Consider the following 56,425-nt stretch of genomic DNA (forward strand, 5'->3'; position numbering starts at 1 on the left):
GTCTTCACCGGTGAATGACCCGTACCCCAATGACATAACAACAACCCCCGGAGAGATACCATGCAAGCACACGACAATAACGGGGTCAGCCCCACGCCAGCTGCGGTAGTGGACGCCAAGCGTCCGCTGCTCAAAGACCTGACCCGGGTCTTCACGGCCAAGTCGATCAGTGCAGGCACCGTCGCCGCACTGTTCGGTTGCTCGGGGCCGGCGCTGATCGTGATCAGCGCCGCCGAGGCAGGCAATCTGTCCAATGGCCAGACCGTGGCCTGGCTGTTTGCCATCTATTTCCTGGGCGGTCTGATCAGTCTGATCATGGCCTCGCGCTACCGTATGCCGATCACCGGGGCCTACTCGATCCCGGGGGCGGCAATCATGATCGCCGCCCTGTCGACCATTCCCTTCAACGAGGCGGTCGGCGCCTTCATCATGAGCGGCGCTATCGTTCTCCTGCTGGGTGTCAGCGGAGTAGTAGGGCGTATCATGCGTTGGCTACCGATGCCGATCGTCATGGCGATGATCGCCGGCGCCTTGATCCGCTTCGGCATCGGTGCGGTGAACGCGGTGGGGGCCGCACCCTGGATCGCCGGCACGGCAGTGGTGGCCTTCTTCCTCAGCTCACGCTTCATCAAGACGGTGCCGCCGGTACTGGTGGCCGCGTTGGTGGGGCTCATCGTGGCCTTCGCCATGGGGGCCGTTCAGCCCGCCGAGGTGGACATCGCCTTCGTCGCACCGCAGTTCACCGCACCGAGCTTCACCCTGGGGGCCTTCCTGGCCATCTCCGTGCCGCTGGCGGCACTGGTGATCGGGGCCGAGAATGCCCAGGCCACCGGGGTGCTGCTGGCCGAGGAGTACCGCCCCCCGGTCAATGCCATGACCATCATCAGCGGCATCGGTGGCATGCTCGCTGGCCTCCTCGGCGGCCACAACGCCAACATCGCCGGGCCGATGACCGCCATCTGCTCCTCCGAGCAGGCAGGCGACGACAAGAGCACCCGCTATGGTGCCACCCTGGTGAATGGCGTGCTGTTCTGTGCCTTCGGGCTCTTTGCCGGTGCGGCGGTGCCCTTCATCCTGGCGTTGCCCAGCGCCCTGATCGGCAGCGTGGCCGGTCTGGCAATGATCGGCGTGCTGTTGGCAGCCTTCCAGCATGCCTTCTCCCGCCATCGTGGCCACCAGATCGGTGCCTTCGTGGCGCTAGTGGTGGCGATGAGCAACATCAGCCTGCTGGGGATCAGCGCTCCGTTCTGGGCACTGGTCTGCGGTATCGCGGTCTCCCTGCTGCTGGGTGAGAAGACGCTGGATCCCGACACCGAGACAACCAAAGTGGCCGATTGAACGCGGCTGCACCATCGGTGGCCATGAGAGGGTGGAGCGATGCGTGACCTCGATCATCAGGTAATCACCCAGGCGCTGGCCTGGGGCCGCGACGGCCACCCCATCTGGTTGTGCACCGTGCTGTCGACCTATGGCTCGGCGCCCCGTGGACCGGGCGCCATGCTGGTGGCGCGTCGCGACGGTCAGTATGTCGGCTCGCTATCCGGTGGCTGTGTCGAAGAAGCCTTTCTCGAGGAACTCATCGTTGGCGACTTCGACCGAATGGTGACCTTGCGTCGCTACGGTGAAAGTCGTGAGGAGAGCCGGCGTCTCGCCCTGCCCTGTGGCGGCGTGCTCGAAGTATTGATCGAGCACCGTGCCCCCGACGCCGCCTGGCTGGTGCACCTTGAGGTGCTGTACCAGGCCCTGCAGGGGCAGTGCCGCCTGGTACGGTGTGTCGATGTCGAAGCCGGCTCCTTTCAGGCTCGCGAGGATGACGTTGCCGAGGGGCCATGCGTGGTGCGCCGTCCCGCGTCCGTCGACATTCGTATCGGGCCCGTGCTGCGCCTGCTGCTGGCCGGCCTCTCGCCGGTGGCCGAAGCCTGTGCTCGCTTCGCCCAGGCGTTGGGCCACGAAGTGATCGTCTGTGACCCTCGACCGGAGATGTGCGAAGGGTTCAGTGTCGACGGGGTGACGGTGGTGCCGCAGTTACCGTCAGTCTTCATCGCCGCCGGGGGCTGCCATGCGGCAACCGCGGTGGTGGCCTTGACGCATGATCCGCGCATCGATGATCTGGCCATGATCGAGGCAGTGCGTACCGAGGCCTTCTATATCGGCGTGATGGGCTCGCGCCGGACCTCGGATGCCCGCGCCACACGGCTGCTGCGTTCCGGGGGGCTGTCCCAGGCCGATGTCGATCGCATCCAGATGCCGATCGGCCTCGATCTCGGCAGCAAGACCCCAGCCGAGATCGCCCTGGCCGTGGTAGCCGATATCGTACGGGTCTACCACGGGAAAGCCCGCGATGCCCTCTGACACCGTCGCTGCTCTGGTATTGGCAGCCGGTCGGGCGCGCCGCTTCGGCTGCGACAAGCGCCTGGCGCACCTGCCACAGCGTGGGCCGCTGCTGGCCGCCACGCTGGCGACCCTACGGCCTCATTTCGGCGAGATTCGGGTAGTGGTGGGCATCGAGGATGATCCCGTCCATCTGGGCATTGCCAAGGATATTGGCACCATTGTTGCCGAGACGGCAGAACAGGGTATGGGAGCTAGCCTCGCCGCCGGTATCCGCATGCTTAGGGACGAGACTCAGGCTGCGGCAGTGGCGGTGATGCTGGGAGATATGCCTTGGTTGAGCGAGGCCACCTTTGCTCTATTGTGCTCAAGAGCTAGTGATCGGGCGATCGTGCGGCCCTTCTATCGGGGGCAGGGTGGGCACCCGGTGCTGTTCGGCCGTTGTTTCTGGGGCGCGCTCGAGCAGCTGACCGGCGACGAGGGAGCTCGCAGCGTGGTACGGCGGCATCGGGATGTCTGTATCGAGATCGAGGTTCAGGACCCGGGCGTCGTGCAGGATGTGGACCGGCCATTGGATCTTGCCTGGACAAGACATAATGGCCGCTGAGTGGCTTGCCATGCGACTTTGGTCTGGCTATGGCCGGGGCGCGAGTAAGAGATGGTACGCTGGCTTGTATCAGCATGCCTTACACTTCCACTGACGAGGACGTCATGTCGAGTGCACACCGCATCTTGCATGGCGAGTTTGGTCGCGTTGCCCTGCTGGACATGGATGAGTCGCTGGTGCCCCACGCCCATTCCGAATGCCATGTGCTGCTTAAGGTTTCCGGGGAGGATACCTATTTCTCGGTGCGTGATCGCCGGCTGCCGCTAACCGACAGGACGGCGGTGCTCATCAACGCCTGGGAACCGCACTTCTACGATCACCAGAGCGGTGCCGCCGACACTCTGATCCTGGCCCTCTACATCGAGCCGAGCTGGTTGGCGGCCTTGCAGCGCGGACTGGCGTTGAGCGGTCGCCCCGACTTCTTTTCCAGCCCCTGCATCGAACTTACGTCCCGTATGCGGGATCATGCGGACCTGCTGATCGATGCCATGTTTTCTTTCGGCTTTGTGCCTCAGGGCAGGCTGGAAGAGCTGCTTTTTGATTTGCTGATCGGGATCACCGAGAAACACTCCGAATTGCGCCACCTTTCCAGGCTGCGAGTGGGCGTTGCCAGCGACTTCTACGATGCTCGCATTCGTCAGGCGAGCCAGTTCATTCTCGACCATCCCCAGGGGGAACTGGATATGGAAGGCATCGCCCGTCATTGCGGTCTTTCGCGGGCGCATTTCTTTACCCTGTTCAAGAAAAACACCGGCATGACACCGCAGATGTTTGCCAATATCGGCAAAATGCAGTTTGCGTTTCGCTGCCTATCGGAGAATCGCTCTGGCACCTTGGGTAACTTGTCGGAATCCTTGGGTTTCTCTGAGCAGGGGCACTTTACACGCTTCTTTCGCCGCCATATCGGGGCTTCGCCGAGTCAATACCGTAAGGTTGTCGACAATTATCTTTCCTAGAGCAATAGTAGTCGCGGTATTTAAATTACCGTCAAATTTCTAATTCCCGATGTCGATTTCGATCACGTGAATCCCTGACCTTCCAGTCAATGCTGTGCTTTCTACTTGGAAGCGCACATCGACGTCGCGCAAGCGTACGCCGTAGAGTCGCTCCTCGGCGCTCTTGCGGTAGGCGGGGCGAGGGTCCTGGGCCAACACCTGGCGGATGAGCTCGCGCAGCGAGGCGGCATCCGCGCGCGTGGCCAGCGTCGCTTCGGCTGCAGCGCTGAAACGCACCGCCAGCTGCGGAGGCGGGGCGGGGGCGTAGCCGGCTCGGGCATCGGGCAGTGCCTCCGCCCAGGGCAGGTAGGGTTTGATATCGAGCACCGGCGTGCCGCTGATCAGATCGCAGCCCGTCAGTGCTAGACGTACTCTCGCTCGATCGTCGTTTCCACCTATGTCGACCCCACCTATGTCGATCCTACATAGTTTCACCAGCGACTGTCCCAGACGGTTTGGCCGATGGGTGCTGCGGCTGGCGAAGACGCCGACCTTGGCATTGCCACCGAGCCGCGGCGGTCGCACCAGGGGTGTCCAGCGCGCTGGGCTGTGATGAAAGACGAAGGTCAGCCACAGATGGCTGAAGGCCTCCAGGCCGCGTACGGCAAGCGGGTCGTCATAGGGCGGGACGAGGATCAGGCTGGCGCGTGCCGCCACGGCCAGGCCGGGTTGGCGCGGCACGCCGAACTTGTCGGGAAAGTCGCTTTCGATGTAGCCGATGGGCTGAACCGAATGGCTTTCCATGGGGAGATGTGGGTTGGTCATGAGCGGGATTATGCCTACCATTGGCCATAGCGGCGAGCTTGTGTACTCTGCTTGCCGTGACAGCCATGTGAGACGCGAGTAGATGATGGAAACGACGACCCCGAACGATTCGCCGTCCGCGGCGACCCGCTCGCCGCGGATCCTCTATCGTCAGGCCAAGGCCCGTGATGGGGCCGATCAGGCCGAAGTCTTCCATCATGCCGTGATGCAGGGAGCGGCCACGCACTACAGCGTGGCGGAGCGTGAAGCGTGGGCGGCGACAATGCCGCGAGAGAGCAGCGTATGGGCCGCCCGCCAGGCGCTTTACACCACGCTGGTGGCGACCTGCGACGGGCGCTGCGTGGGATTCCTGGAACTCGACGTGCCCGGCGGCCATATCCATACCCTGTATGTCTGGCCTTCACTGGCGCGGCGTGGCATCGGCTCGACGCTGCTGCTATATGCCGAGCGGATGCTGCTGGAGCACGGCCACGGCCGTGCCACCATCGATGCCAGCCGTATGCTGGCCGAGAGCCTGCTGCGGCGCGGCTGGCGGGACCTCGGCGTCGAGTGGGTGACGAGGGATGGTGTGAGGCTCGAGCGGCGGCGGTTGGAGAAGCCGCTCGCCGCCATCGAAACCTAGGCCTCGCCCGAAAACTGGCTGCGCTCGCCGACTTTTCAGGCGAAGCCTAAGCTGCTCGCAGTTCGACGATACGCATCGACAGATCGATCGCCTTGACGTCCTTGGTCAGGGCGCCGCTGGAGATGCAATCGACGCCGGTAGCGGCGATCTCGCGCAGGGTGGTCTCATCGACGTTGCCTGACGCTTCCAGGGTCGCCCGGCCGGCGTTACGCTTTACCGCCTCGCGCATGTCGTCCAGCGTGAAATTGTCGAGCATGACGATATCGGCTCCGGCCGCCAGCGCCTGGTCGAGCTCATCGAAGTTTTCCACCTCCACTTCCACCGGCAGATCGCGGGCGATGCTGCGCGCCTCCTTGACGGCGGCGGCGATACCGCCGCAGGCGGCGATATGGTTCTCCTTGATCAGGAAGGCGTCGTACAGCCCGATACGGTGGTTGTGCCCGCCGCCGCAGGTCACCGCGTACTTCTGCGCCAGGCGCAGGCCGGGCAGGGTCTTTCGCGTGTCGAGCAGACGCACGCCGGTGCCCTCGAGCAGATCGACGTAGCGGCGGGTGCGGGTGGCAGTGGCGGAGAGCGTCTGCAGCAGGTTGAGCGCCGCGCGCTCCCCGGTCAGCACCCGGCGGGCGGGGCCCTCGATCTCGAGGAAGCACTGGTCGGCCTCGAGGCGGTCGCCGTCCGCGGCACTCCAGCGCAGCTGAACGGTGGGGTCGAGGCGGCGATAGATCTCCTCGACCCAGGCCACTCCGCACAGGATGGCCGGCTCGCGGGTGATGACCCGCGCCTTCGCCCACTGCGACTCGGGAATCAGCTGCGCGGTGATGTCGGCAGGGCCCACGTCCTCGGCCAGCAGGTGAGCGGCGGCTTCGCGAATCGCTTCGACTAGGGCGTCCTGGTAATGCATGGCGGGCCTTTTCATGTTCATGGAGCGTCGGGACCGTCATTATAGGGAATCCAGGTCCGCGACGTCAGGGGAGCGAGATGAGAATCGAGGAAGGCTGGCTTACGGGTGTCCGACGCGTGGTGTCGCCCAATCAGGATGCGCGTCCGCAAGGTGAGGTATCGGCGGTGGTGCTGCACTCGATCAGCCTGCCGCCCGGCGAATTCGGCGGCGAGCACATCGAGCGGTTGTTCACCAACACGCTGGACGCCGCTGCCCACCCCTTCTTTCCGAGCATCGTGCAGCTGCGGGTTTCCGCCCACCTGTTGATTCGGCGCGACGGTGAGTGCGTACAGTTCGTGCCTTTCGACCGGCGTGCCTGGCATGCCGGTCGTTCCTGCTGGATCGATGAGGGACGGATACGGCGGGCGCTGAACGACTTCACCGTGGGCATCGAGCTGGAGGGGGACGAGATCCATGCCTATCGTGAGGCCCAGTATCGCTCGCTTGCCGCGGTCACGAAGGCTCTCAAGCTGAACTACCCTGACATGAACTATGCCCGTATCACCAGTCATGCGAGAGTCGCTCCGCTGCGCAAGAACGATCCCGGCCCGGCTTTCGATTGGGCCTATTTCCGCCAGTGTCTCAAAGCGTTGGGTTGATCGACACGACGAGGGGGGCGAAACCGGGCGCAAAGTGATCATACGGTAGTTTTATTACATTCGAGACATTTTCGACTGAAACTATCGGCGAGGCACGTAACAGCTTGTGTTGCAATGCAATAGTCAAATTGTGGAAAAAAATTCCATTCCGTTTCGATTGGCAGGAAGACCACTTTACGGTATGTTCTACGCCATTCGTTGTATGCGCTTCTGTAAAATGACTACAACAGCCGCATCGCGGCCTGACATTCCCCTGATCGTCAGTAGTGCAATCCGCTCCGGCGTTCTTCCGCCTGGGGCCATCTGACATCACATTGTCACTCGGAGAGACGTCTATGAGTCTGGAGGCAAGAGAAGATTTCGATCCGGTCGAAACCACGGAATGGCTGGATTCCCTGGAGTCGGTCCTGGATCGTGAGGGCGAGGAACGCGCTCGGTACCTGCTGACACGCCTGGCCGATCGGCTGCGTCGTGACGGCATGCAGGCACCCTTCTCGATTAAGACGCCGCATCGCAACACCATTCCGGTGCATCGCGAAGCGCCGATGCCGGGCGACCTGTTCATGGAGCGGCGCATTCGCTCGCTGATCCGCTACAACGCCATTGCCCAGGTCATCCGCAACAACCGTGCCCACCCGGGCCTGGGCGGCCATATCGCCAGTTTCATGTCCGCCGCCACACTCTACGACGTCGGCTTCAACCACTTCTTCCGTGCGCCCAACGGCGACTTCGAGGGCGACCTGGTCTACATCCAGGGCCACGTGGCGCCGGGCGTCTATGCCCGCGCCTACCTGGAGGGGCGTCTCACCGAGGCGCAGATGGACAAGTATCGCCAGGAGGTCGATGGCGACGGTCTCTCGTCCTACCCGCACCCGTGGCTGATGCCGGACTTCTGGCAGTTCCCCACCGTTTCCATGGGTCTGGGGCCGATCCAGGCGATCTACCAGGCCCACGTGATGAAGTACCTCGACTCCCGCGAGCTGCGTGACATGCATGATCGCAAGATCTGGTGCTTCATGGGCGACGGCGAGTGCGACGAGCCGGAATCCCTCGGCGCCATTCACCTGGCCAGCCGCGAGAAGCTCGACAACCTGATCTTCGTCATCAACTGCAACCTGCAGCGCCTGGACGGTCCGGTGCGCGGCAACGGCCGCATCATCGACGAGCTCGAGGGGGTCTTCCGCGGGGCCGGCTGGAACGTGCTCAAGGTGGTCTGGGGCCGGCTGTGGGACCCGCTGTTCGAGAAGGACAAGAAGGGCATCCTGCAGAAGCGCATGGACGAGGCGGTGGACGGCGAGTACCAGAACTACAAGGCACTCGGTGGCGCCTATACCCGCGAGCATTTCTTCGGCAAGTACCCGGAAACCGCCGAGATGGTCAAGGATCTCTCGGACGAGGACATCTGGAAGCTCAACCGCGGTGGCCACGACCCGTTCAAGGTCTATGCGGCCTACCACGAGGCGGTGAACAACGCCAACGGCCGTCCCACCGTGATCCTGGCGCACACCGTCAAGGGCTACGGCATGGGCAGCGGCGAGGGCGAAGCCGCCATGGAGGCCCACCAGGTCAAGACCATGGAATACGAGGCGCTGAAGAAATTCCGCGACCGCTTCGGCATTCCGCTCTCCGACGAGCAGCTCAAGGAGGTGCCGTACTACAAGCCGGCGGACGACTCGCCCGAGCTGAAGTACATGCACCTGCAGCGCGAGCGCCTGGGCGGCTACCTGCCGCAGCGGCGCAACGACTTCGAGGCCTTGACGATCCCGTCGCTCGAGGACAAGACCTTCGCCACCCAGTTGGCCGGCTCCAAGGGTCGTGAGATCTCCACCACCATGGCCTTCGTGCGGATTCTCAACGGCCTGGTGAAGGACAAGAAGATCGGCCAGCAGGTGGTGCCGATCGTGCCCGACGAGGCGCGTACCTTCGGCATGGAGGGGATGTTCCGCCAGCTCGGCATCTACACCTCCGAAGGCCAGAAGTACGAGCCCGTCGACAAGGGCCAGATCATGTTCTACCGCGAGGACAAGAAGGGTCAGATCCTCGAGGAGGGCATCACCGAAGCCGGGGCGATGTCGGCGTGGATCGCCGCGGCGACCTCCTACAGCAACCACAACCTGCCGCTGCTGCCGTTCTACATCTACTACTCGATGTTCGGCTTCCAGCGCATCGGCGATCTGGCCTGGGCGGCCGGCGACCTGCAGGCGCGCGGCTTCCTGGTCGGCGGCACCGCCGGGCGCACCACGCTCAACGGCGAGGGGCTGCAGCACCAGGATGGCCACAGCCATCTGCAGGCGGCCACCATTCCCAATTGCCGCAGCTATGACCCCACCTACGCTCACGAGGTGGCGGTCATCGTCCAGGACGGCCTGAAGCGCATGTTCGCCGACAAGGAGAACTGCTTCTACTACCTGACGGTGATGAACGAGAACTACGAGCACCCCGAACTCGAGGAGGTGCCCGTCGACGACATCATCAAGGGCATGTACCTGCTGCGGGAGCACAAGGGCGACAAGGGCCACGTGCAGCTGCTCGGCTCCGGCACCATCCTGCGTGAGGTGGAAGAGGCGGCGCGGATGCTGGCCGAGGAGTGGGGCGTGGGCTCCGACGTGTGGAGCGTGACCAGCTTCAACGAGCTGCGCCGCCAGGCCCTGCTGCTCGAGCGCGAGGCGTTCATCAACGCTGCCGATGAGCCGGTCAAGCCTCACGTCACCCGCTGCCTGGAAGGGCGCAAGGGCCCGGCCATTGCCTCCACCGATTACATGCGCCTGTTCGCCGACCAGGTACGTGCCTGGGTACCGACCGACTACCATGTACTGGGGACCGACGGCTACGGCCGCTCCGACACCCGCGAGAAGCTGCGCCATTTCTTCGAGGTCGATCGCTACTTCGTCGTCGTGGCCTCGCTGAAGGCGCTGGCCGAGCGCGGCGAGCTGGATCGCAAGGTCGTCGCCGAGGCGATCAAGAAGTACGGCATCGATCCCAACAAGCCCAATCCGCTGACGAGCTGATCCGGTGGCAAGGCGGGCAGGTGCCCGCCTGTTCCAGGCACGATTTGGAAGGAGCGCGACCTTGAGTAGCGAAATCATCAAAGTTCCAGACATCGGCGGCAGCGAAGACGTCGAGATCATCGAAATCGCCGTGTCCGAAGGGGACGTCATCCAGCCCGAGGACACCCTGATCACGCTGGAATCCGACAAGGCCAGCATGGACGTACCCTCGCCCAAGGGCGGCAAGGTCGTTCGCGTGCTGGTGAAGGAGGGCGATACCGTCTCCGAGGGCGACGACATCGTCGAGCTCGAGGTGGAAGGCAGCGGCAGCAGCAGCGACGCCGGCAGTGAAGAACAGGCCGAGCCCGCCGAGCCCAAGCGCGAGCAGGCCTCTCAGGCTGCGGCGGAGAAGCCGGCGGCGAAGAAGGCCAGCGGCGGCGGCAAGCGCACCGTCGAGATCAAGGTGCCCGACCTGGGGGGCTCCGAGAACGTCGAGATCATCGAAGTGGCGGTCGCCGAAGGTGACGAGGTGGCCGAAGAGGACACCCTGATCACCCTCGAGTCGGACAAGGCCTCGATGGACGTGCCGAGCCCCTACGGCGGCAAGCTGGTCAGCCTCACCGTCAAGGAGGGCGATACCGTCTCCGAAGGTGACGTGATCGGCACCATGGAGATTGCCGGCGAGGGTGGGGAGGACGAACCCGAGCCCGAAGCCGTCGAGACCACCGCGGAGCCCGCCGAGCAGGCCGAAGCGCCGGCCGAGGAAGAGGCCGTGAGCGGCGAACCCGAGCGCCGCGAGATCCGCGTTCCCGATCTCTCCGGTTCCAGCGACGTGCCGATCATCGAGATCGCCGTGAGCGCCGGCGACGAGGTGAACGAGGAAGACCCGCTGATCACCCTGGAGTCCGACAAGGCCTCCATGGACGTGCCGAGTCCCTACAAGGGCAAACTGATCGAGCTCACCGTCAAGGAGGGCGATACCGTCTCCGAGGGCGATCTGATCGGTTACATCGAGGTGGCCGGCAGCAAGCCTGCCGCCAAGAAGGCTGACAAGCCGGCCGAGCAGAAGGCCGCGGCACCGTCATCGGCCAAGGCCGACAAGCCGGCCTCGACCCCGGTCGGTACGCCGAGCCCCGAAGCGCAGATGGCGGCCCACAAGCCCCGCGACGGCAAGCTGGTCCATGCCGGCCCCGCGGTACGCATGCTGGCCCGTGAGCTCGGCGTCGACCTGGGCCTGGTCAAGCCGAGCGGGCCGAAGGACCGGGTGCTGAAGGAGGACGTCCACGCCTACGTCAAGCAGGTCATGGCCGGGCAGGCCAAGGCACCTGCCGCCGCGCCGACGGCAACCGGCGGCGCCGGCATTCCGCCGGTGCCGGATCAGGACTTCAGCCAGTTCGGTGAAGTGGAAGAGAAGCCGATGGGGCGCCTGCTCAAGATGGGCGCCACCAACCTGCACCGCAGCTGGCTCAACGTGCCCCACGTCACCCAGTTCGACGAGGCCGACATCACCGAGCTCGAGGCCTTCCGCAAGGCGATGAAGGCCGAAGCCGAGGCTCAGGGCGCCAAGCTCACGCCGCTGCCGTTCCTGATCAAGGCGTGTGCCTTCGCCCTGCGCAAGTTCCCGCAGTTCAACGTCAGCCTGAAGAGCGACGGCGAAACCATCGTGTGGAAGAAGTACGTCCACATCGGTATCGCGGTCGATACGCCCGACGGGCTGATGGTGCCGGTGATCCGCGACGCCGACAAGAAGTCGCTGATCGATCTGGCCAAGGAGAGCGTGGAGCTGGCCGGCAAGGCCCAGTCGAAGAAGCTCAAGCGCGAGGAGATGACCGGTGGCTGTTTCACCATCTCCAGTCTGGGCTCCATCGGCGGTACCGCCTTCACGCCGATCGTCAACGCCCCGGAAGTCGCCATCCTCGGCGTCTCCAAGGCGCAGATGAAGCCGGTGTGGAACGGCGCCGACTTCGAGCCGCGTCTGATGATGCCGCTGTCGCTCTCCTACGATCACCGCGCCGTGAACGGTGCCGATGCCGCGCGCTTCACCGCCTTCCTGGCGGCGGCGCTGAGCGACATTCGCCGTATGCTGCTGTGAACGTGATCTGAGATGACACCGACGGCGCCCTACGGGGCGCCGTCGGTGTTTGGGCTCCACTTTCGGGTGGGAATACCAAAGTGCAACCCGCCCATAATTGGCTGATAATGCAGCGGCTTTGGTGCTCGGGCGGGGCTTGCCCGATAGCCTGCGGTTGTCTGGTGCCGTCGCCGCGGTTATCGTTCATGACATTCCACTTACTCACAAGAATTTCCACTCTCTCAAGGAGCATCTAGATGCGTTTGATCCTGTTGGGCGCCCCTGGGGCCGGCAAGGGTACCCAGGCCCAGTTCATCTGCGAACGCTACAAGATTCCGCAGATTTCCACCGGCGACATGCTTCGCGCGGCGGTCAAGGAAGGCAGCGAGCTGGGTCTCAAGGTCAAGGAGATCATGACCAGCGGTGGCTTGGTGTCCGACGATCTGATCATCTCACTGGTCAAGGAGCGCATCGCGCAGCCCGACTGCGAGAACGGTTTCCTGTTCGACGGCTTTCCGCGCACCATCCCTCAGGCCGACGCCATGAAGGAAGCCGGGGTCAAGATCGACCACGTGCTCGAGATCGCCGTGGAAGACGAAGAGATCGTCAAGCGTCTGGCCGGGCGCCGGGTGCACCCGGGGTCGGGTCGGGTCTACCACGTCGAATACAATCCGCCCAAGGAAGAGGGCAAGGACGACGTCACCGGCGAAGCGCTGATCCAGCGCGACGACGACCGCGAGTCCACCGTGCGCAATCGTCTGGCTGTCTACCACGAGCAGACCGCCCCGCTGGTCGACTACTACCAGCAGTGGGCCGAGGAAGCGCCCGAGGCGGCCCCGGCCTACCACCGTGTGGAAGGCGTGGGCAGCGTCGATGAGATCACCCGCAAGGTGGTCGAGGCGCTGGACGCCTGAGTCGACTCGGTGTGAATCGGTATGAAAGGCCCGCCTTGGCGGGCCTTTCGCGTTGTGGCCCATCGTCCCGCATCCGCCGGCAGCGTATAATGTCGCCTTCATGCTTCGAAGCGAAATGTCCCTTATGCCGATTCTGCTGGCCCTCGATGCCTCCTCCAGTGCTTGCTCCGTTGCCCTGTCGATCCAGCGTGGCGCCGACGAGCCGAGGCTGATATCCCGCTTTGCCATGACCCCCCGCGAGCATACCCGTCGGCTGCTGCCGATGGTCGACGAGGTGCTGGCCGAGGCGGGCGTGACGCCTGGCGAGCTGGATGCCGTGGCCTACGGCCGTGGCCCGGGCTCCTTCACCGGCTTGCGTATCGCCGCCGGCGCGGCTCAGGGGCTGGCCTACGGGCTTGAGTGCCCCTTGCTGGGTGTCTCCACCCTCGAAGCGCTGGCGCTGGCGGCGCATCGCCGACACGGCGTGGAGTACGTCGCCACTGCGCTGGATGCGCGCATGAGCGAGATCTATGCCGCTGCCTGGCGCTGTCGGGACGGCAACGTTGAGGCGCTGCTCGGGGAGGCGGTGATTGCACCGCAGCGGTTGCGACTGCCAGCAGTAGCGGGGCCGGACGGCTGGTACGGCATCGGCTCCGGCTGGACGCTGTGGGAGTCGATGTCGGTCGAGGTGCAGGCCGCGGTGAGCCAGCGTGATAGCGACACCGAGCCGGCCGCGGAAGAGATGGTTCTGCTGGCGGCTCGCCAATACGCCGCCGGCGAACGTACGGCCCCCCACGAGGCGCAGCCGATCTATCTGCGTGACCAGGTGGCGTGGCAGAAGGGCGGATGAGCGACGTGGATGGCGCGGCGCTCGAGCTGCGGCGTGAGGCGGGCGCGCTGGTACTGGCTGGCGATCCGGCGCGTTACGGCAAGCCCCTGCGCATCGATTTCGCCGAGGGGCGTGCGGCCCACCGGCGTCGCTTCGGCGGCGGCCGCGGTCAGCTGATCGCCCGGGCCTGTGGCCTTGCCGCCGGAATCACTCCCAGCGTGGTCGATGCCACCGCCGGCCTTGGCCGCGATGCCTTCGTGCTGGCCAGTCTCGGCGCCGAGGTGCTGCTCGTGGAGCGTGTGGCCCAGATCCATGCGCTGCTGGAGGACGGCCTGGCACGTGCCGCCAGCGATGCCGACACGGCTGAGATCGTCGCCCGCATGCGTCTGGCCCATGGCGACGCCACCCGCGAACTCGCGGCGCTGGTGGCCGCCAGCGGCATCGCGCCTCAGGTGGTTCACCTCGACCCCATGTTCCCGCATCGCGAGAAGTCGGCGCTGGTCAAGAAGGAGATGCGGCTGTTTCGCGAGCTGGCCGGCGACGACGACGATGCGCCGCGGCTGCTTGAGGCGGCGCTGGACGTCGCCACCCACCGGGTGGTTGTCAAGCGTCCGCGCAAGGCACCGCCCATCGAGGGGCCGGCGCCGCACCACGTCATCGAAGGCAAGACCAGCCGCTACGACCTCTACGTTCATCGCTCACTCAAGGCCTGACACGGCGCCGATCAGTTGTGACTGATAAGCTGTAGCCTGTGCCTCAGCGCCGGATCGTACAGTTCGCCGCTGCGCTGGGCGGCGCTGCGCAGTCGCTCGTCGAACCACAGCATCTCGTCCTTCTCCCAGATCCACCCCTCGGCCTCCAGGCTCACGATCAGGCTGGCGAACAGGGTGCGGTCGAAGAACTCCGGCGCGTCGCGGCCCGTCAGCAGTGCCAGGCGTTCGGTCAGTTGCTGGCTGCGCTCGGTCAGGGCGTCGCGGCCCAGGGTGCCCGGGGGCTGGGCCAGCAGGATCGACAGCAGCAGGTAGCCGCGCTCCAGTGAGGGTTGCATCAGCCTCGCCAACAGCCGCAACTGCTCGCCGGCTTCCAGCGAGGCGGGGCGCTGCCAGCCGTCGCCGGCTGGTTCCAGCAAGCCTTCCCGGCACAGCGCCTCCAGCATTACCGGTAGTGCCTCGTTGAGTGCGACCGAAGAGAGGAACAGCTCGCGCGAGAGGATCGGCCAGGGCGGCCCAAGCTGGGCCTCGAGGCTATCCAGGTCGTGGCGTGGGGCGTGACGGAAGGCGAAGGCGGTCAGGCCGGCCAGGGCGAAGAGATGCAGCACGTTGTTGCGATACCACACCAGCAGGTTGGCCTGCTCGGAAGTGGCGATCAGGATATCGCCCAGCGCATGCGGGCGACGCTCGATCATGCCTAGCGCCACCACCTGGTCGATCCACTCGTCGGGCTCACCCTGGGGCAGGCTGGCATGCTGCCCGCCGCGGCAGTGGCGCTGCAGCGCCGCCAGCAGAGCGAGCTGGCGCGCCATCAGGCTGGCCTCGATGGCGTGGTGGGGCGTGGCCAGCAGCACCAGGGCCACCAGATTGACCGGGTTGAGCGCTGCCGCGGCGTTGATGCGCCGGGCCAGTTCGTCGCCGAGCTGAGGCACCGTCCGGTTGAGCCAGGCAGGCTTTGTCTCGACGAGATCGTCGCGCCACGCCGGCACCGCGTCGTCGAGGAAGGCGCCGAGCGACAGCGGCTCGCCGACATTGACCGTAACCTTGCCGAACGGCTGGCGCAGCTGGCCGAGCACCCGCAGCAGCGCCCAGGGGCTCTCCTTGCGCTTCTTGCCGCCGCGCATCTCGCGCTGGTAGCTGGCGTTCTCGATGATGCGCTCGTAGCCGATATAGACCGGAATGAAGGCGAGCCGGGGCGGAGAGGTACCCGCAGCGCTGCGGCGAAAGGAGCGTAGCGTCATCGACAGCATGCCGGGGCGAGGGGCGAGCATGCGTCCGCTGCGTGAACGACCGCCTTCGATGAAGTACTCCAGCGGGTGGCCGCGTTCCAGCAGGCGGTGCAGGTATTCGTTGAACACCGCGGCATAGAGCGGCTTGTCGCGAAAGCTGCGGCGCATGAAGAAGGCGCCGCCGCGGCGCAGCAGCGGGCCGATCAGCAGCATGTCGAGATTGCGTCCGGCGGCGATGTGCGGCGGCATCAGGCCGTCGCGATAGAGCACGTAGGAGAGCAGCAGGTAATCGATATGGCTGCGGTGGCAGGGCACGTAGACCAGCGTATGGTCGCCCGCCAGCGCCTTGACCCGGTCGAGGCCGCGAACCTCGACGCCATCGTACAGGCGGTTCCACAGGCGCCGCAGCAGGCCGTCCATGAAACGCAGCACCGGGTAGGTCATGTTCGAGGCGATCTCGCGACCGTAGCGCAGGGCGCGCCGCTGTAGGCGCTCGGGCGAGCGCTTTTCGCTCATCGCCAGCTCGTCGATTACCCGGCGAACCTCGGGGCTGGCCGCCACGCCCTCGATCAGGGTGCGGCGATGGGAGAGGTCGGGACCGAGTACCCGCGTACGCATGCGCCGGAAATGAATGCGCAGCAGTCGCGCGCTCTTGCGGTTGGCTACCGCCGGGCCGCGCTCGTCGAGCAGATCGCGCAGGTTCAGCGGTGCGCCGAAGTGCACCTCCACGCTCTTGCCATTGACCACCACCGACAGCGCCCGGCGCAGCCGGCCGGTGAGCTGCCAACTGTCGGCGGCCAGCAGCCGCCAGAAGCCGAAGCGCTTGCCCGGGGCGCGGCCCCAGAACACGCTCACCGGGACCAACTGGATCTCGGTGTCGGCATGCTCGGCAAGGTATTCTAGCGCCTGACGGAAAGGAGCCTCGAAGGCGCGGCCGCGTCGCCACAGGCGTGGCCTGACGGGCAGGGCCATACTGGCGGGTAGCTCCAGTCCCGGCAGGTGGACCTTGCCCTTGGGCGACGGCAGGCCGTGGCGCTGGCACAGTACCTCCAGCAGCAGGGCATCGGAGAGTGCCGGGTGAGGCAGTACGTAGAGGGTGGGGCGTGACGGGTCGAGTCCCAGATCGCTCGGGTCGGGCTCGATGAGCCGGGTGTCGACCCAGGCCTTGATGATACCCCTGAGCGGGGCACGGAGCAGTGTGAGCAGCGAGTCGGCCAGGGCCATTCCATTGCCTCGTTAGCGTAGCAAGGCCCCAGTATAGCCATGCTTGTCTGCCCGGGTCAGGTGCCGCTTTCCCTGGCGCGACAAACGTGCGTCAATCGAGCCAGACAAGGAGAGGGAGAGGGCCATGCACGGCGTATGGCGGGATGGCAATCGGTTCGAGCTGCTGGCGGAGTCGTCGCGCTTCCTGCCAGCGATGTTCACTGCCATCGAGGAAGCGCGCCGCTCGATACTGATCGAGCTCTACCTGATGCAGTCGGGGCAACTGGCCACGGCACTGATCGAGGCCCTGTGCCGCGCTGCACAGCGCGGCGTGGCGGTGGCCTTGATGCTCGATGCCTACGGTGCCATGGGGCTTTCGGGAGAGGACCGACGGCGCCTGGAGCAGGCCGGTGTGGCGCTGCGCCTGTTCAATCCGCTGGGGATGCGCTCGCTGACGCGCAACCTGATGCGAGACCACCGCAAGCTCGTCGTCGTCGATGGCAGAGTGGCTTTCACGGGTGGCTTCGGCGCGGTCGACGAGTTTCTCGAGGCCTGGTACGAGGTGGCGGTACGTATCGAAGGTCCCGTGGTGGCCGACTGGGTGCGGCTGTTCTCGCGGCTGTGGGATTCGCCGTTGACCCGAGGCGACGGAGAGGCGTCCCTGGTGCGCCACCTGACGCTCGAGCTGGCACCGCGTGAGGATTACCAGGGCATGCGCGGGCGGGTGGTGTGGGGGCAGGGCTACCGTTACCAGGCCATCCGCCATTCACTCTACGGCCGGGTGTCATCGGCACAGCGCCGCATCTGGCTGTGCACGCCCTACTTCGTGCCCACCTTCAGCCTGCGCATGCGATTGGCTCGGGCCGCCCGCCGCGGCGTCGACGTGCGGCTGCTGCTGCCCGGACGCGACCACGACCACCCCTGGGTGCGCTACGCCGGCCAGCGCTTCTATCGGCGGCTGCTGCGTGCCGGGGTACGCATCTTCGAGTTCCAACCCACCTTCATCCATGCCAAGTTCTCGCTGGTCGATCAGTGGTCGAGCCTTGGCTCGTGCAACTTCGATCACTGGAGTCTGCACTGGAACCTGGAGGCCAATCAGGAGGTGGATGACGTGCGCTTTGCCAGCGAAGTGGCGGCCCTGTTCGAGCGTAACTTCGCCGCCAGCCGCGAGATCACCTACCGCGAGTGGTTGCAGCGTCCGCGCTGGCAGCGTTTCAAGGAGTGGCTATTCGGCAGCTTCGATGCATGGCTGACGCGGCTGCGGTGACGGGTACCTGGGTTTGGCCAGGCAACCCTACCGCTTGCCGCCGGGCTTGCCCTTGCCGGGGCCCCGGCCGGCGGGCTTCTTCTTGCGCGGCATGGGCTTGGGCGTCTCCGGTGGCACGCGGTAGTGCAGGTAGAGATCCAGTACCAGATCCGGCAACTGGCCGACCAGCGACTCCAGGCGCGCGCTGTCCGCTGCCATCTCGGCCATGTCGGGCTCGTCATCGAACAGGCCCGACAGCGCCATAAACGGCAACAGCAGGGTGGCTACGGTCTCCTCTTCCTGCTCGAACCAGGCCGCTTCGTCGAGAAACACGCCCTCCATGAAGCCGGCGCACCAGTCGCCGACGGGCGTCTCTTCGGGCGGCAGGCCTTCCAGGCTCAGATCGAAAGGCAGCTCGGGAAGCCCACCCTGTTCCAGGGTATCGATGGCATTGCCGTGCAGCTTTTCCAGCAGGCCCAGAATCTCGCTGCGCTCCTCGGAATCGGCGAATGCCGGCTCGCCGTGGAACAGTTCGGCCACCCAGGTGGCGGATTCCACCTCGCGAGGCGCCACGGCAAGCGCGACGAGAAAGCCATGGGCGGAGATCAGGTCCAGCGCATCGGGGTCGACGCTTTCGGAATCGAGAAACTCGTCGAGGCGTTCGAGCTCTTCGTCCTCGAGCAGGGGCTGGGGCAGGGGCGTGTCGGACATCGGGCCTCTCGCATGGCATCGTGAAGGCGGTGTGGCCAAGGGGCTGGACACTGCCGTGGCGGAACGTCATTTTAGCACCCATGAGACGATCTGCGCTTCCCGATCATTGCCCCGAGTGGCTGGCCAGCCTTGACGACAAAGCCCTTCACCGAGCCCTGTTGGAGCGGGTGGAGGCTGCCTGGCAGCTGTGCCGTGGCTATCATCCCGAGCTGCCCCGGCCCAAGGTGTGGTTCGATCTGCGCGGCAAGTGCGCTGGACAGGCCCACTATGGCCGTGGCGGGCTGCGCTTCAACCCGGTGCTCTATCGTGAGAACCGTCATGCCTTCCTGCGCGACGTGGTGCCTCACGAAATGGCCCACTGGCTAGTGCGTCATCTGAGCGATGGCCACCGGGCGAGGCCCCATGGGCGCGAATGGCGTACCGTGATGGAGCGGCTGTTCGGGCTCGAGGCGAAGGTGACCCACACCTTCGATACCGGGCGAGCCAGCCCGACGCCCCATCGCTATCACTGTGGCTGTCAGGTCCACTATTTCACTTCGCAGCGTCACTCGCTGGCGCGCAAGGGGCGCCGTTATCGCTGCCTCTCGTGTGCTGAGACCTTGGTCTATCAGCCCTTTGTAGAGCATGGAAAAATTACTACAAACGCATGATTCGTAAAGAAAAAATCCTGATACCAAGGTCTAAGAGTTAGGCCCGCTTCGAGGGTATATGCTGTTGGGCGAATCTGATGCCGGCGCATTCGATAACAAGGCAGCCGGTAACATCCACCGAGAGGGTGCATCTCCTGGAAGAGGCTAGCCAATGACCGATCAGCAGAAAGTCTATCCGGTACGCGACGACATCGCCGCCAACGCCTGGATCGATCGCGAGAAGTATCAGGCCATGTATCAGCAGTCCGTCGACGACCCCGAGGGCTTCTGGGCTGAGCAGGCCAAGCGTATCGACTGGTTCAAGGCGCCGACCAAGATCAAGCATACGACCTTCGACCCGCACAACGTCGACATTCGCTGGTTCGAAGACGGTACCCTGAACGCCAGCGTCAGCTGCCTCGACCGTCATCTGGAGAAGCGCGGCGACCAGACCGCCATCATCTGGGAAGGCGACGACCCCACGGATTCCAAGCACGTCAGCTACCGTGAGCTGCATGCCAAGACCTGTCAGCTGGCCAACGCGCTCAAGGAGCTCGGTGTCGGCAAGGGCGACGTGGTCACCCTCTACATGCCGATGATTCCCGAAGCGGCCGTGGCCATGCTGGCCTGTGCCCGCATCGGTGCGGTGCACTCGGTGGTGTTCGGCGGCTTCTCGCCCGACGCCCTGGCCCAGCGTATCGTCGGTGCCGACTCCAAGCTGGTGATCACCGCCGACGAGTCCGTACGCGGCGGCAAGCACGTACCGCTCAAGGACAACGTCGACGCCGCCCTGACCCGCAAGGGCACCGAGGTGTGCGAGAACGTGCTGGTAGTCAAGCGCACCGGCGGCGAGATCGAGTGGAAGGAAGGTCGTGACGTCTGGTACCACGACCTGGTCGACAAGCAGGCCACCGACTGCCCGGCCGAGGAGATGAACGCCGAGGATCCGCTGTTCATCCTCTACACTTCCGGCTCTACCGGCGCGCCCAAGGGGCTCAAGCACACCACCGGCGGTTATCTGGTCTACGCCAGCCTGACCCACCAGTACATCTTCGACTATCAGGACGGCGAGGTTTACTGGTGTACCGCCGACGTGGGCTGGGTCACCGGTCACAGCTACATCGTCTACGGTCCGCTGGCCAACGGCGCTACCACGCTGATGTTCGAAGGCGTGCCGAGCTACCCGAGCCACGGTCGCATGGGCGAGGTCGTCGACAAGCACAACGTTGCCATCCTCTACACCGCACCGACCGCCATCCGCGCGCTGATGGCCCACGGCGACGGCGTGATGGACTCCAGCAAGCGCGACAGCCTGCGCCTGCTCGGCTCGGTGGGCGAGCCGATCAACCCCGAGGCGTGGGAGTGGTACCACCGCGTGATCGGCAATTCCAAGTGCCCGATCGTCGATACCTGGTGGCAGACCGAAACCGGCGGCATCATGATCGCGCCGCTGCCGGGCGCCATGGATCTCAAGCCGGGTTCCGCCACGCTGCCGTTCTTCGGCGTGCAGCCGGCCCTGCTCGATAGCGAGGGCAACGAACTCCAGGGCGCCGTGGATGGCAACCTGGTGATCAGCGATTCCTGGCCCGGCCAGGCACGCTCGATCTGGGGCGACCACGACCGCTTCATCCAGACCTACTTCTCCACCTACAAGGGCTACTACTTCACCGGTGACGGCTGCCGCCGCGACGAGGACGGCTATTACTGGATCACCGGCCGCGTCGACGACGTACTCAACGTCTCCGGCCACCGTATGGGAACCGCCGAGATCGAATCCTCGCTGGTGGCCCACGAGGCCGTGGCCGAGGCCGCCGTGGTGGGCTTCCCCCACGACATCAAGGGCCAGGGCATCTACATCTACGTGACCCTGGGCGATGGTGTCGAGCCGACCGACGAGCTCAAGAAGGAGCTGACCCAGTGGGTGCGCAAGGACATCGGGCCGATCGCCTCGCCGGACGTCATCCAGTGGGCGCCGGGCCTGCCCAAGACCCGCTCGGGCAAGATCATGCGCCGCATCCTGCGCAAGATCGCCGCCAACGAGACCGATGGCCTGGGCGATACCAGCACCCTGGCCGATCCGAGCGTCGTCGACGATCTGATCGAGAATCGCGCTATCAAGTGATAGCACGCGCTACCAACTTCCTAGCCGGCCCCTCGGGCCGGCTTTTTCATCTCAGCCGGCGGCGGCGATGGCCTTGACCAGCTCGGCCTTGCTCATGCGGCTGCGGCCGGGCAGGTTGAGCTGCTGGGCGCGTTCGTAGAGCTCGTCACGGGAGAGATTTTGCAACTCGGCCGACTCGGCGCTGCGGCGCTTGCCTTTGCCGCGCTGGCCCGTCGGTCGTTTCTTCGCCTCACTGCGCCTGGCTGTCGGCTTGGCGCGTTTTTCCGTCTTGCTCTTGCCGGCGTCGTTGCGTGCCGCCTGCCCGGGCGGGCGACCTTCGGCCAGGCTCTGCTTGAGCACCTGCATCAGGTCGACCACTTCGCCTCCCTGCTCCGGCTCGAACTCGGGGGCATCTTCCTCGCCCAGCGCGATTACATCCTCGCCACGTGCGAGTTTCTCCTCGGCGCGGGCGACGATACGCTGGCTCTGCAGGTCCTGAAGCTCCTCGCGTTCGAAATCCTTCGCCGTCAGGGCCTCGATGGCCTGCTGCATGGCCTTGGCCCGCTGCTTGTCGGGCCGGATGGCCTTAGGCAGGGCGATATCCTCAGGGGCGCGCACCTCCTCGGCGAAGCGTAGCGTCTCGGCGTGCAGGATTCCTTTCTCTGCGATGATCGCCACCAGGTACTCCTTGCCACGCATGACGAAGGTGGCGATGCCGGCACGCCCGGTGGCCTCCATGCTTGCGGCCAGCAGGCGGTAGGCCTTGGTCACGCCTTTGTCGGGGGTCATGAAGTAGGCGCGCTGGAAATACATCGGGTCGATCTCGTCGAGGCCGACGAAGCGCTTGAGGTCGATCTCCTGGGACTTCTCCGGGGCCAGCGAATCGAGCTCGCGATCTTCCACCACCACGAACTCATTCTTCTCCACCTCGTAGCCGCGGATCAGCTCGTCATAGTCGAGCACGCGCTCCTCCTTCTCACAGAAGTAGCGCCTTGCCAGCGGTGTGCCATGCGCGTCGACCATGCGCAACGACACCGGCTTGGGCCGGTTGGCCGGGTAGAGGTTGACCGGCAGGCTGACCAGGCCGAAGGTGATGGTGCCCGACCACAGCGGTCGCGGGCCGCTGGAGTGGAAGCGTTTCTTCTCCTCGCCCTGGGCCGATTCGTTCTTCTCTTTCGTCTTGCGCTTCTCCTTCGGCTTGGCTTTGGATTTTTGGCTAGGCACGTTTGCGCTCCTTCTTCAGGCTGGCCTCGAGCGCCTTGGAGAGGTCGTCGGAAGCTTCGCGGCGGCGAATCGGCGTGACCTTGACGCTCTTGCCGCGTCGCTTGGCCTCGATCAGCTCCAGTAACCGCTCGCGGTACTCGTCGTGGTACTCGTCGGGGTCGAACTCGGCCTCCAGCATGCCAATCAGCTGGCGGGCCATGTCGAGCTCCTTGGCGTCCAGCGGCTTGCCCTTGGGCGGTTCCAGGGCGTCCACCGGCACTACCTGCTCCTCGTGGCGCAGCGACATCAGCATCGGCACGCCGCGATGCAAGCGCAGGGCGCCGACGTAGCTCTTCTTGCGCATGACCCATCGTGCCAACCCCTCCTTGCCGCTGTTTGCCAGCGCCTCTGCGAGGGCGAAATAGAGCGACTCGCTGCCATCCGGGCCCAGGTAGTAGGGGCGGTCGTACCAGCGATGATCGATCACCTGCGGCGGCATGAAGCGGATCACCTCGATGTCGCGGCCCGAATCCGGCTCCAGCGCCTCGAGCTCCTGTTTGTCGAACACCACCAGGCTGCCCTTATCGGTGCGATAAGCGCGGCGTGTCTCGGCGTGGGGGACGATCTCGTCGGTATCGGGGTTGACCATGGCCTGCTTGACCGGCGAGCGGTCCTTCTCGTGCAGCAGGCGGAAGTGCACGCTGCGGTCCTGTACCGCGGAGTAGAGCTTCACCGGCACCTCCACTTCAGCGAAGCGGATCACGCCCTTCCACATCGCCCGTGCCGCCATCACGCCTTTCCTCCTTGGCACTTCTCTTCTTCGTGGCACTTTTCTTCTTCGTGACATTCGGGGCACAGCGTGTCACGAGTGTCGAAGCGTGCCGCGACGCAGGCCGGGCAGATCGGCCGGTCGCAGTAGATGCAGTGGTAGCCTGCCTCGTAGTGGAAGGTGCGCAGGCAGAACTGGCAGGTCTCGGGGCCGCTCTCCATCCACCAGGGCGCTTCGCTCATGTCATTCCCTCCGGTACAAGACCAGTGTCATTTCACTCCCACGGCCTTGAGCAGCTTGGCATCCAGCGGGCGTGCCGCCTCACTGAAGCCTGCCCAGGGGTCCTCGCGCAGGGCCGAGAGCCGCCGGCGCAGGTTCTGCACGTTGTAGCGGTCGGCGCGCAGTGCGGCGTTGAGTTCGTCCCAGCGAATCGGCACCGCTACCGGGGCATTCTGGCGGGCGCGCACCGTGTAGGAGGCCACCGCCGTGGCGCCGCGGCCGTTGCGCAGGTAGTCGATGAAGATGCGCCCCTCGCGTTTGGCCTTGGACATGTTGGTGGTGAGCCGCTGCGGATCGTCCTTGGCGTGAGCCTCGGCAACCCCCTTGGCGAAGGCCTTGGCCCGGTCCCACTCGGCGCCGGGTTCGATCGGCACCACCAGGTGCAGCCCCTTGCCGCCGGTGGTGCGCAGGAAGGGGGTGAGTCCCAGCGACTCCAGCCGCTCGCGCAGGGTGCCGGCGACCCGCAGGATTTCCTTCCAGGCGATGCCTTCGTCCGGGTCGAGATCGAACACTAGATTGTCGGGCTGTTCGAGGTGGTCGATGCGGCTACCCCAAGGATGGATCTCCAGCGCGCCAGCCTGCACCAGGCCGAACAGATCGGCGGCGGACTCGACATAGACGTACTCGGCGCTGCCTTTCTTCTCCGGCACGTCGATGCGCGGCACGCTGTCGGGAATGGCGCTGCGTGGGTGCTTCTGGAAGAAGCACTCGTCGTTGCGCCCCTGGGGGCAGCGCACCAATGACAGCGGCCGCCTGGCCAGGTGGGGCAGCACCCACTCCTGGATCTGCTCATAGAAACGCGCCAAGTCGAGCTTGGTCAGCCCCTGCTCGGGAAACAGCACCCGGTCGGGGCTGGTCAGGCGCACGCCAAGCAGCGAGGTTTCGTCCTTGCGCTTGCGCGTGGCCGGCTTGTCCGGCTTGGCGTCCTTTGTCGAAGTGCCTTCGGCAGCCATCTCCTTGGTCGGGGTCATGCGAATTTCCTCCGGATTGCGATCCTCACGCAGGCCGCGAAAGGCCGGGTGACGCAGGCGGCCGTCGCGGGTGCGTTCGGTGAACTCCACCTCGATCACCAGCTCGGGGCGCACCCAGTGCACGGCGCGGCTGTCCGGCACGCTGCCGTGAAAGGGGGAGCGTTTCACTTCGAGCTCCTGCAGGGTGGCGCTCAGTCGTTCGAGCAGACGATGGCTGAAACCGGTGCCAACGCGCCCGGCGTATATCAAACCCTGCTTGCCGTAGGCGCCCATCAGCAGCGAGCCGAATCCGCTGCGTGAGCCGCCGGGCTCGGTGTAGCCGCCGACGATGAACTCCTCGTGGCTGACGCACTTCACCTTCAGCCAGTCGCGGCTGCGCTTCTGCTGGTAGCGGCTGTCGGCGCGCTTGCAGATGATGCCCTCTAGCCCCATCTGGCAGGCGCGCTCGTGGAAGGCCTCGCCCTGAGCGTCGAGATGGTCGGAGTAGCGGATGGTGCCGTTTGCCGAGGCCATGTCCGCCGCCTCGAGCAGTGCCGCGAGTGTGCGCTTGCGCTCCAGCAGAGGCACCTTGGCCAGGTCGTATCCCTCCAGGTAGAGCAGGTCGAAGAGCTGGTAGACCAGGGCAGATGTGCGGCCGCTGGAGAGCGCCTCCTGCAGCTCGTCGAAGCGGCTGATGCCATCCTTGCCCATGGCCACCACCTCACCGTCGAGCAGCGCCGAGTCCACCGGCAGCGGTTCGAGCGCCCGGGCGATCCCGGCAAAGCGCTGGGTCCAGTCCTTGCCATTGCGGGTGATCAGGCGCACGTCGCCCTTTTCGATGCGGGCCAGCAGGCGATAGCCGTCGAGCTTGATCTCATGGATCCACTCGCCCTGGGTTGGCACCTCGCGGGCCAGAGTGGCCAACTGCGGCTTCACTTCTCTTGGCAGCCTGGCCTTGCGTGCACCGTCGAGACGGCTTGGATCGGGAAGTTCGGTCGTGTCGGCGCCCCAGGTATCGTCACGCTCCTCGGCGATTTCGCCCATGCTGCGGCCGCTGACGATGCTTTCGTCCAGATCTACCGTTAACGATGCGTCCATGCGCGGCTTGTCGTCGTGGTGCTTGATGAGCAGCCAGTTGCGAGCGTGCTTGTCCTGACGTTTTCCGCTCATGCGGGTCAGGGTCCAACTGCCCTTGAGCCTTTCGCCGTCGAGCTCGATATCGATTCGGTCCGGCTTGGGCTTGCCCTTGAGCTGCCAGGTGCCGCGGTCCCACAGCATCACGGTGCCGCCGCCGTAGGATTTTTCCGGGATCACGCCTTCGAACCCGCCGTACTCCAGCGGGTGATCCTCCACTTCCACGGCCAGACGCTTCTCGCCGGGTTCGAGGCTCGGCCCCTTGGGCAGCGCCCAGCTTCTGAGCACGCCGTTCTGCTCCAGGCGCAGGTCGAAGTGGTCGTGGCTCGCCGCGTGCTTGTGCATCACGTAAAGGTTGCCCGTTGCCGATCCCTTGTCGGTTCCACCGGCAGGCTCGCGGGTGCGCTCGAAATCGCGCTTGCGGCGATACTCCTCGAGTTTCTCCATCGGCTCCATCCTTGGCCGCTGATTGCGGTACACAGCCACACCTTCAGCCTAGCTGCGCTTGTTCCTGGCGCAAATACCAACGCTATCCGTCATCTTGGGTTCCGTTGTGTTTCCTCAGAGTGCCCATGGGTAAAGAATCGTCTTGGCCGTGGAACCTTTGGCGCCGGCTCCTTATCTTGTGAAGGGTAAGGAAGCAGGAAGTCCCGGGATTGGGGTTTCCAAAAAAGTACCGTCATGGAGACAGATGGATGAAGCGGAACATTTTCGTCGTGGCGCTGGAGGAAATTCAGCGCGAGGAGCTGGAAACCTTGCGCCACTCCGACCAGTTCGAAGTGCACAGCTTGCTGTCGGTCAAGACAGCCGTCGAGTCACCCCAATTTTCCTTTGACGAACTGTTGGACCAGGCGCGCCAGAAGCTCGCAGCGTTCGACGGTTCCGTCGATGCCATCGTGGCCCAATGGGATTTTCCCACCAGCGTGATGGTCCCCATTCTGTGCCGGGAGTACGACATACCCTCGCCTTCGGTGGAAAGCGTACTCAAGTGCGAGCACAAATACTGGAGCAGGCTCGAGCAGCAGAAGGTCATTCCCGAAGTCGTACCGGAATTCTGCGCCGTCGACCCCTTCGTCGAGAATCCGCTTTCCCAGGTAACACTCGACTATCCCTTCTGGATCAAGCCGGTCAAGGCGTTCTCCTCGCACCTAGGCTTCAGGATCGAGAACGACGAGCAGTTTCATGCTGCCATCGAGGAGATTCGCCAGGGTATCCGTCAGCTCGGCGACCCGTTCAACGAGGCGCTGCGCCATGCCGAACTGCCATCGCACATACAGGAAATGGACGGTAATTCCTGCATTGCCGAGCAGATCGTTTCCGGGGTGCAAGGCGCACCTGAAGGCACGGTATATCGCGGTGAGTTCAACGTCCACGGCATCATTGCCCAGCCCAACTCGGTCAACAAGGAGATCCCCTACGACCGGCTGGAGTACCCGAGCAATCTGCCCGAGCGCATCCATCGTGAAATGATCGATGTCTCGCGTCGCTTCCTCGAGCACATCGGCTACGACAACGGCTGCTTCAACGCCGAGTTCATGTGGGACGAGGCTCAGGACAAGCTGTGGCTGATCGAGGTGAATACCCGAATCTCACAGTCTCATAGCGAGATATTCATCATGGTCGACGGCATGTCCAACCATGAGGTGGCGGTCGACATCGCTTTCGGCGAGCGTCCTTCGCTGGCCAATCGGCAGGGCGTGGCAGCGGTGGCTGCCAAGTGCTACATCCCCTACGAACATCGCGATGGCATCGTCAAGCGGGTGCCGAGCGAAGCGCAGATCGAGGCGCTCACCCAGCGCTTTCCGGGCACCAAGGTGAGGATCGACGTGGAGCCCGGCACTCGCCTGGGCGAACTGATGCATCAGGACAATTTCTGCTATCGCCTGGGCACTCTTTACGTGGCAGGCGAGGATCATGATCAGATCGAGGAGCGCTACAGAGCCTGTCTGGAGGCCCTCGAGTTCGAGATCGAACCCATCGAATGAACCCGCAAGGAGGAACCATGAGCATCATGGATTCGTTTCCCTACCAGGTTCGCGAGATAGAGAACGTCTTCATACCGATGCGCGACGGGGCTCAGCTGGCAGCCAGGATCTGGCTGCCGGAGGGAGCCGAGGGAACGCCCATGCCGGCGATACTGGAGTATATCCCTTACCGCAAGCGTGACATCACCCGCGCGCGCGACAACGCCAACCACGCCTACATGGCCGGGCATGGCTATGTCTGCGTGCGGGTGGACATGCGCGGCAGCGGCGACTCCGACGGCGTGGTCACGGATGAGTACACCCAGCAGGAGCAGGAGGATGCCGTCGATGCCATCGCCTGGCTCGCCGAGCAGTCCTGGTGCGATGGCAACGTCGGCATGATGGGTATCTCCTGGGGTGGCTTCAACAGCCTGCAGGTAGCCGCCCGGCGGCCACCCGAGCTGAAGGCGATCATCAGCATCTGCTCGAGCGACGATCTCTACGCCGACAACATGCACTACATGGGCGGCTGCCTGCTCGGCGACAACCTCTCCGAAGCCACGGTCATGTTCGCCTTCAACAGCCTGCCGCCGGATCCGCAGATCGTCGGCAACCGCTGGCGCGACATGTGGTTCGACCGCATGGAGAACAGCGGCCTGTGGCTCGAGCCCTGGCTCGAGCATCAGCGCCGCAGTGCCTACTGGACGACCAGTTCGGTGAACGAGCACTATGCGGCGATCCAGTGCCCGGTATATGCCATCGGCGGCTGGGCGGATGGCTTCACCAACACCGTGCTGCGCCTGATGCAACACCTCGAGGTGCCGCGTAAGGGGTTGATCGGACCCTGGGGCCACAAGTATCCGCACCAGGGGCTGCCGGGGCCGGCCATCGGCTTTCTGCAGGAGGCGCTGCGCTGGTGGGATCATTGGCTGAAGGGCCGGGACACGGGCATCATGGACGAACCCATGCTGCGTGCCTGGCAGCAGGACAGCGTGCCGCCCGATACCTCCTATGAAGAGCGGCCCGGGCGCTGGATCGGTGAGTCTGCCTGGCCTTCGGCCAACATCAGCGAGCGGCGCTATGAGCTTGGCCCTTATACCATCCACATGGGTGAAGGCCACGGCGGGCCTCACCAGCGCAACGCTCAGGAGAGCGCCCTGGCATTGCAATCGCCGCTGAGTGTGGGTCTGGCGGCGGGCAAGTGGTGCTCTTATGCCGCAACGCCGGACCTGCCCGGCGACCAGCGCGAAGAGGATGGCGGCTCGCTGATCTTCAGCAGCCGAGAGCTGGCCGAGCCTGTGGATATCTTCGGCATGCCTGAGATCGAACTCGAGATCTCCAGTCACAAGCCCCAGGCGATGCTCGCCGTGCGTCTCTCGGACGTGGCGCCCGACGGCAAGGCGACCCGAGTCACCTATGGCTTGCTCAACCTTTCTCATCGTGACAGCGACGCCGACCCCGAGCCGCTGGTACCGCATCGCCGCTATCGGGTGCGTATCCCGATGAACGGTATCGCTCAGCGCTTTCCGGCAGGACATCAGCTGCGCCTGTCGGTCTCGACCTCCTATTGGCCCCTGGCCTGGCTGCCGCCGGAGCCGGCTCAGGTCGACATCTACCCTGAAGGCAGCGCGCTGATACTGCCCGAGCGAACCCCGGGGGAAGAGGATCGGCGCCTGCCGGAGTTCAACGAGCCCGAAGAAGCGCCCCCGCTCAACGTGCACACCTATGCGGCCAGCGAGCACAACTGGCTGCTGCATCGCGACTTGGCGACCAAGGAGTCCACCCTCGAAGTGATCAACGATCAGGGTCATTTCCGTATCGAGGACATCGGTACCGAGGTGAGGCGCAGCACCCGCGAGTGGTATAGCACCTTCAACGACGATTTCACCTCGGCGCGCGGTGAGACCTATACCGAGCGTGCGTTCAAGCGCGACGACTGGAACGTCGAGGTTTACACGCGCACGGTGCTGAGCTGCGACGAGAGCAACTTCTACATCCACGCCCAGCTCGATGGCTATGAGGACGAGTACCGCGTCTTCTCCAAGAACTGGGAGAAGGTGATACCGCGCGACCATATGTGATCGATCCACCTCGCTCGGATGCAATAGCGCCGTGCCTCTGGGCACGGCGCTATTGTCTCGTATGGCTCACGTCTGGGCATGGCGCGTGCGAGTCGGACGGGTGAGAGGTGGGGCCGTGAGGCTACGCTGCAAGACAGTGCACGACGGAAAAAACCCCGGCGGGGAGCCGGGGAGGCGGGGGCCTACGGAAATGCACTGGGTCTATCAAGAAACGGCGCTCTTGGGAAACGGTGCGCTCAGGTCTTGGCGCGCAGGTCGCTATCCTCAGAACGCTCCAGGAACTGCTGCGTGATCTCGTCGAGGTGATTACCGAGCCACTCTGCCATGGCCTCCTCCTCCTTGAGAATCTCTTCGCAGATCCGGGCGATCTCGGGCTTGCCCACCTTGTTGGCCGCCTGGATCAGAACCTTGTAGCTGGAGATCTCGAAGTGCTCGAAGGCGTAGCTGGCCATGGCGCCCTTGACCACTTCGTCGCCTGCCATCATGCCGCTCATGCCCTGACCGAAAGCGGCAAGCTTGCCGCCCAGATCCTTGACGGCCGATAGGTCGGTGCCGAGCAGCGCGATACACTGCTCGATTTTCTCCGTCTGACCGCGCGTCTCGGTCAGGTGCTGCTCGATGCGCGACTTGAGCTGCGGATAATGCTCCAGGCGGCTGGCCTGGGCTTCGAGCATCTTTTCCGCCTGCTTCTCCATGGCATGCGCATCGCGCAGCCAATCTTCCAGATGTTTGGGGCTTTGCGGTTCGGTACCCATTGGTTCTCTCCTTAGGTGTCGTCCATGATGATTCCACCGGATTCACTGCGGCGGGTTGATCTGCTCTTCCTGAGCGCCGGAGTGGGGCTTGGCCGGGCCCAGCTTGGGCTCCTGGCCCTCCGGTGCCGGCTGGTTCCGCACCGAGAATTCGCCGCGACCGTCGAACGACGGGCCTTCGCTCCAGCGACCCTTGGGCGCTTCCTTGTCCAGCAGAGTGTTGAGGTAGTAGTAAGAGTGCTCCGTCGCCTCGTGTGCCTCGGGCGTGGCGTTGGGAATCGGCAGTTGGGCCTCAAGGCCGCCCATCTCCTCTATCACGGCCAGCCACTGCTGCTGATGGGCCGTATCGCGGGCGATCAGGAAGGCGAGGAAATCCTTCATGCCATGATCGTCGGTCCAGTTGTAGAGACGCGATGCCAGCACGCGACCGCCTGCCTCGGCGGTGACGTTGGCCAGCATGTCCGCACCGACGTTACCGGTGGCGTAAATGTGGCTCATGTCGAACGGCACGCCATTGGCATTTTCCGGCAGTGCGGCAAGGCCGGAGGAGAGTAGATGGCGTGGGTTGGTGCCACCCAGAATGGCGCGTACCACCGGGTCCTTGGCCGAGGCTTCCTGATAGGAGACCGGAGCACCCTCCAGGTTGAGGGCGACGGCATGGCCGAGCATCTCGATATGCGAGAGCTCCTCGGTGGCCGTCGAGATCAACATGTCGCGAATGCGGTCGTCGCCGCGAGCCCCCATGGCCTGGAAGAAGTACTGCATGGCAACCCGGATCTCGCCCTCGACGCCGCCGATCGCCTGTTGCAGCAGCATGGCGAATTCAGGGTTCGGCTTGTCGACCTTGACCGGGTATTGCAACTTCGACGAGTGATGAAACATGGTGCCTCCTGCTGCTCGACACTATGACCACCTCCAGCACGGCAGTCCCTGCCCAGACAAAGCCGGGTACGGCTTGCCTGTGAGCTGAAGGAGATGGCCGAGAGGCACAGCCTGTCGGAGCGGAACTCCGACAGGCTGTGCTCGACAAGGCGCTCAGTGGCCTTGGCTCTTGCCGCCTTTGCGGCCGGCTTCGGAGGCTTTCTGACGGTCGTTGGCAAAATTGCCCCCGCTGTTCTGACCGCCCTTCTGGCCGGCCTGAGAGGCCTTCTGCGGATCGTTGGCGAAGTTGCCGCTACTGCGCTGGCCGCCCTTCTGGCCGGCTGCAGAGGCCTTCTGCGGGTCGTTGGCGAAGTTGCCGCCGCTGCGCTGGCCGCCTTTCTGGCCGGCTTCGGAGGCCTTCTTCGGGTCGTTGGCAAAATTGCCGGGGTTCTGGTTACGCTGTGCCATGGGGTCTGCTCCTTGAGGTTCCGTTCGTACACGTAGTGCTTCGTGTACTGAGTACTTCCATTTACCGGGAATCCGGCACTGCTGGCGTCTGCCATCGTCTTTGAAGATAGGAGTCGGGTTTCTCCGCCATCAAGGACGTTGCTGTATCCATGTGAAACGGAAGTTGTCCCGTTTCCGCCGCGTTGTATTGGCATGGAAGGGCGGATGACGAATGAATTGTCGACAGTGGCTTCCATGCGCTTGGGAAGCGCCCAAGCATGGGGTAACATGCGGTGAACAATCGAAATAGCCCCCTGTGTGGCGGCCGTAGGCCCCGTGCTCGAGGAACCGGAGGAGAATCCATGGCCTTTGCCCAGAAATTCATCGTTGCCGATGACCATCCGCTGTTCCGTGCAGCGCTGACTCAAGCGTTGCGCCAACTGGCACCCCAGGCCGAGATCGTTGAAGCCGATACCATGGAGGCGACCAGCGAGGTGGTGACGCGTCATCCCGATGCCGATCTGATCCTGCTCGACCTGCACATGCCGGGGGCTCACGGTTTTTCCGGCCTGATTCAACTGCGCGGTCAGACGCCTGACATTCCGGTGGCGGTGGTTTCCGGCAGCGACGAGCCGCACGTGGTGCGACGCGCCATCGATTATGGCGCCTCCGGCTTCATCCCCAAGTCCTCATCCCTGCAGCTGATCGCCGAGGCGGTCGGCGAAATCCTCGACGGCGAGGTGTGGCTGCCCAAGGAGCTGGCCGACAGCCTGGGCGATGCCAACGAGGAGGAGACCCGCTTCGCCGAGGCCATCGCATCGCTGACCCCGCAGCAGTTCCGCGTGCTCAACATGCTCACCGAAGGGCTGCTCAACAAGCAGATCGCCTACGAGCTGAACGTCTCCGAGGCCACCATCAAGGCCCACGTGACCGCCATCCTGCGCAAGTTGGGGGTGCACTCCCGCACCCAGGCTGTGATTGCAGCCCAGAAACTCGAGGTCGAGCCGCCCAAGGTCGAGTCCTGACCGACCAGCGACAGGCAGCCCCAAGCGCAACGACCGCCGGATGACAGCATCCGGCGGTCGTTGCGTTTGGGGCGTTGCGTTTTGAGCATTACGGTTGGGTAGGATCAACCTTCCTGTCGGGCTGCCCGGCTGGCCTGCAGCGTGCGGGTCAGCAGGGCGCGCAGAGCGGCGGGGCGCACCGGCTTCTGCAGCAAGTGGTAGCCGCTGCGGCGAATCACCTCGGCCACCTCTTCGGTGCGGTCGGCGGTGATCACGATGCCCGGCACGGCGCTCTCCAGTCTCTCGCTCAATGCCTCGAGCGCCATCAGGCCGGTCACTTCGTTGTCGAGGTGGTAGTCGGCCAGGATGGCGTCCGGCTCGCCGTCGAGGTTGCGCAGCACCGACTTGGCGCCGCCGATGGTGGTCGCGGTATAGACCTCGCAGCCCCAGCCGGAGAGCATCGCCTTCATGCCTTCGAGAATCAGCGTCTCGTTGTCGATGCACAGCACGCGGGTGCCGACCAGCTTGTTGCCCACGCGGCGCGACGAGGCGGCCTCCTCTGCGCGCTCGGTATCGCTGCGTGGCGCCACCACCGGCACGCTGACGGAGAACATGGTGCCGATGCCTTCGCGGGAGAAGACCCTGATCGGATGGTCGAGTACCCGGCTCATGCGGTCGGCTATGGAGAGGCCAAGCCCCAGCCCCTTTTCGCTCTCCTTGTGCCGCGATGCCTGATCCAGGCGGCGGAACTCCTGGAAGATCTCCGCCTGCTTGGATTCGGGAATGCCCGGGCCGGAGTCCCACACCTCGATGGTCAGGCGTGATCCACGGCGCCGGCAGCCCAGCAGCACGCGACCCTCCTGGGTATAGCGCAGCGCGTTCGAGAGGAAGTTCTGAACGATTCGGCGCAGCATCTGCGGGTCGCTGTCGACCCAGATTCGCGTCGGCACCACCACCAGGTCGAGGCCGCGCTCTTCGGCCATCACCTCGAACTCGGCGCGCAGCGGCCGGAAGATGTCCGCCAGGGCAAAGTGGCTGCGCCGCGGCGTCAGAGCGCCGGCATCGAGCTTGGAGATGTCGAGCAGGGTGCCGAGCAGCTCCTCGGCGGCCTGCAGCGAGTTGTCGATATGGCCGATGGTACGCTTCATGTCCACCGCGTCCATCTCGTTGGAGAGGGCCGAGGTGAACAGGCGCGCGGCGTTAAGTGGCTGCAGCAGGTCGTGGCTGGCAGCGGCCAGGAAACGGGTCTTGGAAGCGTTGGCATCCTCGGCCACCTGCTTGGCCTGACGCAGCGCCTGCTCGGCCTCGGCCCGCACCCGGTTCTCCTGGCGCAGCGCGGTGTTGGCTTCCGACAGCGCCTGAGTACGCTCGCGTACCCGCTCCTCCAGGGTCTCGTTGGTCTCCTTGAGCGCGATCTCGGCCAGGCGCCGCTCGGTGATGTCCTGGTAGAGCGAGAAGAAACCGAGGATGGCGCCGCTGTCGCCGAAGTGCGGGGTATAGGTCACCAGCATGTAGCGCAGGTCGTCGCCGAGGTGCATCGACACTTCGAAGCTGACCCGCTCGCCGGCCAGGGCCCGGTGTATCCAGGGCTCGCGCTCCTGCGCCATCTCGTCGCTGATGACGGCGTTGACGTGCTTGCCGATGACCTCGTTGCGGTCGATGCCGAAGGCCTGCTCGTAGGCACGGTTGGTAAAGAGGTAGCGGCACTCCTTGTCGAAGTAGGCGATCAGCGCCGGCACGTTGTCGGTGTAGATACGGATGTTGTTCTCGGAGCGAATCAGCGCTTCCTCGATGCGCTTCTGCTGGGTGATGTCCTGATAGGTATAGACGAAGCCGCCGCCCGGCATGGGGTTGCCCTGCACCTCGAGGACACTGCCGTCCTGGCGGTAGCGCACGTAGCGATGGGGCTGGCCGTCGCGGATATTGTCGATCAGCAACTGCACGTGCTCTTCCGGATCGCCGGGGCCGTATTCGCCGTTGTGGGCGTTGTAACGGAAGATCTTGTCGATCGGCGCACCCACGCGGATCAGATGGTCGGGGAAACGGAACAGCTCCAGATAGCGCTGGTTCCACACCACCAGGCGCATGTTCTGATCGACCACGCTGATACCCTGGTTGATGTTCTCGATGGTGGCCTGCAGCAGGGCCCGGTTGAACTCCAGCACCTGCGAGGCTTCGTCGACGATGGAGATCACGTCGGAGATGCCGATGCCGCGGCCCTGCAGCGCTGAGTTGACCACGATGCGCGCCGAGGAGGCGCCAAGTACCGAAGCCAGGAAGCGCTCGGTGAACTGGATCACGTCGATGGAGGCACGGTTGCCGTCTTCCAGCGGCTTGCCGGTGCGCCGGGCGTAGTCGTCGAAAGCACGGGCCACCTGACCGGCACCAAGGAAGCGCTCGCACAGCACCTTGAGATCGCCCACCGTAGTGGCGCCGGTCCAGGGGCGGTTGACCGAGGTCTGGCGGGTCTCGACGCTGTCGACGAACAGCGAGGCCTGAATACGCTCGACCACCCGCTGCGAGGTGATCTGGGAGACGAAGATGTAGCAGAACAGGTTGATGCCGAGCGAGAGCATCACGCCGTGAGTGAAGGCGTCGCCGAAATTGAGCCCGAACAGCGCGGTGGGTGTCAGCCAGGGGTGGCCGAAGGGGCCGCCACTCAGCCACTGGGCAGGCAGCACGCCGCCCTGGATCATCGCCGGCATCAGGAGGCTGTAGGCCCAGATGGCAAAGCCGGCGTTCATGCCCACGATCACGCCCAGACGGTTGCCGCGCTTCCAGTAGAGCCCGCCGATCAGGGCCGGGGCGAATTGGGCCGCGGCGGCGAAGGAGAGCATGCCGATCGACGCCAGCGAGGTGAATTCGCCGATCAGCTGATAGAAGCCATAGGCCAGGGCCAGAATGACGCAGATAGTGATGCGGCGGGCCTTGAGTACCAACCGACCGTAGTCGCGCGGTCTGGCATCGAGCCAGCGCATACGGAACAGCAGCGGTATCACGATCTCGTTGGAGATCATGATCGACACCGCCACCGTGGCCACGATCACCATGCCGGTGGCTGCCGAGAAACCGCCGATGTAGGTGAGCAGGGTCAGCCACTGCTGCTCGGCGGCCATGGGCAGCGCCAGCACGAAGGTATCGGGTTCCACCGAGCCGTCGGGGAACAGGGCCAGGCCGGCGGCGGCGATGGGCAAAATGAAGAAGGCAAACGCCACCAGATAGAGCGGAAACAGCCAGCGCGCCTTGGCGGCATCGCTGGGGTGCGTGTTCTCCACCACGGCGACGTGGAACTGGCGCGGCAAACAGAAGATCGCCAGCATGGCCAACAGCGTCTGAGCCCAGAAGCCGCGGCCGAAGTTCTGGTCGGCCAATTGGCGCTGCAGTTCCAACTGGGTATCGGCCAGCGCCATCAGCTCGCCGAGCCCGCCGAACATGCCCCAGGTGACGTAGGCGCCCAGGATCAGGAAGGCCAGCAGCTTGACCATCGACTCGAAGGCGACGGCGTGGATCAGGCCCTCATGGTGCTCGGTAGCGTCGGTGTGGCGGGTACCGAACAGAATGGCGAAAGCGGCCATGACCAGGGCGACGAAGAACGCCGTATCGGCGAAAACCGGCGTATGGGTGATGTCGGCCGCATCCGTCAGTACGGCGAAGGAGGTCGCCACGGCTTTCAGCTGCAAGGCGATGTAGGGCAGCGTGCCGATCAGTGCCACCAGACTGGCGAAGGCGGCCAGCGACTGCGTCTTGCCGTAACGCGAGGCGATGAAGTCGGCGATCGAGGTGATGTTCTGGCGCTTGGCCACGCGAATCATCTTGGCCAGGATCGGCCAGAACAGCAGGAAGGTGAGGATCGGACCCACGTAGATGCTGGCGAACGACCAGCCGGCGGTGGCTGCCTGGCCCACCGCGCCGTAGAAGCTCCAGGAGGTGCAGTAGATGGCCAGCGCCAGAATGTAGATAGCCGGACGTTTGCGGCTCGAGCCGCGCTGGCGTGCGTTACGGTCGCCCAGCCAGGCGATGCCGAACAGAACGGCGATATAGAGCAGCGAAACGGCGATCAGCAGCCAGCCGGCAAACATTCTTTCTTCCCCCGATAACTGCTCACCATTCTAAAGCGATATCGACCCGAGAACACTCGGGCCGACAGGACAGCGCAAGACGCCCTGCCGACTGTTCGACGCTACCAGGGGGAGCAGACTGCCTCGAGCAGGCGTGAACCCTCGTTGAGCCGGCGCATGCCCTCGGTGCGGGGCTGGCGGCTCTCTTCGCTCAGCGGCACCATTTCGGCCGTGGTGCAGTTCATCAGATAGGGCTGATGAGTCAGGCGGTCGACGTACTCCTTCTCGAAGCGATAGAGGATGAATTCGACCAACTGCTGGTCGTTCGCCTCGCGCGGCACCATGCTGCTCTGGTCGACCACACTGAAGGCCGCCGTGAGCGGATACAGGTAGGTCCAGGGACGCCACGGCATGCTGTCCTGCTCGGTGTGGACCACCCGGGCCGTGGGTGGCAGCTGCTCCAGCTTGTGGTCGAGCCAGGAGTATTCGTAGTGGATCTGGTAGCCCAGCATGCCCAGCCCGGCAAACACTGGGATGATCCACTTTGGCAGCCGTTTGCCGCTGGCCACGCGCAGTATCAGGCCAATTCCCGCCGCCCCCAAGGCGGCGAAGATCGCCGCGATCAAGTGCCATATCATGACGCCACCTTTATCAATGCAATCGGGCTTCCCGGTGGGAAGCCCGATCTGGTTCGGTTCCCGGCCCTGGGGCAGGGCCGGGGGGTGATTATGGCTTAGTGGCCGGTGGCTGCGCCAGCGCCTTTCGGATAGCGCACGCTTTCGACCAGTTCCTGGATCTCCTGCGGCGGCTCCTCGGTGGCGCTGGATACCGCGTAGGCCACGGCGAAGTTGATCATCGCACCCACTGCACCGAAGGAGAGCGGTGAGATGCCGAACAGCCAGTTGGATTCGACGTTCGCCAGCATGTTGGTGCCGGGAATGAAGAACCAGCCCAGGTAGGTGAAGATGTACAGCAGGGTGGAAAGCAGGCCGGCCAGCATGCCGCAGATGGCGCCCTTGCTGTTCATCCGGGTGGAGAAGATACCCATCATCAGCACCGGGAACAGCGAGGCGGCGGCGATGCCGAAGGCGAGTGCTACCACCTGGGCCGCGAATCCTGGCGGATTGAGGCCGAGGTAGGTCGCCAGCAGGATGGCGCCGGCCATGGAGATCCGTGCCGCCAGCATTTCGCCTTTCTCGGAGATGCTCGGGTTGATGGTGTTCTTGATCAGGTCATGACTGATGGCGGAAGAGATCGCCAGCAGCAGGCCTGCCGCGGTGGAGAGTGCCGCCGCGATACCGCCCGCTGCGATCAGGCCGATGACCCAGCCCGGCAGGTTGGCGATTTCCGGGTTGGCCAGTACCAGGATGTCGTTGTTCACCGTCAGTTCGTTGCCTTCCCAGCCAAGCTCGCTGGCGATGGGCTGGAAGCCCGGGTTGGCATCGTTGTACATCTGGATGCGGCCGTCGTTGTTGTGATCGGTGAAGGTGATCAGGCCGGTGTCTTCCCAGGTGCGGATCCAGTCAGGACGCTCCTCGTAGAGGATCGGGTTGGCCAGTGCCTCCTGGTAGTCTTCCACCTGTCCGGCCATTTCCGGGAAGATGGTGGTGGCCAGGTTGAGGCGCGCCATGGAGCCCACGGCCGGTGCGGTCAGGTAGAGCAGGGCGATGAACACCAGTGCCCAACCGGCGGACCAGCGTGCATCGGCCACCTTCGGTACGGTGAAGAAGCGGATGATGACGTGGGGCAGACCGGCGGTACCGATCATCAGCGACAGGGTGAACAGCACCATGTTGAGCTTGTTGTCGACGTCGGCAGTGTAGTCGCGGAAGCCCAGCGCCGTTACCACCTCGTCGAGCTTGGCCAGCAGCGGCACGCCGGATTCGGTGTGGGTGCTGAACATGCCGAACATCGGGATGGGGTTGCCGGTCAGCTGCATGGCGATGAACACGGCAGGGATGGTATAGGCGATGATCAGTACGATGTACTGGGCCACCTGAGTGTAGGTAATACCCTTCATGCCGCCGAATACCGCATACAGGAAGACGATGCCTGCCGCGATCCAGATACCGGTGCTGCTGGGTACTTCGAGGAAGCGTGAGAAGGCCACGCCGGCGCCGGTCATCTGACCGATAACGTAGGTCACCGAGGCCACGATCAAGCAGATTACCGCGACCACGCGGGCAGTCTTGCTGTAGAAGCGGTCGCCGATGAAGTCGGGCACGGTGAACTTGCCGAACTTACGCAGGTAAGGGGCAAGCAGCATGGCCAGGATGACGTAGCCGCCGGTCCAGCCCATGAGGAAGGTAGAGTTAGCGTAGCCGCCGGAAGCCAGCAGACCGGCCATGGAGATGAAGGACGCCGCTGACATCCAGTCGGCCGCCGTGGCCATGCCGTTGGTGACCGGATGGACGCCGCCGCCGGCGACGTAGAAGTCCTTGGTGGAGCCGGCTCGTGCCCAGATGGCGATGCCGATATAGAGAGCGAACGAGCCGCCCACGAAGAGCAGGTTGATGGCAAACTGACTCATGCTGGTTTACTCCCCCAGGCCGAACTTCTGGTCGAGCTTGTTCATCTTCCAGGCATAGAAGAAGATCAGGCCGATAAAGGTGAGAATGGAGCCCTGCTGAGCGAACCAGAACCCGAGGTCGGTGCCGCCGATCGGTATCCCCGAGAGCAGGGGCCGAAACAGCATGGCGCAGCCGTAGGAAACGAACGCCCAGACGATCATGCATCCGGTTATGAGGCGTACGTTTGCCTTCCAGTATTCAGCAGCATTGATCTTGTCATCTGCCATAGTGATGCTCTCCACTTGTTGTTAAAGGTTGGGGAAGTCGCACAGAGAGATGCCATATTTCATCAGGGGGTTGCACTGAGCGAGTCGAATCGGGTGCATGAACGAAGGCCTGTCGGCGCCCGAGGATCCCTTGCTCCCTGCGTACATCCGCGCTTCCCGCTACGACCGGTTATCCATTAGTCGAGTCGCGTTATCCAGGTGCGATCACCCTGTATGACTCATGAGCAATACTGGTCAATAAACTCAAAAAATAAAATCCCAGACTTTGGTATCATGAGTAAATTGTAATAGAAGGGTGTTTGTGATTTTTCTTTATTTTCAGTGGCTTGTGTTTGTCTTTTGTCATGTTTTCAGGTGGCTGAGGAGTCAGTGATAGGACGATTGTCTAGCATTGAACTTTTGTCTATTAGCTGTTTGGTTTAGGGGGTGTCTTCCTCTTCAAGTGGTGCAGACGTTCTGGAAAAGAGTTCTTTGGACGTTGGTCTAGGTTATCTCCTAAATCTTGGGGCTGTTATCCTGCCTCGAGGATGCAAGCAGTGCTTCTGCCAAGGCTTCGAAGGAAAGCAGCGCTGCTATTGTTGTTGGAAGCGACAGGGACGTGTAGGAAAAAGTCCGGGAGTATCTCGTAAAACGACCGGGCTGCCAGATTTCCCTGCGGGCTCGCTCGGCTGCCGGTGTCGCTGCCCGGCGCTCCCGGTATTCGCGATGAACCGAGGCATGGTGGCCGCACCACGGGGGTAACGAGATGGTCGATGTCGATCTTTCCCAACCACCTTTCTCCTTTCTTGATGAGGAGGGGCGGGAGCGCATCCGTCATGGCATCGACCTGGCCTATTTCGACCGCGACGAGATCATTCTCGAGACCGGCCAGCCGGGAGAGTACGTCTTCCTCATTCACAAGGGGGAAGTGGCGGAGCTGGATACCACCCAGCCCGGCGCGCGTGAGCGCATCGGCCACTACACGGCGGGCGATCTTTTCGGTGCCATCAGCATTCTCAACGGCAAGAGCCGCTATCGTTTTCGCGCCGAGCAGGAGAGTCTCTGCTATCTGCTGCCCAAGGCGCTGTTCCTGCAGCTGTGCGACGACTGCCCGGCCTTTGCCGAATTTTTCCGCCAGACCCTGGCACACAAGGCCCGGCTGCTGACCGAGCAGCGCGCCGAAGGCGGTGTGACCATGGCCGGCTTCATGCTGGCCCGGGTCAGCGAGTGCATGCGCCCGCCGCTGTGCATGTCTGCCGAGACCACCATCGCAGAGGCGGTGTCGAGATTGCATGAGAGCCATGCCGACAGCCTGTTGGTGGAAGGCCCCGGCGGTGCCGGCATGGTGACCAAGACCGATCTGCTCAATGCACTGGTGTTGAAGGGGCTGGAGAAGGAGAGCCCGCTGCAGGCCATTGCCAACTTCGAACTGGTGACGGTGAGTCCCGGCCAGTACCTGTTCGAGGTGCTGGTCATGATGACCCGCTTCAAGGTGGAGCGGGTCGTGGTAGTGGAACAGGAGCGTCCCATCGGCGTGGTCGAGCTCACCGACGTGCTCAGTTATTTTTCCAGCCGCAGCTATGTGGTGAGCCTGCAGGTGGAACAGGCGGACAGTCTCGATGCCCTTTACCGTGCCAGCCGGCGCACCCCCGAGCTGGTCAAGGCGCTGATGGCCCAGGGCGTCAAGCTGCGCTTCGCCATGGGTCTGCTGGCAGCGCTAAACGGACGCATCATGTCCAAGGCGTGGGGCTTTCTCATCGACGAGCGCTATCACCGCGACAGCTGTCTGATGGTGATGGGCAGCGAAGGCCGCGGCGAGCAGATTCTCAAGACCGATCAGGACAACGGCCTGATTCTCGCCGACGGGCTCGAGTGGCCGGATGTTGGTGATCAGATGCAGCGTCTCACCGAGACCTTGATCGAGCTCGGCTACCCGCCTTGCCCCGGCAACATCATGGTCAACAATCCGGAGTGGGTGGGTAGCGTCTCACAGTGGCGCGAACGCATCGCGCGCTGGGCCGAGAAGCGCGATGGCGACAGCTTGATGAAGCTGGCCATCATGCTCGACTCCCACTCGGTGGCCGGCAACCCGGCGCTGCTCGACCGCGTGCGCCAGTCGCTGTTCGAGCAGTGTTCTCGCGATGAGCTGCTGCTCTCCTACTTTGCGCGTACGGCGCTGCGTTTCTCCACCCCGTTGACCCTGTTCGGCTCGCTGAAGAAGCCGCAGCACGGGATCGACATCAAGAAGGGCGGCATCTTTCCTATCGTTCACGGCGTACGCACCATGGCGCTGGAGCGACGCATCCAGCCGACCTCGACGCTCGAGCGGCTCGAGGCCCTGGCCGCGGACGGACGGCTGGAGGCGCGGGTGGCCGAGGATCTCGCCGAGGCGTTATCGCTGTTCACCGAACTGCGCCTGAAACAGCAGCTCGAGCGTCTCGATGGCGAACCCAACGGCAAGAGCCCCGACCGGGTCGTGGTCCAGCAGTTGTCGTCGCTGGAGCGTGACCTGCTGCGTGAGGCATTGCATATCGTCAAGGACTTCAAACAGAGCCTGTCGCAACGCTATCACCTCGAATACACCTGAGGACGTTGCACAGCCGAGGACAACAGGAGGTTTGCCATGTTTCGCGCCCTGCGCCGTGCCAACGACCGCCGCCGTCATGCCGACGGCGAGTACGGCTGGCTCTTCCACCCCTACACCGGGGACGAACTGGTGGCCATCGACTGCGAAACCACCGGCGTCGATACGCGTACCTCCGAGCCTGTCTCCATCGGGGCGGTCAAGGTACGCGGTGACAGAGTGCTCACCAGCGAGTCCCTCGACCTGCGCCTGAAACGCCCGGCCACGCTGACCGGCGACTCCATTCGCGTGCATGGCCTGCGCGGAGTCGATCTCGACGATGGCGAGAGCCTCGATGAGGCCCTGGTGAAATTGCTCGACTTCATCGGCAACCGGCCGCTGTTGGGGTGGCGGCTCGACTTCGACCTGGCTATCCTCAACCGTCAGATTCGCCCCCGCTTCGGCTTCGACCTGCCCAATACCTGTATCGACGTGGCGCAGCTGTATCATCGCCAACTGCGTCGCAGTGTCATGGAGCCCGAGCCTCGCGCCCAGCGTTTCGAGACGGTGGCAGCAGCGCTGGACGTGCCGGTGATGGGGCGCAATACCGCACTCGGCGATGCCGTGACCACGGCGCTGATGTACCTACGCCTGGAGCGGACCGGAATGCCCGAACGACAAGAGGCATGAGCCGCTGAATCGCTGCTGCGGCGTCGCCTTCGGACGGTGTCGATGGTAGGATTGCCACCCATCCTTCACCATGCCCTGGCAGCCCGTGACCATGCAAGACGCCGTGACTTTCGATCCCACCACCGTCGATGACGACACCCGTCAACAGCGCGACGAGGTGAGCGAGGCGAGTTCGCCGCTGGCTGCACTCGACGCCAAGCAGCGCCGCGAGTTCAACAAGCTGCAGAAGCGTCTGCGGCGTCAGGTGGGCAACGCGATCATCGATTACGGCATGATCCACGAAGGCGACCGGGTCATGGTCTGCCTGTCGGGGGGCAAGGACAGCTATACGCTGCTCGAGATTCTGCGCAACCTGCAGCGCAATGCGCCGGTGAACTTCTCGCTGGTGGCGGTGAATCTCGACCAGAAGCAGCCCGGCTTTCCCGAGCACGTGTTGCCCGAGTATCTTGAGGGCACCGGCGTCGAGTACTACATCCTCGAGCGAGATACCTATTCGGTGGTCAAGGAGAAGACGCCGGAGGGCAAGACCACCTGTGCGCTCTGTTCGCGCCTGCGGCGTGGCTCGCTGTATGGCTTCGCCGAGGAAATCGGCGCGACCAAGGTGGCGCTTGGCCATCATCGCGAGGACATCCTCGAGACGCTGTTCCTCAACATGTTCTATGGCGGTAGCCTCAAGGCCATGCCGCCCAAGCTGCTCTCCGACGATGGCAAGAACATCGTCATCCGCCCGCTGGCCTACTGCCGTGAGGCGGACATCGCCGAGTTCGCAAGGCTGATGGAGTTCCCCATCATCCCCTGCAACCTGTGCGGCTCCCAGCCCAACCTGCAACGCCAGGTGGTCAAGGAGATGCTGGCCGAGTGGGAGCGCAAGAACCCCGGGCGCCTCGAGACCATGTTCAAGGCGGTGACCAACGTGGCGCCGTCGCAGCTGGCCGACCGCGAGCTGTTTGACTTCGCAGGGCTCGAGGCCAAGCAGGCCAGGATGCAGGAGCGACGCATCGATGCCCTGAACGTGTCGAACGACGGCTGAGCCGATAGCCCGCCCAAACGCAAACCGCCCGGCCTAGGCCGGGCGGTTTGCGTTTGCTCGCGGATGTCGTGGGGCTCAGTGGTCGTCCTGGGCCTGGGCCACCAGCGCCTCGAGATTGAGAATGTTCACTTCGCGCCCGGACACCTCGACCAGCCCCTGCTGCTGGAAGCGGCCGAGAATGCGGCTTACGGTTTCCACGGCCAGCCCCAGGTAGTTGCCGATATCGGCCCGTGACATGGAGAGGCGGAAGCTGTAGGGCGAGTAGCCACGGCGACGGAAGCGGTCCGACAGGCTGGTGAAGAAGCTGGCCAGGCGCTGGTCGGCGGTCTTGCGCGACAGCAGGCGCATCATCTTGCGGTCGTCGCGCAGCTCCTTGCTCATGCTGCGATAGAGCTGGCCACGCAGCTCCGGCAGCTGTTCGGAGAGATGGTCGAGCCGGTCGAAGGGAATCTCGCATACCGTGGTGGTCTCGAGCGCGATCACGCTGCCGGGATAGGTCTGTTCGTCGATGCCGTCGAGACCGACCAGCTCGCTGGGCAGATAGAAGTTGGTGACCTGATCCTCACCGGAGCCCTCGGTGGTGATCTGCTTGAGACTGCCGGAGCGAACGGCGAAGACGCTGCTGAAGGCGCTGCCCTGACGGAACAGGGATTCCCCCTTCTTCAGTGGAGAGCGACGCCGAATGATGGCATCGAACTGCTCCATGTCCTCGAGTTCCAGAGCGAGAGGCAGGCACAGTGAACTCAGGCTGCAGTTCTGGCAGCGAGTTTCATGCAGCAGTGAACGCCGCTTGCCGAGCGCATTGGCCGCGTTTACCGGCATGCTCCACCTCCTTGATCATTGTCATTAAGGCATTATGGAACATTATTGGTGCAGGTAAAATGCCCCTTGCGACCTTTGGCCGCAACACCTTGCGGAACCTTTAGAAATGATCTTCTGACTTAAACGATTCGGGAGTGCTGAGAGTCGGGCTGCCGTGGCAGCCTGGCATCGAAGGCCATGGCAAGGTGCCGAATCAGCAAGCGGCCCAAGGGGGTGGCAATCAGGCGAGGCCCATCCCAGACGACCAGTCCGTCACGCTGGGGCATCTCGAGGCGAGCCAGAGCGTCCGTCAGATAGCGCGGCGCGTCGATGCCGAAGGTCTCGCTCAGCTCGTCGAAGTCGAGTTCCATGTCGCACATCAGTCGTTCGATGGCGTGCCGCCTGACCCGATCGTCGAAGGAGAGACGAATGCCACGCGCCGTGGGCAGATGACTGGCGTCCAGCGCTTGCTCGTAGGCAGCGAGAGTGACGTGATTCTGCGAATAGACGTCGTCGATGCAGGAGATCGCCGACACGCCAAGCCCGATCAGGTCACACTGCGCATGGCTGGAGTAGCCCTGGAAGTTGCGCTGCAGGGTGCCTTCACGCTGCGCGATGGCAAGACTGTCGCTGGCTCTGGCGAAGTGGTCCATGCCGATGTGCACATAGCCTGCTTCGGTCAGCATGGCGATGGTGATGCGCAGCATGGCCAGTTTTTCCTCGGGCGCGGGCAGGTCCCCTGCGTTGATGTGACGCTGGGCCGCGAAGCGCTCCGGCATGTGGGCATAGTTGAAGATCGATAGCCGTGCCGGGGCCATGGCGATCACCTGCTCCAGCGTGGCGGCAAAGCTGTCGCGGGTCTGCAAGGGCAGGCCGTAGATGAGATCCAGATTGAGCGAACGAAAACCGAGGCGGTCGGCTTCATCGATCAACGCCTCGGTCAGGATGCGTGGCTGGACCCGATTGATGGCCCGTTGCACCCGGGGATCGAGATCCTGCACGCCGAGACTTAGGCGGTTGAAGCCCAGGGCCTGTAGATGGCGCAGGGTGAAGACGTCGGCCTCGCGAGGGTCGATCTCGATGGCATAGTCGCGGTCGCGGGCGTTGGAAAGGCCGAAGCGGGCGTCGAGGCGGTCGATAAGATCGCTCATCTGATCGAGGCTCAGGAAGGTTGGCGTCCCGCCGCCCCAGTGCAGCTGAGCCACTTCCCTCCGCGTATCCACATGCGGCTTGATCAGCACCATCTCGCGGTCCAGGCGAGAGATGTAGGGCTCCGCCACCTTGGTGGTCTTGGTCGCGACCTTGTGACAGCCGCAGTAGTGGCAGGCCTTGCGACAGAACGGGATATGCACGTAGATCGACAGCGGCCTGCCGTCGGCGTTGCTGCGCGCCAGCGCTGCCTGATAGTCCGGCTCGGTGAAGTCCGAGCCGAACGACAGGGCGGTGGGATACGAGGTATAGCGAGGCCCGTGGGTGTCGTAGCGCCGCAGCAGGGCCGCGTCCCAGATGAAGGGATCGGCCATCGTTCGAGTCATGGATGGCGCGGGGACGGACATGAAGGCACTCCCAAGACGAACTGTAGGGACAATGCTAGCCGTACCCTCTCACTGCCGGGTTGAGCTGCGTCAAAATGGCGTGAGAATGGCGTGTCGGAGGAGCTGCTTCAGTGGCCTGGCGCACCCAGCGGCAGCAGCATGGTGAGCTGCCACACGGCAAAGCCGATGATGGTCAGCGCGGCCAGGGCGCGGGTTGCCGGGTGCCGGATCAGGGCGCCCAACTGACGCGCGGCGAAGCCGGTCACCAGCAGCGAGGGCAGGGTGCCGAGACCGAAGGCCGCCATCAGCGAGGCGCCGAACAGCGGATCGGCCGTGGCCAGACTCCAGGCGAGCATGGAATAGACCAGCCCGCACGGCAGCCAGCCCCAGACGGCACCGAGCGCGATGGCCTGTGGTACCTTCACTACGGGCATCAGGCGCTTGCCGAAGGGCTCCAGGTAGCGCCAGAGATGGCGGCCGAGCGCCTCCACCCTGAGCAGACCCTTCCACCAGTTGGCGATGTAGAGCGCCATCAGAATCAGCATGATGGCGGCGAATGCCTGCAGGCCCGCGCGGGCTGCCGGCGTCAGCGCCACCAGGGTGCCGAGCGAGGCGACCAGGGCACCGGCGACCATGTAGCTCAGGATGCGGCCCAGGTTGTAGCCGAGCAGCAACCCCGAGAGCCGGGCGGGGCTGCGCATGCTGGGAGGCACGGCGAAGGTCAGCGCGCTCATGATGCCGCCGCACATGCCGATGCAGTGCGCGCCACCGAGCAGGCCGAAGACGAAGGCCGCCAGCAGTGGCGGCAGTCCGAGTCCCGTCGGGTCCATCAGCGTTTCGCTGGTCCGTTGTCATCCTTTTCGGATGGCTTGCGACGCGCGGCCTGGCGGCGCTTCTCGCGCTCCTCCGCGGTCAGGTCGTTCTCGTCCTCGTCGAAGAGGATGCGGTGGGCGGGGCCTTCCAGGTCCTCGAACTGATCGTTCTTCACCGCCCAGAAGAAGGCCCACACGGCCAGGCCGAGCAGAACCAGCGAGAGTGGAATGAGCAGGTACAGAATGGTCATGCGTTCACCAGTCGTGCTTCGGAAGCCGGCAACGGAGCAGGGCGCAGCCGGAAGCGGTTGAGCCGCAGCGCATTGCCCACCACCACCAGCGAGCTGCCCGACATGCCCAGCGCCGCGACCCAGGGCGGCACGATACCGATGGCGGCCAGCGGCAGCGCCGAGAAGTTGTAGCACACCGACCAGATCATGTTTTGGCGCATGATGCGCCGGGTGGCGCGGGCGATCTCGATGGCTTCGACGATACGCAACAGACGCGGGCTCAGCAACACGGCGTCGGCGCTGGTGCGGGCCAGATCGGTAGCGCCGTTCATGGCGATCGACACGTCGGCGCCGGCCAGCACCGGGACGTCGTTGATACCGTCGCCGATCATGGCGACCTTCTCGCCGGCCGCCTGGCACTCGCGAATGCGCGCCAGCTTGCCCTCCGGACTGGCGCCGGCCTGCCAGGTCTCGATGCCCAGCTGCTCGGCCATGCCGCGCACGGCCTCAGTGGTATCGCCGGAGAGCAGCTCGACCTGGATGCCGCGGGATTTCAGCTCGGCGACGGTTTCCGCCGCGTCTTCACGCAGCCTGTCGCGTAGGGCGAACCAGACGCGGGGCTCGCCCTCTTCGCCGAGCAGCAGCCACTGGCCTTCCCCCGGTGGCGTCAGGGCACGGTCCGGCGCAACGAAGTCGGCGCGTCCCAGGCGCCAACGCTTGCCGTCTATCACGCCCTCGACCCCCTGACCGGTGCGGCTGGCTCTGTCGCTGGCATCCACCGTGGCCTGGCGCCAGGGACGGAAAGCGCGGGCGATGGGGTGCTCCGAATGGGCTTCCAGGGTGGCGGCGACGGTACGTGCCCGCTCGGCTGTGATGCCGTCGAGGGGGCGGGTGTCGATGAGCTGCATTTCGCCGCAGGTGAGGGTGCCGGTCTTGTCGAAGATCACCCGGTCGACCTGGGACAGCGACTCGATGGCGTCGGCACGGGTGATCAGTATGCCTCGACGGCGCAGCTGACCGTGCCCCGCGGTGAGTGCGGTGGGCGTGGCCAGCGCCAGAGCGCAGGGGCAGGTCACCACCAGTACCGAGAGCATCACCCACAGCATGCGGCTGGGGTCGATGAACCACCAAGCGGTGGTCACGCAGACGGTCACCACCAGCAGACGCAGCACGAACAGGTGCGACATGCGGGCGGCGAGCTGGGCCAGGCGCGGGCGGCTGGCGAAAGCGCGGTCGGTTAGGTCGACGATGCTGGCCACCCGCGCGTCCTTGCCGGCGTGGGTCACGCGAATCACCAGCGGGCTCTCGATGTTCTGACTGCCGCCGGTGACGCTGTCGCCGACGCGCCGGACCACTGGCAGGTACTCACCGGTGAGCATCGACTCATCGAGGCTCGACTCGCCCTCTTCGATGAGGCCGTCGGCGGGGACCCCGTGGCCGGGCTTGACGATCACCCGGTCGCCGGCGACGAGCTCGCTGGCCGGCAGGATACGCTCCTCGCCGTTGGCCTCCAGACGCACCGCCGAGAGCGGCAGGGCACCGGCCATGACGTTGCCCGTATGGCCGCTGCGGCGCCGCGCGCGGGCTTCCACATAGCGTCCGAACAGCAGGAAGAAAGTGAACATCGCCACCGAGTCGAAGTACACCTCGCCGGTGTCGGCGATCACCGCATAGCCGCTGGCCAGGTAGGCTCCACCGATGGCGATGGAAACGGGGACGTCCATGCCCAGCACGCGGGTGCGCAGATCGCGCACGGCGTTGCGGAAGAAGGGCATGGCCGAGAAGAACACCACCGGTGTGGCCAGGGCGAACGACAGCCAGTGGAAGAGAGCGTAGAAGTCTGCGCTGATCTCGCCAGGCGCGGCCATGTAGATGGGGATGGAGAACATCATCACCTGGGCCATGCCCACCGCCGCCACGATCAGCCGGCGGATGTTCATGCGCTCCTCGAACTGCAGCCGCTGCTGAGCGGCATCCGGCTCGTAGGGTTGGGCGCTGTAGCCGATGGCGGCCATCTCGGCGAGGATACGCGAGAGCTTGAGGCGTGCCGGGTCCCAGGCCACGCGGACGCGATGGTGGCTCAGATTGACGGCGCTGGAGGTGACACCCTCCAGATCGTTGAGGCGGTGCTCGATCAGCCAGGCGCAGGCGGCACAGGTAATGCCATCCACCGCCAGGGTGGCATACACGCGTTCGCCGTCGTCCTCGGCGTGGACGAACTGGCGCTGCAGGCCCGGGTCGTCGAATACCGCCCAGGTCTCGGCCTTGACCGCCTGGCGCTCGTCGGGACGCTCGGGCAGCTCGGTGCGAAAGCGGTAGTAGCTGCCAAGCCCGCCGTCGACGATGGCGTGGGCCACCGCCTCGCAGCCGGGGCAGCACAGCGGGTGTTCACGTTCATCGAGCACGATCGACCAGGGCGCCCCGGCGGGCACCAGGCTGCCGCAGTGGTAGCAGTTGTCGACGGCGGCTTCGGCCGTGCTGGCTGGGTGGCTCATATCGGCTCTTGGCAAGGCGAGATAAGGCGATCAACCACGCGACGGCAACCCGGGCGTCAGCGCGAACTCCTCGTCGCTGGGGAAGCTGCCTTCACCGACCAGGCGCCATTCGGGCTGCTCCGCGCTGGGGTGCAGCTGCAGATACCAGCGGTAGCGCAGGTTGTCCGGCGCCTGACCCAGATAGCGACCCTCGCGCACGTGCTCCAGCACGATTTCCTGGTCGCGGTCGCCCACGGTGGGGAAGAGCAGCTTCAGGTAGAGTCGCTCGGGGCGCTCTGCACCGTCGAGCTGAACGATGATGTCGCTGGTCATGGGATCGATACGCAGGTTGGCAACCAGGTCGAGCTCCTCGGCACGCTGCTGCTTGGCCAGCACCATGTTGATGGCGCGGCCGTGCTCGTAGTAATCCTCCTGCACCAGGCCGTCGGCGGTGCGAATCGCCATCACGGCCAGGGTCGAGCTGCCGAAGATCGAGGTGAACAGCAGACCGAGCAGGAACCACGGCCAGAACTGCTTGTACCAGGGGGAAGGGGTCGTCATGGTCATCTCCGTGCTTCACCGATGAAGCGGGTATCGCGTTCGAGCGTAATGCGCTCGTCGTCAAGGGATCGAAGGTTGAGCTGAATGGGGTGGCTGGGCAGTGTCAGCACCTCCGGGGCGGCGGTGATCTGTACCGCAAACAGCCGCGTGGTGCCGGCCGCTACCCGTAGCGTCTCGGTGTCGAGCTCCAGTCCGGGTAGACCGCTCACCTCCAGCCGGTAGGTGTGGTCGCGGTCGTCGAGGTTGCGTACCGTCAAGGTATAGACATTGCTGATGCGCCCGTCACGGGTCATCTGGTAGAGCTGGCCACGCTCGCGCTCCACCTCGACATTGAGCGGCATGCGGTCGCCCAGTGCCCACACGAACAGCCCGATCATCACCGTCAGGGCGGCGAAGTAACCCAGCAGGCGGGGACGCAGGATATGGGAGCGCTTGCCTTCCAGAGCGTTCTCGGTGGTATAGCGAATCAGCCCGCGCGGGTAGTTCATGCGGTCCATTACGCTGTCGCAGGCATCGATACAGGCGGCACAGGTAATGCATTCGTATTGCAGCCCCTTGCGGATGTCGATGCCGGTGGGGCAGACCTGCACGCACAGATCGCAGTCGATGCAGTCGCCGTGGCCGGCCGCGCGCGCCTCGGCATGGCTCAGGCTCTTCTTGCGCGAGCCCCTGGGTTCGCCGCGGGATGCGTCGTAGGAAACGATCAGCGTGTCGTTGTCGAACATCACCGACTGGAAGCGGGCATAGGGGCACATGTAAATGCATACCTGTTCGCGCAGCCAGCCGGCGTTGAGGTAGGTGAAGACCAGAAAGAAGCCGACCCAGAAATAGGACCAGCCGTGAGCCTCGAGGATGGGCAGTTCCACCACCAGCTCGCGAATGGGTGTGAAATAGCCGACGAAGGTGACGCCGGTGGCCAGGGCGATGGCCAGCCAGACGACGTGCTTGGCGGTCTTGCGCCACGTCTTGTCGAGGTTCATCGGCTGGTTGTCGAGCTTGATACGCCGGTTGCGCGAACCCTCCAGGCGGTGCTCCACCCAGATGTAGAGAAAGGTCCACACGCTTTGCGGGCAAGTGTAGCCGCACCATACGCGGCCGGCGAATACGGTGATGAAGAACAGGCCGAAGGCGCAGATGATCAGCAGCCACGACAGCAGGATGAACTCCTGCGGGTAGAAGGTGGCGGCGAAGATGTGGAATTCTCGCCCGGGCAGATCGAACCAGATCAGCGGGCGATCGCCCCAGGTGAGCCAGGGCAGGCCGAAGAAAGCCAGCATCAACAGCCAGTTGGCGATACGGCGCACGCGCTGGAACAGCCCCTTGATCTCGCGCACGTAGATATGGCGCCGCTTGGCGTACATCTCCTGTTGTACTGCGGCATGTTGTACCGTGGCATGGGGCGTATGATGCCCCACCGGATCCGGGGTCACGTCACGCGTGGGAATCTTATCGCTCATTTCGGACTCACGACGGGCAACGGCGGCCCGTATGGGGAAGGCAATGAAGTGGCTTCATTGTATCGAGAGCCCGTCACGAGGCGGGGCAGTGCGACGGTGGGTCGCACTGCCCGCCCGGGCGGGGGACGTCAGTCGCGGAAGCGCAGACTATAAACGTAAGCCGCCACCAGATGGACACGCTCTTCGCCGATGTAGGCTTCCTGAGCCGGCATGTGGCCATTGCGGCCATTGCGCAGCGTCTGGCGGATCGAGTCGGCCACGCTCTGACCGGGCGCCTGATAGAGCCAGATGTCGTTGGTCAGGTTGGGCGCGCCCAGGGCCGTGTTGCCGGTGCCTTCCTGGCCATGACAGGCGGCACACACCGAGGCGTAGACCGCAGCACCCTGCTCGGCCTGCTCGGCATCGTGCTCGAGGCCCGAGAGCGACAGCACGTGCTGAGCGACTCGCTCGATGTTGCGCTCGCCCAGGCTCTGGAACGAGGGCATCAGACCGTTACGACCGCGAATCAGGGTGGTCATGATCTGCTCGGGTTCGCCACCGTAGAGCCAATCGTCGTTGGTCAGGTTGGGGAAACCGTAGCCGCCGCGGGCGTTGGCGCCGTGACACACCGCGCAGTTGTTCTGGTAGATGCGCTCGGCGACCTGCATCGCTTCGGCGTCCTGCGCCAGCTCGGGGATCGGAATCTCCTGGTACTGGGCGAAGATCGGCGTGAAGCGCTCCTCGGCGCGGGCCACTTCCTGCTCCCACTGGCCTTCCTGGGTCCAGCCCAGCAGGCCGGTGAAGTTGCCAAGGCCGGGGTAGAGCAGCAGATAGCCCAGGGCGAAGATCACCGTGGCCACGTAGAGCTGGAACCACCAGCGCGGCAGCGGATTGTCGTACTCCTCGATCTCGTCGGCGGCATGACCGGTGGTTTCCACGTTGCCGTCGGCATCCGGCACCTTGTCGGTCTTGCGGTTGGCGTACAGGATCCAGAAAGCGAAGGCGATGGAGCCCAGCGTGATGATGATGATCCAGGCACTCCAGAACTCGGAGAGGGAGTCACCCCAGAAGTTGCTCATGTGTCTTTGTCTCCCCTGTCGTGGCGGGAATCGGCTTCGCTTGCCTGCTCGCGCTTGGAGCGCTGCTGCGAGGCGCTGCTGTCACGGTTGCTTTGTTCGTCGTCCTCGGCGAAGGGCAGGTTGGCCGCCTCGTCGAAATCCGGCTTGCGTCGCCGGGAGTAGGCCCACCAGGTAATGCCAAGGAAGGCGATGATCAGCAGGCCGGTGATGATGCCGCGAAAGGTACCGGTATCCATGATCAGCGCGTGCCCTCGAGCACGGTCCCCAGCTGTTGCAGATAGGCCACCAGCGCGGTGATCTCCTGCTGGCCGCGTACTTCACGCGTGGCGCCTTCGATGTCCTCGTCGGTGTAGGGCACGCCCAGGCGGCGCAGCGCCTCCATCTTGCGCGGCGTATCACGGCCGTCGAGGGTGCGCTCGAACAGCCAGGGATAGGCCGGCATGATCGAGCCGGGCACCACGTCGCGCGGGTTGTACATGTGGGCACGGTGCCAGTCGTCGCTGTAGCGGCCGCCGACGCGAGCCAGATCCGGGCCGGTACGCTTGGAGCCCCACAGGAAGTTGTGCTCGTAGATGAACTCGCCTGCCACGCTGTAATGGCCGTAGCGCTCGGTCTCGGCGCGGAACGGGCGGATCATCTGCGAGTGACAGCCGACGCAGCCCTCACGCCGGTAGATGTCGCGGCCCTCCAGCTCCAGGGCGGACAGCGGGCGCAGCCCGTCCACTGGCTCCGTAGTCTGCTTCTGAAAGAACAGCGGCACGATCTCGGCCAGGCCGCCGAAGCTGATCACCACCAGGATCAACACGGCGAGCAGGCCTACGTTCTTTTCGACAATCTCGTGTTTCATTGGTGTCGGTATCCCCGGTTGCTCAGGCGGTCTGCGGAAGCGGCTGCTGGGCGGCTTCGCTGCGCTTGACGGTCATGAAGACGTTGTAGGCCATGATCAACATGCCCACGACCCAGAACAGGCCGCCGATCAGGCGCACGACGTAGCCGGGACCGCTGGCCTCGACCGACTCCATGAAGGTGTACATCAAGGTGCCGTCGGGGTTGATGGCGCGCCACATCAGGCCCTGCAGGATGCCGTTGACCCACATGGCGGCGATGTAGAGTACGGTGCCGATGGTGGAGAGCCAGAAGTGCACGGCGATCAGACCGACCGAGTACATCTCGGTGCGGCCGAACAGGCGCGGAATCAGGTGATACATGGAGCCGATGGTGATCATCGCCACCCAGCCCAGGGCGCCGGCGTGCACGTGTCCGATGGTCCAGTCGGTGTAGTGGGACAGGGCGTTGACCGTCTTGATGGCCATCATCGGCCCTTCGAAGGTGGACATGCCGTAGAAGGCCAGGGCAACGACCAGGAAGCGCAGGGTCGGATCGGTGCGCAGCTTATGCCAGGCGCCGGAGAGGGTCATCATGCCGTTGATCATGCCGCCCCAGGAGGGCGCCAGCAGGATGATCGACATCACCATGCCCAGCGACTGAGCCCAGTCGGGCAGCGCGGTGTAGTGCAGGTGGTGCGGGCCGGCCCACATGTAGATCATGATCAGAGCCCAGAAGTGCACGATCGACAGGCGATAGGAGTAGATGGGGCGCTCGGCCTGCTTGGGCACGAAGTAGTACATCATGCCGAGGAAGCCGGCGGTCAGGAAGAAGCCCACCGCGTTGTGGCCGTACCACCACTGCACCATGGCGTCGATGGCGCCGGAGTAGAGCGAGATGGAGTACATCATGGTGACCGGGATCGCCGCGTTGTTGACGATGTGCAGCACCGCCACGGTCAGGATGAAGGCGGCGAAGAACCAGTTGGCCACGTAGATGTGGGAGGTGCGCCGCTGCTTGACGGTCATCAGGAAGACGATGGCGTAGCTGACCCAGACCACGGCGATCAGGATGTTGATCGGCCACTCGAGCTCGGCGTACTCCTTGGTGGTGGTGTAGCCCAGCGGCAGCGTGACCACCGCCGACAGAATCACCGCCTGCCAGCCCCAGAAGGTGAAGGCCGCCAGCTTGTCGGAAAACAGCCGCGTCTGGCAGGTACGCTGCACCACGTAATACGAGGTTGCCATCAGGGCGGAGCCACCGAAGGCGAAGATGACGGCGTTGGTGTGCAGCGGGCGCAGACGGCCGAAGCTGGTCCAAGGCAGATCGAGGTTGAGTTGCGGCCATACCAGCTGTGCGGCGAGGATGACACCGAGGAGCATGCCCACGATGCCCCACACCACTGTCATGATCGCGAACTGCCGAACTACCTTGTAGTTGTAGGTCGGGTGCTCTAATGCTGTGCTCATGTCAGGTTCCCATCGAACGCGTGTCGAGAACTCGTGGTGGCGGCTGCCACTCGGCGCTCCCGGTTGGGTGATGCAGGTCAGAAAGCAGAGCGGATTCTAGCGCAGCCGCCTGACAGACTGAAACAAGGATACAGGTGAAACTGGTATAGGAATTTGACGCGTGTCGGACTTTTCGTCGAAAGCTGCGCTGAGCATCGATCCCGCCCGACTGGGCGAATGGGAGCCGAAAGAGCGGCCCGGAAACTGGTTCGTGGAAGGGCTGGGGCCACTCGAAGTGAAGGGCGACGGCAGCAGCGGTTGCCTGCTGATCGCCCATGGTGCGGGGGCTGGCCAGCAGTCGGCCTATATGAGTCATTTGCGTGATGCGCTGGCCCGCGAGGGGGTTCAGACCCTGGCCGTCGAGTTCGCCTACATGCAGCACATGCAGCGAGAAGGCAGGCGAAGGCCGCCTCCTCGTATCGACCGCTTGGTAGAAGAGTTGTCACAGTGGTGCGACATTCTGACACGGCCCCAAGGGGGTAACCTGTGGCTCGGGGGCAAGTCGATGGGTGGGCGCGCGGCCAGTCTGCTGGCAGCGAACGAGGCGGTGACCGGTCTGGTTCTGTGCGGCTATCCCTTTCATCCACCCGGCAAGCCTGAGCGTTTACGGCTGTCGCACTGGCCGTCGATCGAGTGTCCCACCCTGGTGGTGCAGGGCAGTCGCGATCCGTTTGGCACTCGGGAGGAAGTCGCGGGCTACGAACTGCCGGAGCATGTGCGAGTGCATTGGCTCGCCGATGGCGACCATGACTGGAAGCCACGACGCTCATCGGGCCGCGATCAGGCGGAGTTGATCGAAGAGGGGGCGGCCGTGATCGCCGCTTTCATGGGCTCCCATCGATAGACGCGGTGATCAAGTTCAAGGCTGGTGCGGCCTGTGGCCGGTTTCGCCGTGGAATGCGTGTTCGTGGCCACTCTCGAACTCGTCGCTGAAGTCGCAAAGGCGTTGACAAGGAAAAGGAACTCTGTAGAATTCAGCGCCACGTGACCAGGGGTGGTTAGCTCAGCTGGGAGAGCACCAGCCTTACAAGCTGGGGGTCACAGGTTCGAACCCTGTACCACCCACCATCGCGTCCGAACAGAGGCGATGGCAAGAACCTGGGCACGTAGGAAGCAAGCAGCGGACCGGTAGTTC

The 56,425-nt window shown here is 64.3% G+C and carries 48 protein-coding genes and 2 tRNA genes (2 of these 50 running past the window's edge); 24 read left to right on the top strand and 26 right to left on the bottom strand.

Going from position 1 to position 56,425, the window contains the following annotated elements:
• The 5 genes from HOP58_RS08530 to HOP58_RS08550 all read left to right on the top strand — a co-directional run.
• Window positions 1–18, top strand: the 3' end of a protein-coding gene (locus HOP58_RS08530) for an enoyl-CoA hydratase-related protein (RefSeq protein ID WP_234252699.1). 786 nt of this gene lie to the left of the window's left edge; 18 of the gene's 804 nt are visible here — the last part of the coding sequence; its start codon lies off the left edge, out of view; it ends in the stop codon at window positions 16–18.
• Between the two features lie 42 nt (window positions 19–60).
• A complete protein-coding gene (locus tag HOP58_RS08535) occupies window positions 61–1,338 on the top strand; it encodes a benzoate/H(+) symporter BenE family transporter (RefSeq protein WP_234252700.1) in 1,278 nt (425 codons plus the stop codon).
• Window positions 1,339–1,377: 39 nt separating this feature from the next.
• Window positions 1,378–2,352 (top strand): XdhC family protein, encoded by a 975-nt coding sequence (locus HOP58_RS08540; protein ID WP_234260100.1) that lies wholly within the window; start codon window positions 1,378–1,380, stop codon window positions 2,350–2,352.
• Window positions 2,342–2,938: a nucleotidyltransferase family protein gene (locus HOP58_RS08545; protein WP_234252702.1), complete on the top strand. Its 597-nt coding sequence runs from the start codon at window positions 2,342–2,344 to the stop codon at window positions 2,936–2,938. The genes HOP58_RS08540 and HOP58_RS08545 overlap by 11 nt, the downstream gene beginning before the upstream one ends.
• Window positions 2,939–3,042: 104 nt before the next feature.
• Window positions 3,043–3,894: an AraC family transcriptional regulator gene (locus HOP58_RS08550; protein WP_010629720.1), complete on the top strand. Its 852-nt coding sequence runs from the start codon at window positions 3,043–3,045 to the stop codon at window positions 3,892–3,894.
• 39 nt (window positions 3,895–3,933) lie between these two features.
• Here the strand turns inward: HOP58_RS08550 and tsaA are convergent, their stop codons facing one another.
• Window positions 3,934–4,698, bottom strand: a complete 765-nt coding sequence (gene tsaA / locus HOP58_RS08555) for a tRNA (N6-threonylcarbamoyladenosine(37)-N6)-methyltransferase TrmO (protein WP_234260101.1) — start codon at window positions 4,696–4,698, stop codon at window positions 3,934–3,936.
• Between the two features lie 85 nt (window positions 4,699–4,783).
• On the opposite strand from tsaA, the gene HOP58_RS08560 reads away from it, so the two are divergent.
• Window positions 4,784–5,320 carry a GNAT family N-acetyltransferase gene (locus HOP58_RS08560; RefSeq protein ID WP_010629718.1) on the top strand — a complete coding sequence of 179 codons (537 nt, stop codon included), beginning with the start codon at window positions 4,784–4,786 and terminating at the stop codon, window positions 5,318–5,320.
• 46 nt (window positions 5,321–5,366) lie between these two features.
• Here HOP58_RS08560 and nadC read toward each other — a convergent pair whose 3' ends face one another.
• Window positions 5,367–6,221 (bottom strand): carboxylating nicotinate-nucleotide diphosphorylase, encoded by an 855-nt coding sequence (gene nadC, locus HOP58_RS08565; RefSeq protein ID WP_234260102.1) that lies wholly within the window; start codon window positions 6,219–6,221, stop codon window positions 5,367–5,369.
• A gap of 77 nt (window positions 6,222–6,298) precedes the next feature.
• Between nadC and ampD the strand changes: the two genes are divergently transcribed.
• From ampD to HOP58_RS08595, 6 genes are all read left to right on the top strand, one after another.
• A complete protein-coding gene (ampD, locus tag HOP58_RS08570) occupies window positions 6,299–6,859 on the top strand; it encodes a 1,6-anhydro-N-acetylmuramyl-L-alanine amidase AmpD (protein ID WP_234260103.1) in 561 nt (186 codons plus the stop codon).
• Window positions 6,860–7,194: 335 nt separating this feature from the next.
• Window positions 7,195–9,867, top strand: coding sequence for a pyruvate dehydrogenase (acetyl-transferring), homodimeric type (gene aceE, locus HOP58_RS08575; RefSeq protein WP_234260104.1), 2,673 nt, complete (start codon window positions 7,195–7,197; stop codon window positions 9,865–9,867).
• A 61-nt stretch (window positions 9,868–9,928) separates the two neighbouring features.
• Window positions 9,929–11,938, top strand: coding sequence for a pyruvate dehydrogenase complex dihydrolipoyllysine-residue acetyltransferase (aceF, locus tag HOP58_RS08580; protein WP_234260105.1), 2,010 nt, complete (start codon window positions 9,929–9,931; stop codon window positions 11,936–11,938).
• Window positions 11,939–12,174: 236 nt separating this feature from the next.
• Window positions 12,175–12,831, top strand: coding sequence for an adenylate kinase (adk, locus tag HOP58_RS08585; RefSeq protein ID WP_010629712.1), 657 nt, complete (start codon window positions 12,175–12,177; stop codon window positions 12,829–12,831).
• A 124-nt stretch (window positions 12,832–12,955) separates the two neighbouring features.
• Entirely contained in the window at window positions 12,956–13,660 is a 705-nt protein-coding gene (tsaB, locus tag HOP58_RS08590) for a tRNA (adenosine(37)-N6)-threonylcarbamoyltransferase complex dimerization subunit type 1 TsaB (RefSeq protein ID WP_010629711.1), read from the top strand.
• Window positions 13,657–14,352 (top strand): class I SAM-dependent methyltransferase, encoded by a 696-nt coding sequence (locus tag HOP58_RS08595; protein ID WP_234260106.1) that lies wholly within the window; start codon window positions 13,657–13,659, stop codon window positions 14,350–14,352. Before tsaB ends, HOP58_RS08595 begins: the two co-directional genes overlap by 4 nt.
• An 11-nt stretch (window positions 14,353–14,363) precedes the next feature.
• On the opposite strand, the gene plsB is transcribed toward HOP58_RS08595, so the two are convergent.
• Window positions 14,364–16,802 carry a glycerol-3-phosphate 1-O-acyltransferase PlsB gene (plsB, locus tag HOP58_RS08600; protein ID WP_234260107.1) on the bottom strand — a complete coding sequence of 813 codons (2,439 nt, stop codon included), beginning with the start codon at window positions 16,800–16,802 and terminating at the stop codon, window positions 14,364–14,366.
• 124 nt (window positions 16,803–16,926) lie between these two features.
• On the opposite strand from plsB, the gene HOP58_RS08605 reads away from it, so the two are divergent.
• The gene (locus HOP58_RS08605; RefSeq protein ID WP_234238552.1) at window positions 16,927–18,048 is read left to right on the top strand and encodes a phospholipase D-like domain-containing protein; all 1,122 of its coding nucleotides are present in this window, start codon (window positions 16,927–16,929) and stop codon (window positions 18,046–18,048) included.
• A gap of 27 nt (window positions 18,049–18,075) precedes the next feature.
• On the opposite strand, the gene HOP58_RS08610 is transcribed toward HOP58_RS08605, so the two are convergent.
• Window positions 18,076–18,738, bottom strand: a complete 663-nt coding sequence (locus HOP58_RS08610) for a YecA family protein (RefSeq protein WP_234260108.1) — start codon at window positions 18,736–18,738, stop codon at window positions 18,076–18,078.
• 80 nt (window positions 18,739–18,818) lie between these two features.
• Between HOP58_RS08610 and HOP58_RS08615 the strand changes: the two genes are divergently transcribed.
• Together HOP58_RS08615 and acs are read left to right on the top strand one after the other, a co-directional pair.
• Window positions 18,819–19,388 (top strand): SprT-like domain-containing protein, encoded by a 570-nt coding sequence (locus HOP58_RS08615; RefSeq protein ID WP_234252710.1) that lies wholly within the window; start codon window positions 18,819–18,821, stop codon window positions 19,386–19,388.
• A 151-nt stretch (window positions 19,389–19,539) separates the two neighbouring features.
• Window positions 19,540–21,489, top strand: coding sequence for an acetate--CoA ligase (gene acs, locus HOP58_RS08620; protein WP_234260109.1), 1,950 nt, complete (start codon window positions 19,540–19,542; stop codon window positions 21,487–21,489).
• 51 nt (window positions 21,490–21,540) lie between these two features.
• On the opposite strand, the gene HOP58_RS08625 is transcribed toward acs, so the two are convergent.
• Genes HOP58_RS08625 through ligD form a run of 4 tightly spaced genes read right to left on the bottom strand, consistent with a single transcriptional unit; the run spans window position 21,541 to window position 26,250 of the window.
• Entirely contained in the window at window positions 21,541–22,692 is a 1,152-nt protein-coding gene (locus tag HOP58_RS08625; protein WP_234260110.1) for a Ku protein, read from the bottom strand.
• A complete protein-coding gene (locus HOP58_RS08630) occupies window positions 22,685–23,461 on the bottom strand; it encodes a Ku protein (RefSeq protein WP_234260111.1) in 777 nt (258 codons plus the stop codon). The genes HOP58_RS08625 and HOP58_RS08630 overlap by 8 nt, the downstream gene beginning before the upstream one ends.
• The gene (locus HOP58_RS08635; RefSeq protein ID WP_234252714.1) at window positions 23,461–23,682 is read right to left on the bottom strand and encodes a hypothetical protein; all 222 of its coding nucleotides are present in this window, start codon (window positions 23,680–23,682) and stop codon (window positions 23,461–23,463) included. Before HOP58_RS08635 ends, HOP58_RS08630 begins: the two co-directional genes overlap by 1 nt.
• A 27-nt stretch (window positions 23,683–23,709) precedes the next feature.
• Window positions 23,710–26,250 carry a DNA ligase D gene (gene ligD, locus HOP58_RS08640; RefSeq protein ID WP_234260112.1) on the bottom strand — a complete coding sequence of 847 codons (2,541 nt, stop codon included), beginning with the start codon at window positions 26,248–26,250 and terminating at the stop codon, window positions 23,710–23,712.
• 248 nt (window positions 26,251–26,498) lie between these two features.
• On the opposite strand from ligD, the gene HOP58_RS08645 reads away from it, so the two are divergent.
• Together HOP58_RS08645 and HOP58_RS08650 are read left to right on the top strand one after the other, a co-directional pair.
• A complete protein-coding gene (locus tag HOP58_RS08645; protein WP_010629699.1) occupies window positions 26,499–27,788 on the top strand; it encodes an ATP-grasp domain-containing protein in 1,290 nt (429 codons plus the stop codon).
• Between the two features lie 17 nt (window positions 27,789–27,805).
• Window positions 27,806–29,848 carry a CocE/NonD family hydrolase gene (locus tag HOP58_RS08650; RefSeq protein WP_234252716.1) on the top strand — a complete coding sequence of 681 codons (2,043 nt, stop codon included), beginning with the start codon at window positions 27,806–27,808 and terminating at the stop codon, window positions 29,846–29,848.
• 236 nt (window positions 29,849–30,084) lie between these two features.
• Here HOP58_RS08650 and HOP58_RS08655 read toward each other — a convergent pair whose 3' ends face one another.
• From HOP58_RS08655 to HOP58_RS23260, 3 genes are all read right to left on the bottom strand, one after another.
• Window positions 30,085–30,603, bottom strand: coding sequence for a ferritin-like domain-containing protein (locus tag HOP58_RS08655; RefSeq protein WP_010629697.1), 519 nt, complete (start codon window positions 30,601–30,603; stop codon window positions 30,085–30,087).
• Window positions 30,604–30,645: 42 nt separating this feature from the next.
• The gene (locus HOP58_RS08660) at window positions 30,646–31,482 is read right to left on the bottom strand and encodes a manganese catalase family protein (protein WP_234252717.1); all 837 of its coding nucleotides are present in this window, start codon (window positions 31,480–31,482) and stop codon (window positions 30,646–30,648) included.
• Window positions 31,483–31,635: 153 nt separating this feature from the next.
• The gene (locus HOP58_RS23260; RefSeq protein WP_346657454.1) at window positions 31,636–31,929 is read right to left on the bottom strand and encodes a general stress protein; all 294 of its coding nucleotides are present in this window, start codon (window positions 31,927–31,929) and stop codon (window positions 31,636–31,638) included.
• A 341-nt stretch (window positions 31,930–32,270) separates the two neighbouring features.
• Here HOP58_RS23260 and HOP58_RS08675 point away from each other — a divergent pair, with 341 nt between their 5' ends.
• Window positions 32,271–32,933 (top strand): response regulator transcription factor, encoded by a 663-nt coding sequence (locus HOP58_RS08675; RefSeq protein WP_010629694.1) that lies wholly within the window; start codon window positions 32,271–32,273, stop codon window positions 32,931–32,933.
• A gap of 104 nt (window positions 32,934–33,037) precedes the next feature.
• Here the strand turns inward: HOP58_RS08675 and HOP58_RS08680 are convergent, their stop codons facing one another.
• The 4 genes from HOP58_RS08680 to HOP58_RS08695 form a co-directional block, all read right to left on the bottom strand.
• Window positions 33,038–36,991, bottom strand: a complete 3,954-nt coding sequence (locus tag HOP58_RS08680; RefSeq protein ID WP_234252718.1) for a NahK/ErcS family hybrid sensor histidine kinase/response regulator — start codon at window positions 36,989–36,991, stop codon at window positions 33,038–33,040.
• Window positions 36,992–37,092: 101 nt separating this feature from the next.
• Window positions 37,093–37,608 carry a hypothetical protein gene (locus HOP58_RS08685; protein ID WP_234260113.1) on the bottom strand — a complete coding sequence of 172 codons (516 nt, stop codon included), beginning with the start codon at window positions 37,606–37,608 and terminating at the stop codon, window positions 37,093–37,095.
• Window positions 37,609–37,703: 95 nt separating this feature from the next.
• A complete protein-coding gene (locus HOP58_RS08690; RefSeq protein ID WP_010629691.1) occupies window positions 37,704–39,500 on the bottom strand; it encodes a sodium:solute symporter family protein in 1,797 nt (598 codons plus the stop codon).
• A 6-nt stretch (window positions 39,501–39,506) separates the two neighbouring features.
• The gene (locus HOP58_RS08695) at window positions 39,507–39,767 is read right to left on the bottom strand and encodes a DUF4212 domain-containing protein (protein ID WP_010629690.1); all 261 of its coding nucleotides are present in this window, start codon (window positions 39,765–39,767) and stop codon (window positions 39,507–39,509) included.
• A 745-nt stretch (window positions 39,768–40,512) separates the two neighbouring features.
• On the opposite strand from HOP58_RS08695, the gene HOP58_RS08700 reads away from it, so the two are divergent.
• From HOP58_RS08700 to ttcA, 3 genes are all read left to right on the top strand, one after another.
• Window positions 40,513–42,333, top strand: a complete 1,821-nt coding sequence (locus HOP58_RS08700; protein WP_234260114.1) for a putative nucleotidyltransferase substrate binding domain-containing protein — start codon at window positions 40,513–40,515, stop codon at window positions 42,331–42,333.
• Window positions 42,334–42,369: 36 nt separating this feature from the next.
• Window positions 42,370–42,999 carry a 3'-5' exonuclease gene (locus tag HOP58_RS08705; protein ID WP_234252721.1) on the top strand — a complete coding sequence of 210 codons (630 nt, stop codon included), beginning with the start codon at window positions 42,370–42,372 and terminating at the stop codon, window positions 42,997–42,999.
• 91 nt (window positions 43,000–43,090) lie between these two features.
• The gene (gene ttcA, locus HOP58_RS08710) at window positions 43,091–44,029 is read left to right on the top strand and encodes a tRNA 2-thiocytidine(32) synthetase TtcA (protein WP_234260115.1); all 939 of its coding nucleotides are present in this window, start codon (window positions 43,091–43,093) and stop codon (window positions 44,027–44,029) included.
• Window positions 44,030–44,104: 75 nt separating this feature from the next.
• Here ttcA and fnr read toward each other — a convergent pair whose 3' ends face one another.
• The 11 genes from fnr to ccoN all read right to left on the bottom strand — a co-directional run bounded on the left by fnr (window position 44,105) and on the right by ccoN (window position 55,251).
• A complete protein-coding gene (gene fnr / locus HOP58_RS08715; protein WP_234252723.1) occupies window positions 44,105–44,851 on the bottom strand; it encodes a fumarate/nitrate reduction transcriptional regulator Fnr in 747 nt (248 codons plus the stop codon).
• A gap of 119 nt (window positions 44,852–44,970) precedes the next feature.
• Window positions 44,971–46,386 carry an oxygen-independent coproporphyrinogen III oxidase gene (gene hemN / locus HOP58_RS08720; RefSeq protein WP_234260116.1) on the bottom strand — a complete coding sequence of 472 codons (1,416 nt, stop codon included), beginning with the start codon at window positions 46,384–46,386 and terminating at the stop codon, window positions 44,971–44,973.
• Window positions 46,387–46,493: 107 nt separating this feature from the next.
• Window positions 46,494–47,195, bottom strand: a complete 702-nt coding sequence (locus HOP58_RS08725; RefSeq protein ID WP_010629684.1) for a sulfite exporter TauE/SafE family protein — start codon at window positions 47,193–47,195, stop codon at window positions 46,494–46,496.
• A complete protein-coding gene (ccoS, locus tag HOP58_RS08730) occupies window positions 47,195–47,428 on the bottom strand; it encodes a cbb3-type cytochrome oxidase assembly protein CcoS (RefSeq protein WP_234252725.1) in 234 nt (77 codons plus the stop codon). Before ccoS ends, HOP58_RS08725 begins: the two co-directional genes overlap by 1 nt.
• Window positions 47,425–49,902, bottom strand: a complete 2,478-nt coding sequence (locus HOP58_RS08735) for a heavy metal translocating P-type ATPase (RefSeq protein WP_234260117.1) — start codon at window positions 49,900–49,902, stop codon at window positions 47,425–47,427. Before HOP58_RS08735 ends, ccoS begins: the two co-directional genes overlap by 4 nt.
• 30 nt (window positions 49,903–49,932) lie before the next feature.
• Window positions 49,933–50,448 carry a FixH family protein gene (locus tag HOP58_RS08740; protein WP_234260118.1) on the bottom strand — a complete coding sequence of 172 codons (516 nt, stop codon included), beginning with the start codon at window positions 50,446–50,448 and terminating at the stop codon, window positions 49,933–49,935.
• Entirely contained in the window at window positions 50,445–51,899 is a 1,455-nt protein-coding gene (gene ccoG / locus HOP58_RS08745; RefSeq protein ID WP_234260119.1) for a cytochrome c oxidase accessory protein CcoG, read from the bottom strand. The genes HOP58_RS08740 and ccoG overlap by 4 nt, the downstream gene beginning before the upstream one ends.
• A gap of 128 nt (window positions 51,900–52,027) precedes the next feature.
• Window positions 52,028–52,957 (bottom strand): cytochrome-c oxidase, cbb3-type subunit III, encoded by a 930-nt coding sequence (gene ccoP, locus HOP58_RS08750; protein WP_010629679.1) that lies wholly within the window; start codon window positions 52,955–52,957, stop codon window positions 52,028–52,030.
• Complete coding sequence (locus tag HOP58_RS08755) at window positions 52,954–53,193, bottom strand: CcoQ/FixQ family Cbb3-type cytochrome c oxidase assembly chaperone (protein ID WP_010629678.1); 240 nt, start codon at window positions 53,191–53,193, stop codon at window positions 52,954–52,956. The genes ccoP and HOP58_RS08755 overlap by 4 nt, the downstream gene beginning before the upstream one ends.
• Window positions 53,194–53,195: 2 nt before the next feature.
• A complete protein-coding gene (gene ccoO, locus HOP58_RS08760; RefSeq protein ID WP_234260120.1) occupies window positions 53,196–53,804 on the bottom strand; it encodes a cytochrome-c oxidase, cbb3-type subunit II in 609 nt (202 codons plus the stop codon).
• A gap of 22 nt (window positions 53,805–53,826) precedes the next feature.
• Window positions 53,827–55,251, bottom strand: a complete 1,425-nt coding sequence (gene ccoN / locus HOP58_RS08765; protein WP_234260121.1) for a cytochrome-c oxidase, cbb3-type subunit I — start codon at window positions 55,249–55,251, stop codon at window positions 53,827–53,829.
• Window positions 55,252–55,411: 160 nt separating this feature from the next.
• Between ccoN and HOP58_RS08770 the strand changes: the two genes are divergently transcribed.
• The 3 genes from HOP58_RS08770 to HOP58_RS08780 all read left to right on the top strand — a co-directional run.
• A complete protein-coding gene (locus tag HOP58_RS08770) occupies window positions 55,412–56,134 on the top strand; it encodes an alpha/beta family hydrolase (RefSeq protein ID WP_010629675.1) in 723 nt (240 codons plus the stop codon).
• 148 nt (window positions 56,135–56,282) lie between these two features.
• Window positions 56,283–56,358 (top strand) — tRNA-Val (locus HOP58_RS08775).
• Window positions 56,359–56,412: 54 nt separating this feature from the next.
• Window positions 56,413–56,425: transfer RNA gene (locus tag HOP58_RS08780), tRNA-Asp, on the top strand; it runs 64 nt beyond the window's last position.

The organism is Halomonas sp. MCCC 1A11062 (genome assembly GCF_021404355.1).
GTDB classification, from domain to species: Bacteria; Pseudomonadota; Gammaproteobacteria; order Pseudomonadales; family Halomonadaceae; genus Halomonas; species Halomonas aerodenitrificans.

What these genes read in the sequence shown, in the direction of transcription:
- HOP58_RS08535 (WP_234252700.1), top strand. Translation starts at nt 61, where the DNA reads ATGCAAGCACACGACAATAACGGGGTCAGCCCCACGCCAGCTGCGGTA.
- HOP58_RS08540 (WP_234260100.1), top strand. Translation starts at nt 1,378, where the DNA reads ATGCGTGACCTCGATCATCAGGTAATCACCCAGGCGCTGGCCTGGGGC.
- HOP58_RS08545 (WP_234252702.1), top strand. Translation starts at nt 2,342, where the DNA reads ATGCCCTCTGACACCGTCGCTGCTCTGGTATTGGCAGCCGGTCGGGCG.
- HOP58_RS08550 (WP_010629720.1), top strand. Translation starts at nt 3,043, where the DNA reads ATGTCGAGTGCACACCGCATCTTGCATGGCGAGTTTGGTCGCGTTGCC.
- tsaA (WP_234260101.1), bottom strand. Translation starts at nt 4,698, where the DNA reads ATGACCAACCCACATCTCCCCATGGAAAGCCATTCGGTTCAGCCCATC.
- HOP58_RS08560 (WP_010629718.1), top strand. Translation starts at nt 4,784, where the DNA reads ATGGAAACGACGACCCCGAACGATTCGCCGTCCGCGGCGACCCGCTCG.
- nadC (WP_234260102.1), bottom strand. Translation starts at nt 6,221, where the DNA reads ATGCATTACCAGGACGCCCTAGTCGAAGCGATTCGCGAAGCCGCCGCT.
- ampD (WP_234260103.1), top strand. Translation starts at nt 6,299, where the DNA reads ATGAGAATCGAGGAAGGCTGGCTTACGGGTGTCCGACGCGTGGTGTCG.
- aceE (WP_234260104.1), top strand. Translation starts at nt 7,195, where the DNA reads ATGAGTCTGGAGGCAAGAGAAGATTTCGATCCGGTCGAAACCACGGAA.
- adk (WP_010629712.1), top strand. Translation starts at nt 12,175, where the DNA reads ATGCGTTTGATCCTGTTGGGCGCCCCTGGGGCCGGCAAGGGTACCCAG.
- tsaB (WP_010629711.1), top strand. Translation starts at nt 12,956, where the DNA reads ATGCCGATTCTGCTGGCCCTCGATGCCTCCTCCAGTGCTTGCTCCGTT.
- HOP58_RS08595 (WP_234260106.1), top strand. Translation starts at nt 13,657, where the DNA reads ATGAGCGACGTGGATGGCGCGGCGCTCGAGCTGCGGCGTGAGGCGGGC.
- plsB (WP_234260107.1), bottom strand. Translation starts at nt 16,802, where the DNA reads ATGGCCCTGGCCGACTCGCTGCTCACACTGCTCCGTGCCCCGCTCAGG.
- HOP58_RS08605 (WP_234238552.1), top strand. Translation starts at nt 16,927, where the DNA reads ATGCACGGCGTATGGCGGGATGGCAATCGGTTCGAGCTGCTGGCGGAG.
- HOP58_RS08610 (WP_234260108.1), bottom strand. Translation starts at nt 18,738, where the DNA reads ATGTCCGACACGCCCCTGCCCCAGCCCCTGCTCGAGGACGAAGAGCTC.
- HOP58_RS08615 (WP_234252710.1), top strand. Translation starts at nt 18,819, where the DNA reads ATGAGACGATCTGCGCTTCCCGATCATTGCCCCGAGTGGCTGGCCAGC.
- acs (WP_234260109.1), top strand. Translation starts at nt 19,540, where the DNA reads ATGACCGATCAGCAGAAAGTCTATCCGGTACGCGACGACATCGCCGCC.
- HOP58_RS08630 (WP_234260111.1), bottom strand. Translation starts at nt 23,461, where the DNA reads ATGGCGGCACGGGCGATGTGGAAGGGCGTGATCCGCTTCGCTGAAGTG.
- HOP58_RS08635 (WP_234252714.1), bottom strand. Translation starts at nt 23,682, where the DNA reads ATGAGCGAAGCGCCCTGGTGGATGGAGAGCGGCCCCGAGACCTGCCAG.
- ligD (WP_234260112.1), bottom strand. Translation starts at nt 26,250, where the DNA reads ATGGAGAAACTCGAGGAGTATCGCCGCAAGCGCGATTTCGAGCGCACC.
- HOP58_RS08645 (WP_010629699.1), top strand. Translation starts at nt 26,499, where the DNA reads ATGAAGCGGAACATTTTCGTCGTGGCGCTGGAGGAAATTCAGCGCGAG.
- HOP58_RS08650 (WP_234252716.1), top strand. Translation starts at nt 27,806, where the DNA reads ATGAGCATCATGGATTCGTTTCCCTACCAGGTTCGCGAGATAGAGAAC.
- HOP58_RS08655 (WP_010629697.1), bottom strand. Translation starts at nt 30,603, where the DNA reads ATGGGTACCGAACCGCAAAGCCCCAAACATCTGGAAGATTGGCTGCGC.
- HOP58_RS08660 (WP_234252717.1), bottom strand. Translation starts at nt 31,482, where the DNA reads ATGTTTCATCACTCGTCGAAGTTGCAATACCCGGTCAAGGTCGACAAG.
- HOP58_RS23260 (WP_346657454.1), bottom strand. Translation starts at nt 31,929, where the DNA reads ATGGCACAGCGTAACCAGAACCCCGGCAATTTTGCCAACGACCCGAAG.
- HOP58_RS08675 (WP_010629694.1), top strand. Translation starts at nt 32,271, where the DNA reads ATGGCCTTTGCCCAGAAATTCATCGTTGCCGATGACCATCCGCTGTTC.
- HOP58_RS08680 (WP_234252718.1), bottom strand. Translation starts at nt 36,991, where the DNA reads ATGTTTGCCGGCTGGCTGCTGATCGCCGTTTCGCTGCTCTATATCGCC.
- HOP58_RS08685 (WP_234260113.1), bottom strand. Translation starts at nt 37,608, where the DNA reads ATGATATGGCACTTGATCGCGGCGATCTTCGCCGCCTTGGGGGCGGCG.
- HOP58_RS08690 (WP_010629691.1), bottom strand. Translation starts at nt 39,500, where the DNA reads ATGAGTCAGTTTGCCATCAACCTGCTCTTCGTGGGCGGCTCGTTCGCT.
- HOP58_RS08695 (WP_010629690.1), bottom strand. Translation starts at nt 39,767, where the DNA reads ATGGCAGATGACAAGATCAATGCTGCTGAATACTGGAAGGCAAACGTA.
- HOP58_RS08700 (WP_234260114.1), top strand. Translation starts at nt 40,513, where the DNA reads ATGGTCGATGTCGATCTTTCCCAACCACCTTTCTCCTTTCTTGATGAG.
- HOP58_RS08705 (WP_234252721.1), top strand. Translation starts at nt 42,370, where the DNA reads ATGTTTCGCGCCCTGCGCCGTGCCAACGACCGCCGCCGTCATGCCGAC.
- ttcA (WP_234260115.1), top strand. Translation starts at nt 43,091, where the DNA reads ATGCAAGACGCCGTGACTTTCGATCCCACCACCGTCGATGACGACACC.
- fnr (WP_234252723.1), bottom strand. Translation starts at nt 44,851, where the DNA reads ATGCCGGTAAACGCGGCCAATGCGCTCGGCAAGCGGCGTTCACTGCTG.
- hemN (WP_234260116.1), bottom strand. Translation starts at nt 46,386, where the DNA reads ATGTCCGTCCCCGCGCCATCCATGACTCGAACGATGGCCGATCCCTTC.
- HOP58_RS08725 (WP_010629684.1), bottom strand. Translation starts at nt 47,195, where the DNA reads ATGGACCCGACGGGACTCGGACTGCCGCCACTGCTGGCGGCCTTCGTC.
- ccoS (WP_234252725.1), bottom strand. Translation starts at nt 47,428, where the DNA reads ATGACCATTCTGTACCTGCTCATTCCACTCTCGCTGGTTCTGCTCGGC.
- HOP58_RS08735 (WP_234260117.1), bottom strand. Translation starts at nt 49,902, where the DNA reads ATGAGCCACCCAGCCAGCACGGCCGAAGCCGCCGTCGACAACTGCTAC.
- HOP58_RS08740 (WP_234260118.1), bottom strand. Translation starts at nt 50,448, where the DNA reads ATGACCATGACGACCCCTTCCCCCTGGTACAAGCAGTTCTGGCCGTGG.
- ccoG (WP_234260119.1), bottom strand. Translation starts at nt 51,899, where the DNA reads ATGAGCGATAAGATTCCCACGCGTGACGTGACCCCGGATCCGGTGGGG.
- ccoP (WP_010629679.1), bottom strand. Translation starts at nt 52,957, where the DNA reads ATGAGCAACTTCTGGGGTGACTCCCTCTCCGAGTTCTGGAGTGCCTGG.
- HOP58_RS08755 (WP_010629678.1), bottom strand. Translation starts at nt 53,193, where the DNA reads ATGGATACCGGTACCTTTCGCGGCATCATCACCGGCCTGCTGATCATC.
- ccoO (WP_234260120.1), bottom strand. Translation starts at nt 53,804, where the DNA reads ATGAAACACGAGATTGTCGAAAAGAACGTAGGCCTGCTCGCCGTGTTG.
- ccoN (WP_234260121.1), bottom strand. Translation starts at nt 55,251, where the DNA reads ATGAGCACAGCATTAGAGCACCCGACCTACAACTACAAGGTAGTTCGG.